General features: G+C 45.2%; 42 protein-coding genes and 1 pseudogene (2 of these 43 running past the window's edge). 8 read left to right on the forward strand and 35 right to left on the reverse strand.

What is annotated here, in order from left to right:
• From DW033_RS10280 to DW033_RS10325, 10 genes and pseudogenes are all read right to left on the reverse strand, one after another.
• On the reverse strand, nucleotides 1-871 hold the beginning of the coding sequence (locus DW033_RS10280) for a family 78 glycoside hydrolase catalytic domain (protein WP_233554187.1). It extends 1,712 nt beyond the left edge of the window; the window shows 871 of its 2,583 coding nt (coding positions 1-871); the start codon lies at nucleotides 869-871; the stop codon falls past the left edge of the window.
• Nucleotides 872-895: 24 nt separating this feature from the next.
• Nucleotides 896-2,167, reverse strand: a complete 1,272-nt coding sequence (gene purD / locus DW033_RS10285; protein WP_008773120.1) for a phosphoribosylamine--glycine ligase — start codon at nucleotides 2,165-2,167, stop codon at nucleotides 896-898.
• A 35-nt stretch (nucleotides 2,168-2,202) separates the two neighbouring features.
• A complete protein-coding gene (locus DW033_RS10290; protein ID WP_122382728.1) occupies nucleotides 2,203-4,404 on the reverse strand; it encodes a S9 family peptidase in 2,202 nt (733 codons plus the stop codon).
• Entirely contained in the window at nucleotides 4,385-5,935 is a 1,551-nt protein-coding gene (locus tag DW033_RS10295) for a class I SAM-dependent RNA methyltransferase (RefSeq protein WP_005863595.1), read from the reverse strand. Before DW033_RS10295 ends, DW033_RS10290 begins: the two co-directional genes overlap by 20 nt.
• A 130-nt stretch (nucleotides 5,936-6,065) precedes the next feature.
• Nucleotides 6,066-6,965, reverse strand: a complete 900-nt coding sequence (locus DW033_RS10300) for a serine O-acetyltransferase (RefSeq protein ID WP_005860231.1) — start codon at nucleotides 6,963-6,965, stop codon at nucleotides 6,066-6,068.
• 69 nt (nucleotides 6,966-7,034) lie between these two features.
• Nucleotides 7,035-8,597 carry an ATP-binding protein gene (locus tag DW033_RS10305; protein WP_122382729.1) on the reverse strand — a complete coding sequence of 521 codons (1,563 nt, stop codon included), beginning with the start codon at nucleotides 8,595-8,597 and terminating at the stop codon, nucleotides 7,035-7,037.
• A gap of 118 nt (nucleotides 8,598-8,715) precedes the next feature.
• A complete protein-coding gene (locus DW033_RS10310; protein WP_036614523.1) occupies nucleotides 8,716-9,711 on the reverse strand; it encodes a hypothetical protein in 996 nt (331 codons plus the stop codon).
• Nucleotides 9,708-10,797, reverse strand: a pseudogene (locus DW033_RS10315) (6-bladed beta-propeller). Before DW033_RS10315 ends, DW033_RS10310 begins: the two are co-directional and overlap by 4 nt.
• 460 nt (nucleotides 10,798-11,257) lie before the next feature.
• Nucleotides 11,258-12,466: a hypothetical protein gene (locus DW033_RS10320; RefSeq protein WP_034531731.1), complete on the reverse strand. Its 1,209-nt coding sequence runs from the start codon at nucleotides 12,464-12,466 to the stop codon at nucleotides 11,258-11,260.
• A 13-nt stretch (nucleotides 12,467-12,479) separates the two neighbouring features.
• Nucleotides 12,480-12,959: a pyridoxamine 5'-phosphate oxidase family protein gene (locus DW033_RS10325; RefSeq protein WP_005860241.1), complete on the reverse strand. Its 480-nt coding sequence runs from the start codon at nucleotides 12,957-12,959 to the stop codon at nucleotides 12,480-12,482.
• 105 nt (nucleotides 12,960-13,064) lie between these two features.
• Here DW033_RS10325 and DW033_RS10330 point away from each other — a divergent pair, with 105 nt between their 5' ends.
• The 5 genes from DW033_RS10330 to DW033_RS10355 all read left to right on the forward strand — a co-directional run bounded on the left by DW033_RS10330 (nucleotide 13,065) and on the right by DW033_RS10355 (nucleotide 18,749).
• On the forward strand, nucleotides 13,065-15,269 hold the full coding sequence (locus DW033_RS10330; protein WP_122382730.1) for an alpha/beta hydrolase: 2,205 nt from the start codon (nucleotides 13,065-13,067) through the stop codon (nucleotides 15,267-15,269).
• Between the two features lie 87 nt (nucleotides 15,270-15,356).
• Nucleotides 15,357-16,166: a head GIN domain-containing protein gene (locus DW033_RS10335; protein ID WP_008773133.1), complete on the forward strand. Its 810-nt coding sequence runs from the start codon at nucleotides 15,357-15,359 to the stop codon at nucleotides 16,164-16,166.
• Nucleotides 16,167-16,186: 20 nt separating this feature from the next.
• Nucleotides 16,187-17,011, forward strand: a complete 825-nt coding sequence (locus DW033_RS10340; protein WP_022193049.1) for a head GIN domain-containing protein — start codon at nucleotides 16,187-16,189, stop codon at nucleotides 17,009-17,011.
• A gap of 152 nt (nucleotides 17,012-17,163) precedes the next feature.
• Nucleotides 17,164-17,952, forward strand: coding sequence for a head GIN domain-containing protein (locus DW033_RS10350; protein ID WP_048926976.1), 789 nt, complete (start codon nucleotides 17,164-17,166; stop codon nucleotides 17,950-17,952).
• The gene (locus tag DW033_RS10355; RefSeq protein ID WP_048926975.1) at nucleotides 17,949-18,749 is read left to right on the forward strand and encodes a head GIN domain-containing protein; all 801 of its coding nucleotides are present in this window, start codon (nucleotides 17,949-17,951) and stop codon (nucleotides 18,747-18,749) included. The genes DW033_RS10350 and DW033_RS10355 overlap by 4 nt, the downstream gene beginning before the upstream one ends.
• 3 nt (nucleotides 18,750-18,752) lie before the next feature.
• Here the strand turns inward: DW033_RS10355 and DW033_RS10360 are convergent, their stop codons facing one another.
• From DW033_RS10360 to DW033_RS10400, 9 genes are all read right to left on the reverse strand, one after another.
• Nucleotides 18,753-19,769 carry an NAD(P)-dependent oxidoreductase gene (locus DW033_RS10360; RefSeq protein ID WP_005863616.1) on the reverse strand — a complete coding sequence of 339 codons (1,017 nt, stop codon included), beginning with the start codon at nucleotides 19,767-19,769 and terminating at the stop codon, nucleotides 18,753-18,755.
• Nucleotides 19,766-19,972, reverse strand: a complete 207-nt coding sequence (locus DW033_RS10365) for a hypothetical protein (protein ID WP_005860253.1) — start codon at nucleotides 19,970-19,972, stop codon at nucleotides 19,766-19,768. Before DW033_RS10365 ends, DW033_RS10360 begins: the two co-directional genes overlap by 4 nt.
• Before the next feature lie 27 nt (nucleotides 19,973-19,999).
• Nucleotides 20,000-20,761 carry a metal ABC transporter ATP-binding protein gene (locus tag DW033_RS10370; protein ID WP_048926974.1) on the reverse strand — a complete coding sequence of 254 codons (762 nt, stop codon included), beginning with the start codon at nucleotides 20,759-20,761 and terminating at the stop codon, nucleotides 20,000-20,002.
• Nucleotides 20,745-21,629, reverse strand: coding sequence for a metal ABC transporter solute-binding protein, Zn/Mn family (locus DW033_RS10375; protein ID WP_121960713.1), 885 nt, complete (start codon nucleotides 21,627-21,629; stop codon nucleotides 20,745-20,747). Before DW033_RS10375 ends, DW033_RS10370 begins: the two co-directional genes overlap by 17 nt.
• Before the next feature lie 70 nt (nucleotides 21,630-21,699).
• Nucleotides 21,700-22,518: an FkbM family methyltransferase gene (locus tag DW033_RS10380; protein WP_227154383.1), complete on the reverse strand. Its 819-nt coding sequence runs from the start codon at nucleotides 22,516-22,518 to the stop codon at nucleotides 21,700-21,702.
• A 139-nt stretch (nucleotides 22,519-22,657) separates the two neighbouring features.
• The gene (locus DW033_RS10385) at nucleotides 22,658-23,947 is read right to left on the reverse strand and encodes a S28 family serine protease (RefSeq protein WP_008778980.1); all 1,290 of its coding nucleotides are present in this window, start codon (nucleotides 23,945-23,947) and stop codon (nucleotides 22,658-22,660) included.
• 6 nt (nucleotides 23,948-23,953) lie between these two features.
• Nucleotides 23,954-24,871 (reverse strand): tRNA epoxyqueuosine(34) reductase QueG, encoded by a 918-nt coding sequence (gene queG, locus DW033_RS10390; RefSeq protein ID WP_008778979.1) that lies wholly within the window; start codon nucleotides 24,869-24,871, stop codon nucleotides 23,954-23,956.
• The gene (locus DW033_RS10395; RefSeq protein ID WP_005860262.1) at nucleotides 24,871-25,482 is read right to left on the reverse strand and encodes a polysaccharide deacetylase family protein; all 612 of its coding nucleotides are present in this window, start codon (nucleotides 25,480-25,482) and stop codon (nucleotides 24,871-24,873) included. Before DW033_RS10395 ends, queG begins: the two co-directional genes overlap by 1 nt.
• A gap of 6 nt (nucleotides 25,483-25,488) precedes the next feature.
• Complete coding sequence (locus DW033_RS10400; RefSeq protein WP_008773141.1) at nucleotides 25,489-28,746, reverse strand: DUF2723 domain-containing protein; 3,258 nt, start codon at nucleotides 28,744-28,746, stop codon at nucleotides 25,489-25,491.
• Between the two features lie 195 nt (nucleotides 28,747-28,941).
• Here DW033_RS10400 and DW033_RS10405 point away from each other — a divergent pair, with 195 nt between their 5' ends.
• The 3 genes from DW033_RS10405 (at nucleotide 28,942) to DW033_RS10415 (ending at nucleotide 32,439) form a co-directional block, all read left to right on the forward strand.
• The gene (locus tag DW033_RS10405; protein WP_036614495.1) at nucleotides 28,942-29,241 is read left to right on the forward strand and encodes a GNAT family N-acetyltransferase; all 300 of its coding nucleotides are present in this window, start codon (nucleotides 28,942-28,944) and stop codon (nucleotides 29,239-29,241) included.
• Nucleotides 29,242-29,259: 18 nt separating this feature from the next.
• The gene (locus tag DW033_RS10410; RefSeq protein WP_057317236.1) at nucleotides 29,260-29,484 is read left to right on the forward strand and encodes a (4Fe-4S)-binding protein; all 225 of its coding nucleotides are present in this window, start codon (nucleotides 29,260-29,262) and stop codon (nucleotides 29,482-29,484) included.
• A gap of 132 nt (nucleotides 29,485-29,616) precedes the next feature.
• Nucleotides 29,617-32,439 carry a pitrilysin family protein gene (locus DW033_RS10415; RefSeq protein WP_122382731.1) on the forward strand — a complete coding sequence of 941 codons (2,823 nt, stop codon included), beginning with the start codon at nucleotides 29,617-29,619 and terminating at the stop codon, nucleotides 32,437-32,439.
• 39 nt (nucleotides 32,440-32,478) lie between these two features.
• On the opposite strand, the gene DW033_RS10420 is transcribed toward DW033_RS10415, so the two are convergent.
• From DW033_RS10420 to DW033_RS10500, 16 genes are all read right to left on the reverse strand, one after another.
• The gene (locus tag DW033_RS10420; RefSeq protein WP_122382732.1) at nucleotides 32,479-33,381 is read right to left on the reverse strand and encodes a YitT family protein; all 903 of its coding nucleotides are present in this window, start codon (nucleotides 33,379-33,381) and stop codon (nucleotides 32,479-32,481) included.
• A gap of 696 nt (nucleotides 33,382-34,077) precedes the next feature.
• Complete coding sequence (locus DW033_RS10425) at nucleotides 34,078-34,533, reverse strand: hypothetical protein (protein ID WP_122382733.1); 456 nt, start codon at nucleotides 34,531-34,533, stop codon at nucleotides 34,078-34,080.
• Nucleotides 34,534-34,929: 396 nt separating this feature from the next.
• A complete protein-coding gene (locus DW033_RS10430; RefSeq protein WP_008773146.1) occupies nucleotides 34,930-35,340 on the reverse strand; it encodes a PIN domain-containing protein in 411 nt (136 codons plus the stop codon).
• Nucleotides 35,341-35,354: 14 nt separating this feature from the next.
• Nucleotides 35,355-35,609 (reverse strand): hypothetical protein, encoded by a 255-nt coding sequence (locus DW033_RS10435; protein WP_008773147.1) that lies wholly within the window; start codon nucleotides 35,607-35,609, stop codon nucleotides 35,355-35,357.
• Nucleotides 35,610-35,817: 208 nt separating this feature from the next.
• The gene (locus tag DW033_RS10440) at nucleotides 35,818-38,718 is read right to left on the reverse strand and encodes a TIM-barrel domain-containing protein (protein ID WP_009275432.1); all 2,901 of its coding nucleotides are present in this window, start codon (nucleotides 38,716-38,718) and stop codon (nucleotides 35,818-35,820) included.
• A gap of 19 nt (nucleotides 38,719-38,737) precedes the next feature.
• Nucleotides 38,738-40,426 (reverse strand): RagB/SusD family nutrient uptake outer membrane protein, encoded by a 1,689-nt coding sequence (locus tag DW033_RS10445; protein ID WP_009275433.1) that lies wholly within the window; start codon nucleotides 40,424-40,426, stop codon nucleotides 38,738-38,740.
• Nucleotides 40,427-40,452: 26 nt separating this feature from the next.
• Nucleotides 40,453-43,767, reverse strand: coding sequence for a SusC/RagA family TonB-linked outer membrane protein (locus tag DW033_RS10450; RefSeq protein WP_009275434.1), 3,315 nt, complete (start codon nucleotides 43,765-43,767; stop codon nucleotides 40,453-40,455).
• Nucleotides 43,768-43,870: 103 nt separating this feature from the next.
• Nucleotides 43,871-44,809: a FecR family protein gene (locus DW033_RS10455; RefSeq protein WP_009275435.1), complete on the reverse strand. Its 939-nt coding sequence runs from the start codon at nucleotides 44,807-44,809 to the stop codon at nucleotides 43,871-43,873.
• A gap of 105 nt (nucleotides 44,810-44,914) precedes the next feature.
• Nucleotides 44,915-45,502, reverse strand: a complete 588-nt coding sequence (locus DW033_RS10460; protein WP_005863638.1) for an RNA polymerase sigma factor — start codon at nucleotides 45,500-45,502, stop codon at nucleotides 44,915-44,917.
• A gap of 174 nt (nucleotides 45,503-45,676) precedes the next feature.
• Nucleotides 45,677-46,474 (reverse strand): prolyl oligopeptidase family serine peptidase, encoded by a 798-nt coding sequence (locus tag DW033_RS10465; protein WP_122144863.1) that lies wholly within the window; start codon nucleotides 46,472-46,474, stop codon nucleotides 45,677-45,679.
• 271 nt (nucleotides 46,475-46,745) lie between these two features.
• Nucleotides 46,746-48,539, reverse strand: a complete 1,794-nt coding sequence (locus tag DW033_RS10475) for a family 43 glycosylhydrolase (RefSeq protein ID WP_122382734.1) — start codon at nucleotides 48,537-48,539, stop codon at nucleotides 46,746-46,748.
• 18 nt (nucleotides 48,540-48,557) lie between these two features.
• Nucleotides 48,558-50,834 (reverse strand): beta-glucosidase BglX, encoded by a 2,277-nt coding sequence (gene bglX, locus DW033_RS10480; protein WP_009275439.1) that lies wholly within the window; start codon nucleotides 50,832-50,834, stop codon nucleotides 48,558-48,560.
• 14 nt (nucleotides 50,835-50,848) lie between these two features.
• The gene (bglX, locus tag DW033_RS10485) at nucleotides 50,849-53,104 is read right to left on the reverse strand and encodes a beta-glucosidase BglX (protein WP_122114993.1); all 2,256 of its coding nucleotides are present in this window, start codon (nucleotides 53,102-53,104) and stop codon (nucleotides 50,849-50,851) included.
• A 12-nt stretch (nucleotides 53,105-53,116) separates the two neighbouring features.
• Nucleotides 53,117-54,511: a glucoamylase family protein gene (locus tag DW033_RS10490; RefSeq protein ID WP_122382735.1), complete on the reverse strand. Its 1,395-nt coding sequence runs from the start codon at nucleotides 54,509-54,511 to the stop codon at nucleotides 53,117-53,119.
• Nucleotides 54,512-54,520: 9 nt separating this feature from the next.
• Complete coding sequence (locus DW033_RS10495; protein WP_005860287.1) at nucleotides 54,521-56,677, reverse strand: family 43 glycosylhydrolase; 2,157 nt, start codon at nucleotides 56,675-56,677, stop codon at nucleotides 54,521-54,523.
• 140 nt (nucleotides 56,678-56,817) lie between these two features.
• Nucleotides 56,818-57,671, reverse strand: partial view of a glucoamylase family protein gene (locus DW033_RS10500; RefSeq protein WP_122114991.1) — the 3' end only. Its footprint extends 1,312 nt past the window's final position; 854 of the gene's 2,166 nt are visible here — the last part of the coding sequence; the start codon falls outside the window, past its right edge; the stop codon is at nucleotides 56,818-56,820.

Here is a 57,671-nt window from a genome sequence, read left to right on the forward strand (position 1 = left end):
GAACTACCATTTCCTCGCCAGCCGCATATTCTTTCGTTACAACAACCTTTCCATAAGCATCTTCACTCTCTCCGGTGACCCCTTTCCATAGATAGGCCTTTTGAGGAGAAAGCGCCAAATCTTCACGAAAATAGACCTCACCTCCATTTGAAGGAAGTATCTCTCCCTCAAATTCCGTATTCTTTTCCGGTGTCGAAAGCTTATCGAGCGTATCGTATCCCGGTAACTCACGGGCATCATATTCCTCACCATCAAAGATAGCGGCATGTTTGACCGGTCCGGCGATCCCGGCTTTCCAATCGCTCGTATTGGAACCTAAGTACGCCTTGCTACCATCCGCATAGGTAAGCTCAAGCACTCCACGGAAAGCGACCTTGGTACCCACCATTCCTTGCTGGCCGCTGTATGTGATGATCTTATCGGCCCACCATCCCGGTGTCACCTGCACAGCGAAAACATTCTCCGCTCCCGCTTGTTTCGACAGGGCATTGCTTACCTCATACGTAAACGAACGCTTCGTCTTGTAGGGATGCGTAAAACCCGGTTTGAGAATCTCTTCTCCGATCAACTTCCCATTCACGTATAACTCGTACACACCCAAGCCCGTGGTCATCCAGCGTGCCGAGTTTATCTCTTTTTCATTCTTTACGACACTCACGAACCAAGCGGCACCATCGGCCGCACGTTCATTCGATCCGTTGATCTCACCCGTTATGACAGGAGCATTTGCCACGGATATCCATTCGGAATGGTTCCAAGCGGCATCATCCAATGCGGAGACACGCTTCCCCGATTCGTTCGTCTGATCAGTCGAACATGCATAGAGAGCCGTACAAACAACCCCTAAAAGCAATAGTTTTCGTTTTTTCATACGTATATTCTCTCTAATTGTCATTTACAGATCAAACCCGATATCCCGACGGAAATACTTCTTATCGAAATCGATCTGCTTAGCTCCGGCGAAAGATTGGGCCAAAGCCTCTTCCTTATTAGCCCCATACGAACTGACCGCGATCACACGGCCGCCATTCGTCAGGATCTGGCCGTCTACCAGCTTCGTTCCGGCATGGAACACTATATTGTTCGAGGATACGCCATCCAATCCCGTGATTACCTTATTTTTCTCGTAAGCCTCCGGATAACCGCCGCTTACCAACATAACCGTAACCGCCGCGCGAGGGTCCTGTACCAATGTACGGCCCGCTAAATTACCTTCCGCTACCCCTTCCAGCAAATCCACCAAGTCACTTTGGATACGAAGCATGACTACCTCTGTCTCCGGATCGCCCATACGACAATTGTATTCTATCACCATCGGCTCATTCTTCACATTGATCAGACCCAAGAAGATGAAACCTTTATAATCGATATGCTCCGCTTTCAATCCCTCTACGGTAGGACGGATAATACGCTCGTCCACCTTCGCCATAAAGACCTCATCAGCGAAAGGAACCGGGGAAACAGCTCCCATTCCACCTGTGTTTAAACCCGTATTGCCCTCGCCGATACGCTTATAATCTTTCGCTACCGGAAGCACCTTGTAATCGTTGCCATCCGTCAAGACGAATACGGAGCATTCGATACCATCCAAGAACTCCTCGATCACTACCGTCTTGCTCGCGTCGCCAAACATTCCGCCCAGCATATCTCCCAACTCTTTCTTGGCTTCCTCCAAGTTATCGATAATCAGTACCCCTTTACCGGCAGCCAATCCATCCGCTTTCAATACATAAGGAGCGGAAAGAGATTCCAAGAACGCATAGCCTTCCTCTAGGTTTTCAGTGGAAATACTCTTATAACGAGCGGTCGGGATATGATGACGCATCATAAACGCCTTGGCGAAATCCTTGCTACCTTCCAATTGGGCACCTTCCCCACTCGGGCCGATCACGGGGATGGAGCTTAATGCCTCATCCTTCTTGAAATAATCATAAACACCCTTCACCAATGGATCCTCGGGACCTACCACGACCATATTCACTTGGTTCGCCAACGCAAAATCCTTGATAGCGGCAAAATCATCCGCTTTAATATCCACGTTGGTTCCTACCAACGCTGTTCCCGCATTACCGGGAGCGATAAATAACTTATCAACTTTCGGGCTTTGAGCGATCTTCCAAGCGATCGCATGCTCACGCCCACCAGAGCCTAATAACAATATATTCATATCTCTTCTAATTTTCAATTCTCAATTCTCCATTTTCAATTCCCAAGGTAGTCATCGAAATACCTCGTAATCTTCTCATGCAAATGCGGACGGTCCTTACCGGTCACATTATGCTCATGGCGAGGATACACAAAGTAATCCGGATACGTATCAGCCTCTACGCAAGCCTTTAAGAAACCAAGGCTGTGTTGCCACACTACCACCGGATCGATATCCCCATGTATCATCAACAGATGGCCTTTCAGATTACCGGCCTTCAGTTTCAGGTTCGCGTTCTTATAACCTTCCGGATTATCCTGCGGGCGATCCATATAACGCTCGCCATACATAATCTCGTAATTGCTCCAGTCAATAACCGGCCCTCCGGCCACGCCCACCTTAAAGATCTCCGGATAAGTCAGCATCAAGTTCGTTGTCATAAAACCGCCATAACTCCAGCCATGTACCCCGATACGGTCGGCATCCACATAAGACAAAGATTTCAGGAACTCGACACCCTTCACTTGGTCCGCCATCTCATTGATACCCAAATTACGATGAATCACGCTCTCAAAAGCATGTCCACGATTTGCCGAGCCGCGGCTATCCACGGTAAACATCACATAACCTCTCTGTGCCATATAAAGATCCCAACCACGAGCCCCGTTTTGCCAGTCGCCCGTAACAAGCTGTACTTTAGGGCCTCCATATACATAGACAATCGTAGGATACTTCTTCGTCTCATCCAAATCCGGCGGTAAAGTCAACCGGTAATTCAAGCGAGTCTTACCATCGGCAGCAAGGATATGTCCAACCTTGATCCGCGGCATCCGATACGATTTAAAGGGATCCGGAGCGGAAAGTAAGGTAGAAATCACCTTAGCGTCCTTTACACGGATTAAATCGATATCCCTCGGGGTAGAAGGAGAGCTTACATAATCAATCGCATATTCGCCGGAGGGACTCAGCAACCAACGGTGCACGCCCACTTTCCAACTCAAGCAATTCATGATATCACCCGTTCTCAAATCCGTCTCCCAAATATAACGTTGCATCCCCGTTCCTTGCATATTCGGAGATACGGGATGAGGTGCCGTTCCCTCGAAAATCACCTTATTTCCGTCTTTGCTAAAGCCTAGCACCTTGGTAACCACCCATTCCCCACCGGTTAGCTTCCTTAATTCCTTTCCAGTCGTATCATACAGATATAGATGGTTATAGCCATCCGCCTCACTCTGCCAGATAAACTTATCCGGATCGTTCGGCAAGAAAAGCACGGGATGCTGCGGCTCCACATAACAACGATCCGTCTCGGTAAACAGATCAGCCTCTTTCTTTCCCGTCAAGGCAGAGTACCGCACCAAATGCATCTCGTTCTGCTCACGATTCAACTCAGCGATATAAATACTCTTCTCATCCGGACTCCAAGCGATATTTGTTAAATATTTCTCTTTCGGCAAGCCTGTCTCCAACCAAACCGTCTGCCCGGTAGCTACCTGATAGACACCCACCGTAACCTCATGGCTCTTCATTCCAGCCATCGGATATTTATGAGGAACCGGCGTAGCGCAACGAGTATCGATATTCACCAGCGGGTAAGCGGTCACCCTACGCTCATCCATACGATAAAACGCTAGAGCCGAGCCTTTAGGAGACCAAAACATACCTTTCGTAATCCCGAACTCCCGTTGATGGACAGCCTGTCCGCATACGATTCCATCCTGTGTTTCACGTGTAACAATCGTATTTCGTCCATCCGGGGATAAAATATGCACATTGTTTCCCTCCGTAAAAGCTAAGTTATTCGTAGCCGGGCAAAAGTCATAATTCGCCCAGTTATTCTTCAAAGCATAATCAGCGACTACCTTATTCTTCTTATAGTCATAATGAATCCGGTGCTGTTTGCTTGTAAAAGCCAAGACCGAACCTCTTTCATAGGGTACCGAAAAGCTAGGCAAAGAACCAACCGTCTGCAGATTTGCCGCCGTCAAGGTCCCATTCAGTCTTTCCAACGAAAAAAGGACCTCTTCTTTTTTCCCCGGCTTAGCTCCTAACACGCTATCTCCCTTAACATATAAGTACTCGTCCCCGCACCATCGTAACTGTTTCAAGTCACGAGGTACGAAGCGGCTATACGTCTTCCCTCCAGGAATCAAGTCGTGCAAGGAGAGTTGCTTATCTTGGGCGGTAATCGACATCGTTAATAAAATCAGACATAGGCTTATGAATAAAGATGATTTAATCCTCATAATCATCATACCCTCTCCGTTTTATAGGCTTTATAGGTTTGCTAAATGGGCGCTTTCCATCCCGCTTATGATCGCCAAACCCTTTCTTACGGTCATCCTCATCCCGATAACGCATTTTCACAGGACGTTCTCCTTTTGGCTTGATCGGCTTACGAACCGGGGCATCCACGAATTTCTTGCGGACCGGACGGTCCTCTCCCCGATCCTCTCCAAAGATACGTTTCCCCGGAATGGAAGCGAAACGCTCCTCATCATCCTCGCTATGGGCAGCGGCGAAACGACGCTCCGGACGATCCACACGACCCGTACGGAAGTTTGGACGATCATTGCCTCTACGCTCGAAAGAGCCTTCCGATCTGTGCGGACGCTCCTCTCCATCCTCATTCAATGCCTTTTTGAAGTCCTTATTGGTTCCCTCAAATAACTCATAGCAACGGTATTCGCACTCCAAGGAACCGTTCATCAATTTGATCTTCTCGCTCGGGCGCAAGCCGATCTTATCGAAACATTCATCTTTATAGCTCAAAATCCAAGCCTTATATCCCATGAACACATGTTTCAAACGCTCGCCGATCATATTATACAATCCCAATAGATCACGAGATGATATACGCTCTCCATAAGGTGGGTTCGTCACCAATATACCCGGCTTCGGAGCCTCTGTATATTGTTGGAACGGTTTCACCTTCAGATCGATATATTTCATCAAGCCAGCGCTACGGATATTCTCCAAGGCGATATCGATAGCGGCTTGGGAAATATCGGAGCCATAGCAATGGAAAGCGAACTCACGCTCCCCGCTCTCATCATTATAAATACGATCGAACAATTCCTCATCATAGTCCACCCATTTCTGGAAAGCGAACTCTTTCCGATGGATACCCGGAGCGATATTCAAGGCGATCATGGCAGCCTCGATCAACAATGTACCGGAACCACACATCGGATCTACGAAATTAGATTCTCCTTTCCAACCGGTTTTTAGGATCATGCCGGCAGCCAACACCTCATTCAACGGAGCTTCCGTTTGATCCACCCGATAACCACGCTTGTGCAAAGACTCGCCGGAGCTATCGATAGATAAGGTACAATCGTTATGCGAAATATGGATATTGATATATAAGTCCGGGTTATTGACACGAACGGACGGACGCTTCTTGAACTTCTCGATGAAATAATCCACGATAGCGTCTTTCGTACGGTAAGCGACAAACTTCGAGTGATTGAAATCCTCGGAATAGATCACCGAGTCGATCGCGAACGTCTTGTCCAGCGACAAATACTTCTCCCACTCTACCTTTTTCACCTCTTTATAAACGGTATCAGCATCTTTGGCCTTGAAATGATAAATCGGTTTCAGAATGCGCAGGGCAGTACGGCAGTGGAAATTCGCTTTATAAAGCAATTCCTTATCACCCGTAAAGGAAACCATACGACGACCGATCTGCAAGTCGTTGGCACCTAAAGCTAATAACTCCTCGGCCAAGATCTCTTCCAACCCGTATAGGGTTTTGGCCACCATTTCAAATGTCTCGCTCATTTTAATTGAAAATTGAGAATTGAGAATTGAAAATTATTCCCAATTGCGTATTACGTTGTTTATTATTAATTATTCTCATTTCGCTCTCTGACATGCTTCGATCTCCTTCCGGCTACCCTCTTGATAATTTTCAATTCTCAATTTTCAATTGTGTAACCGTACTCCCTGCCGGTACATCCTCCGCTATCCAGACGTTACCACATATCGTAGCCCCTCTGCCAATCCGGATTTTACCGATTAAGGTGGAATTAGAATATACTGTCACATGATCTTCCAAGATAGGATGACGGGCTACGCCACGGATAGCGTTACCGTTCTCATCGGGGGGAAGTTTCTCTCCCGCCAAGCTGACGCCCTGAAAGATTCGGACGTAATTGCCGATCACGCTCGTCTCGCCGATCACCGTACCCGTCCCGTGGTCTATCGAGAAATGATGACCGATCTTCGCGCCCGGATGGATATCGATACCGGTCTCGGAATGTGCCATCTCCGTAATCATACGAGGAATATAAGGAACCCCGAGCTTATACAATTGATGGGCGATCCGGTAATTACCGATCGCCCGGAAACCGGGATAACAAAATATGACCTCACCTAGATTTTGAGCGGCGGGATCGCCATTGAAAGTCGCCTCCACATCCGTAGCCAGCAGACCGCGAATCTCCGGAAGCGTAGAGATGAAAGCCTCCGAAATAGCCTCTGCCTCAGCGGAGATCTTTTCTTCCGGGCAAGTCACGCAAGATGTATCCGCGAAACAAAGTCCCGCATAAACCTGCTTGGATAATAAAGAATGAAGAGTCTCAACATTTACGCCCGTATGAAAACGGATCGTCTGTTTACTGATACGGGCATTCCCATAATAACCGGGGAACAGGATCGCACGGCATAGATCGATGATCTCTTTCAGCACCTCGCCCGAGGGCAGCGCCTCCTCATCCCTGTACGCATGGAACAATTGTTTATACGATGCCTCATCCGATAGCTTCTCCACCGTATCGCCCAATACGCTACTATGCCTCTGTATATCCATTATTTGCGGAATATTCTTTATAATGCGCAAAAATAGTATTTTATTTGAGAACACCTTCACGAAGAGGCATCAAAAATACAGCCAACGACTAATATTACGTTCTATAGCGCTAAATTCCACGCCAACCTTTATCAACTTACACCCATCCGCCTGATAGGGAACCAAATAACCTTTCTCATCGATTTGCCATATGGCTTCCTCGGCGGTTCCGTTCAACTTGAACTCAAAGACGTAAATGTATTTTGGTGTTTTAACCACCGCATCCGCACGTCCTCTGGCACTTCGCACCTCCGCCTCAGTAAATTGCCCCATCAACTTAAAGACCAAATAGAAAACCACTTGATAATGACGTTCGGTCTTATCGTTCAACTCATACGGGAAATCAGCGAAGAAAGCTTGGAGACGGGAAAGGAAAGCATCTATATCCTTTGTCCGTAATTCTTGTACAAATTTACCAATATAAAAACTCTGCTCTTCCTTGGAAATGGAGGTATAGTAAGGGACTAAGAAATTAATAAAACCATATTTTACTTCTTCGTTCGGAAATTCCAATAAATAATTACGAAATTCCCGATCATAATCCTTTATCGTCAAATATCCACTCTGATAAATCAACGGAATCGGATTATTGGTGTTTACTCGATATTCAGTGAATGAAGCAGCAGGCGCCTCGATACCATCTATCAAAAGCCGTAAATCATAATTACTTTTACGGAGGAGGCTCACCAAAAAGGTCGGCGTACCCGTCTGAAACCAATAACTCTCCAACTCCAGCTTATTGAACGCATTCAGTACACTGAACGGATTAAACACTCCCACTCCATCTTGATGAAAATGATACCCATCATAATTACGTTCCATCCGCTCTACCACCTCAACAAACGACCAATTATTCTTTTTCCCGAAGGCTTCTATCTCCGGTACAAAATTCGTCGCTAACTCTTCCCGTGTTATGCCACAAAGCGTTGCGAATTGCCAGTCCATGCTAATATCGTTCAACTGGTTCAAGTCACTAAACACGCTAACTTGAGAGAACTTTGTCACCCCGGTTAGGAATACAAAGCGCAAATAGCGATCCGCACTTTTCAACACCCCATAGAACGCTTTCAACATTAGGCGATACTCCTCTTGCAATTTCTCATTATCAAATGATTGCAAAAGAGGCTTATCATACTCATCCACTAAAACGACCACCCGTTTTCCTGTCTGTTCACAAATCAAGCGTAACAAGGTAAACAAACGGTCATCAATCGTCTCATCCGCATCACTAGAACCATATATAGCCTCGTAAACAAGCAACTGCCTATCCACAAGACGAATCAGATCCTCCCCTGTATCAAATTTCTTGGCATTCAAATCCAAATGGATCACCGGATACTCAATCCAATCCTGTTCCAACCGTTCGATAGCCAATCCCTTAAACAGATCTTTTCTTCCTTTAAAATAAGCCTCAAAAGTAGAAAGCAAAAGGCTCTTTCCAAACCTACGGGGACGACTTAGGAAAAACGGTGTCTCCAACGAGGCCATCCGCCACACCCATTCCGTCTTATCCACATATACATAATTCCCTTCCCTTATCTTCTCGAAGGTCTGTATACCTATCGGCAGTTTGCGTACGATACTGTTTGTCATTATCTTTTCACTTTTGTTCCAAAGATAATTACTATTCTTGTCTTCCACAAGTTATTTACATCTCCAATCAGAAACTCGCTTTCGAGAAAACGGAGTTTCAGCCTGTCAAGAATATCATTTACAACAGGTATTTTACCACATCCAATGCTCCACTTTCATCAAGAGCCAAGGCGACCAGAAAACCATCGGAAGGGTCTACGGCAATCCTCTTTATTGAACGATCAAAATTCAATCGTTTCTTTAATTGGCCGTCCCAAGAAAGAACCAGCAATGTGGATAAATTCGAAAAATCCACAGAACCATCGTACAAGCAATACACATACCGATCCGTACCGAATATATCGATAAAGCATTTTGTCGTTCCAAGAACATCCACTTGGGTATCATTCTTCTTCAGTAAAGGCACGATAGGCTCCTTCCCATACGTAAAGCTCCTTTGATAAGTTCCCTTCAAATCGTAAAAATCAATTTGGTTGAAGAAACGCAAGGCAGCAACCACACTGTTTTGCCGCTCATTCACACAAAGATTAGGCAAATAAGCGACGTGCTTACAAGAACGATACGTTCTTGCTACTTTTGGTGGCTCCACCCAATAAATTCCCTCTTCCCGATTCGCATAACAGAAAGGACCATAAACATTTTTCTCTACGATCGGAACCGCATAAACTTCTTTCGTGGTGACATTATAATGCGTAGAGGGAACAAGTTCGGGTATTAGTATATATTTCCGATCAAAACGCAAAGAATCCGCCAGCACCTGCATCTTATTAAATGTAAGTTGGTTATCCACGATCCAGAACTCATCCTTTCCGGCGGGTTCTTTTGTATTTGACTTCATAAACTCCGGATTAGAGAAATAAGTGGCACCATATCCTTTCAACGCAAACGCATGCAGGTGCGACAAATCATCTTTGTCGAATACTTGAATGATCGTATCACACCCACGAGCCAACAACACCAAATAAGACTCGGTAAGACCAATCCCATCATAGCATACACCAGAATCCCCTTTCATTAACAAATTTCCCTCCAGCCGTTTTTCTTCTCTTTCTGCATCGGAACAAGCGAGAAGAAACAAAGCGAAGAATACAATAATCCCATACAATACTCTCATGACCTTTCTATTTTAAATAAACATAAGATCGGATTATCGTCCTGTGTACGATTCTCCGCTATCCGTCTCAAATCCTCATAATGTATCTGATTACGCAACAGCACCGTCGAACTGATCTTCCCGATAAAATAATCTTTATACACTCCGCAAATACCGTAAAAGCCTGTCAACCCCGTAGCCCTTATGAAGTTGGGGAACGCATACGAGAATGCCTCTTTCCTATCCTTGTCATAAAATCCGAAGTAAGTTACCTTATCGCACATATAGGTCGCATGCAGGATCCGTTCGGTCTCCAGCAGCCCAAAAGAATTTACATAGCCGGAGCGAAACAGATCGCCAGAGAAATCTCTCCCGCCTCTCCCTTTCTCCTTGACATACTCGATAGGAGGCATACTTTTATCTCCGAAGCGAACTTTATAAGCAGGCTCCAACATCCCGTCCTTCACTTTCCATACTTCGGGGGTAAAGGGGAAATGCGCATACCAATCCCCAGCAAAGGCATGCAACGTCTTGCTCTCCTTTCCTGTCCGTGGCTTTCAGATAGAAGTTTTCCCTTTGCGGTGTCGCAAATCCCAAAGGATAATACCAAATCCAATTCTCCTTATCCAAAGGGGCGCAGTCCACAAAATAATCAGCTACATCTTGCGTGGATATATATTGATAGGTATCCAGATCATAACGCAATAAGGCCGTCCCACCAAAATCCACCAATGTCAAGATTCGCTCTTTCTCATCCACGAAAAAGTGAGTTAGATAAAGATACTCTTTCGGCCCTTGTCCCCGCAAGCCTACACGAGTAATAAAATTTCCTTGATCACTGAATACAAAAAGCGCATTTATCTCATCACTTCTATCGAATACAAAAATACGATCGTCCACCCAGCAAACCCGGTAGAGATCTTTTAACAGCACGCTATCCTTCGTCTCCAAAGGAATGAATCTGCATTCCAAATGTTCCTGCAAGCCAACCGCACAATCGTTTCCGAAATCCACCACGTCCCACTCTTCCGATCGATTCTCGCATGCGGTCAAAATGGAAGCCACACTTATCATCACTAAATAATATAGTTTTCTCATGTTTTTCATATTAGATTCAGACCGCTAATATACGTAACTTTTTGAAATACGCCAACTGCACAAGTTTTCCTAAGCGCACAATCGGAATTCACGAGAAGTACTACTTCCTTGGCCTATGAAGTATATCTCCTAGAGCACTTGAAGTATATATTCTACAAAGGAAGGAGTAGTACTGGGAAAAAGGCCTGTTGGGATATAACCCTAAAAACTTTCGATAATTAGAAGGGGATACAGTGCTTATTTTCCACATAGTTATTGTACATTTTTCCAAATGCATTTAAAACCTCATTATCTGTTTCCCAAAACACGTACGTGTTTTCACAAATTCTCGTACGTGTTTCCGGAAAAACACGTACATGTTTTTCCGGAAACATCATCAACTTTTTATCAATCTGATTATAAAGACATTATCAATACGTATATTTTAAATACTTACTGTATTTTTCACTATCAACAAAATACCTTATGGTTATGATTTTTGAAGCCCCAAGAAGGCTTTATTTACGAGCTTATCGACTTCCTTATACAGCCGTTGTATTTCCTTTGTATCCAATCCATTTTGCTCCCACTCCGTCTTATGAGCGTCGAATAAATCGAAAATCCGGTTCTCTACCGCACGAAGCTGTTGGATATAACCAGATTGGTCATCATTCCATAACAGTTGCCAATGCAAATACTTTTGGCCGTTACCACGATGTATGGAGTAGACATTCTTCTGTAATTGAACGGAATACCAATCTAATAGGGCTGTTTTATAGGATGCGTCGTAAGTAACTAAAGCGCTTTGCTCCTTTCCCATTTTCACCCAAAGAGGAATAGCGACAGAGGTAGGAGGATATCCCAAGGCAGTCCACATCGTTGTCAATTCCGGATTCATGCCGGATCTCACGCCTTGGATTACGATAGAGGCCGTACTTTCCAGACGAGGGATGAAATCCTGCTCCACAAACCAACCCGTACGATTGTTCGGACTTTGTCCCTTGTCCATCAAATCGATATCCAGCAAGCTATTATAAAAAGAGCGGGAAGCCTGTTGAAAGATACGCTGAGGAGTAAATCCTCCGTCCCGCATTTCCTTAAAGATCTTTTTCGCGTTCTCATAACGTACATACCCTTTGCCTTCATCCGTACGCCCCTCGAAAGAGAAATTCGTATAAATCAAGTAACCTTCCGGCGCCAGATTCGGATCATTCGCGTCTTTCTTATAATATCGCTCATTATTCGTCTCATAATAAGCCGCGCCACCATAAGCATCGATCACTCCGAAATTAGCCTCCACACGCATCGGGCGAGGCAAGGTATCCAAGAAATGCTCGAAATCCTGCACCGTCTTACAGACTCTCAAGGCTTTTCGCATCAAGTTTCCCTCTTGATCCATCTCCTTTATATCATCGTCTTTCAAGTTATAAGAAGCCGTATTCATGATAGAGAAGCCCGTCTCATTGCTTCCGGTCCACACGGCTCCCTCCGGATCATCGCTATTTACCAGCCCCAGAAAACGATAGCCACCTTCGTCAAAATAACCGATATGGTTATACGGAGCGCCGGTATCCCGGTGTTTCCACATCAACGGACGGCCATCGGGAGTAGCCTTTCCAGTGATTATAATGGAGGTACAAGCCTTGTCAACCACCGGAAAACAAAGACATAGAACGAATAAAAGAAGTAGTTTTTTCATATCATTTATTGATTTAATAAGATTTCTTATGAGGAGCGCCAAATTCCTTACAGCTGACCTCGTCTATATCTACCGTCCAAATCTTCACGTTACGGACCGCCGGATCGCTATAACGGAAAGTCTTATCGGAATATTGCTTCATGATAATATCCAAGGCTTCCACCTTCTTGTCGAAATCCTCTTCGTAAGCGACCTTTCCCCAAGCGATCACGCTCTTCGAACGCATACGGTAGCTACAAGCTACCTCCGGGTGCTGGAAAACCAAGGCATGGTCAATACTAAACGTAATACAGACTTTCGGATTACGTTCCAATATAGAGATGCTTCGTCCATCCTGCGCCGAGTGTAAATAAATCACGCCATCCTTATAACCGAAATTCATCGGTAATACATAAGGCGTTCCATCTGTATCCGCCATGCCCACAAAGCAAACATCGCTCTGACGGATAATCGATTCGATCTGTTCCTTGTCCGTGTGTATAAGTGTCTTCATATTCCTTTGTTTGATTCTTATCAAACACAAAATTATAAAAAAAATCCTCTTATATTTGTAACGGCTTCTCTACTTTCACTGTCTAAATTAAAAAATCAAATTAGAATGACAAAAAACACAATCTTCTCCTTTTTACAGGCTTGCGAAGCCACCGTGATCAAGACCGCCCAAAAATCATGGAAAGGAGCAACTATAGGAGCATTGGCTACTTTTACCTTATACCTCGTAATTATCAGCCTATCTTATCTGAAAATCGGAATATCGCCTATAGCGGATCTTAGTATCGCATTGATAACCGTGGGCATTCTATCAAGCCTGCTCGCCTTACTAAGCACATGGGGCTTTAAGATCATAAGATTATTCAATCCTTGGTTTGTCGGAATCTGTTTATCTACTTATATATTAGTCGGATTTCTTCCTTATCCGGATACTATCCGGATGTTTATCGGATTCGAACTGCTTTGTGGTGCTTTAATAGGATACTCTGTTTACATCGGTATCAAGAAGAAAGTATCAATCACATTGATATTGATCGTATTAGGGCTAAACACATGCGTTGTTTACTTCTTGGCTAATGAAGGATTTGATCATACGCCCCCGGTCTCGGAAAATTATTGGAACCAAAAAGCCCCTACATTCAACGCTCCTGATCCTACCATCGAAGGAACCTATACAGTAAAAACATTGACATATGGAAATGGGGATGATAAAAACAGGGATGAATACGCAAACTCATGCGATATAAAAACCTCCTCTGTAGATGCCACTCCCTTTTTCGACCAGACTTCCGGATTCGATAATTGGATAAGAGAAATCTTTTGGGGATTCGGCGCCTCCAATTACCCGATCAACGGACGAGTATGGTATCCTGAGGGCCAAGGCCCTTTCCCGCTGGTTATATTCGTACACGGTAACCATCTTATGCAAGAATATTCAGACCCCGGCTACGAATATATCGCCACTTTATTAGCAAGCAAAGGGTACATCGCCGCCTCGATAGACGAGAATTTCCTAAACAGCAATTGGAGTGGGGATTATAGCCATAATGAGATATTCACGAGAGCTTGGCTAATCCTAAAGCATCTGGAATGCTGGAGAGAATGGAACCAACAAGAAGACAACCCCTTTTACCAAACGGTTGATATGGATAATATAGCGCTTGTCGGACATTCCAGAGGAGGGCAAGCCGCTCCTCTAGCGACCGTGATCAACAAGCAAAAAAGATATTACAAGGATGCCAATCAGGATTTCAACTTCAATTTCTCCATCAAAGGAATCGTAGAGATCGCTCCAACCGCATTTTATAGCATGCACAAAGATAAGCCTTTGGAGCTGGAGAATATCGATTATCTACTTTTACAGGGAGGGTATGATCAAGATGTGTTTTCCATGGCAGGAAGCCGAAAATATAACAACCTTCACTTCACGGATACGAATTTCCATTTCAAGTCCGTATTATATATCTATACGGCCAATCATGGACAATTCAACACCGCATGGGGGCGGAAAGATATGCCCTTCCCTTATTCGGCACTCCTCAATCTGACCCCTTTAATGGACGGTGAGGGTCAACGCAAGATCGCCCAAACCTATATATCCGCATTTCTCAACGCCTCATTAAAAGGCAAGAAAGAAAATCTATCGATCTTAAAAGATTACCGCCTAGCGAAAACAATCATTCCCAAAGGATATTATTTCAACCAATACGAAGACTCCGGTTTTAAATATATAGCCGATTACGAAGAAGATCTGGATGTAACTACAGCTACATTGAAAGACTGTAGCATTCATGGGCAAAACTTAAAAACGTGGAAAGAAGATGCCTTAATACTGAAGGACGATGGGAGCACATCCCAATTAACCTCCGCTGTTTATCTAGGATGGGAGAAAAAGGATACGAATTCCCTCCAACAGGCCGAATATACGCTTCAAATAGATTCAGCGGCCTTAGCCTCTTTGGATATCAACACGGTAAAGAATCTGTTCTTCTTTATCGGGAATAACTCGGATACAATCGATGCGGTAGATTTCACGCTTGAATTAACGTTTGGCGAAACAAGCGTAAAAAAAGATTTCTCTTCATTCTATGTACTTCCTCCGTTATTAAAACCAGAGCTAACGAAATGTAGTACTTTACTCTCGCTGGGAAAAGAGAAGGTTTCTGAGAAAGTACTACAGTATGTAGAGATTCCGTTATCCTCCTTCAATCAAGGAGATAGCCTATCCATCGACCAACTGAAGGAAATCCGCTTTATCTTCAATAAAAAGGATAAAGGGGAAATCATTTTAGATAGAATCGGAATAAATTGATCCTTATTCGAAAAAAGTCCCTTATTTCTGCAACCCTTACAGATACTCGCTCGTCTATTAAGAAAAGAACCTAAAAAATTAAAGACGATGAAGACGAGAGTATCACTTTTTATATTCTGCATACAGATGATCGCAGTTTGCGGATTCGCCGCCGACCGACGTATCGATGGAAATGGAAATCCGGAAACCCGGGAGATAAAGATTAGCGATTACGACGAGATTACGTTCGTTGGCTCCGCTGATTTCGAGTATGAACAGTCGGATAAAGCGCCTTATCTATCCGTAACGATCGATGAGAACTTATTTGATTACCTCGTGACCGAAGTAGAAGGCGGTACGTTAAAGATCTATCCGAAATCTATCAAGAAAGGTTTTAATAATAACTCCTACGACTTGAGGCCGACCGTCTACAAGATAAAATCCAACTCCAAGGAACTAAAAGAGTTGAATACGGTAGGTTCCGGCAGTTTCATTATCAGCAAACCGACGAAAGTAAACCGGATGGAGATCAATATGGCCGGTAGTGGAAACGTTGAGTTGAGAGGCCCCGTAAAAGGTTACAAGCTTGAATGTAACATGGCCGGTAGCGGAAATATCATCGCCAAGGATATACAGCTGGACAACCTATCTTGCAGCCTCGCCAGCAGCGGGGAAATCGAGGTAATAGGAACCGTAGATCGTGCCTCATTCAATGTAGCGGGAAGTGGTGAGATTAAAGCCTTTGACTGCCAAGCACGTAAAGCAGAGTGTAATATCGCCAGCAGCGGCGAGATCAGCGTATATGCCACGCAAATCTTGGATGCTAATATCGTAGGTAGTGGCGAGATCCATTATAAAGGAGATCCGGAGATCAGTAAGTCTATCATGGGCTCCGGCTCGATCAACAAAGTCAAATAAACATTTAATACATACGAACGATGAAAACAAAATTAGTAGCGGTAATAGCCCTCATCTTTTGTGCCTTCATGGCAGAGGCTAGTAAAGTAGAAGGAAATGGGAATATAATTACGAAAGAGATATCGGTAGATAACTATAGCGAGATCGAACTGGGTGGAAATATCGAATATTCCGGCAATAATTTTTGGGGAAATAGAAGCAACAAGAAATTCCCGGTATTCAAATATACGCATGGACGAAGCGCTTCCTTGAAAATTACGATCGACGAGAATCTATTCCCACTCCTCTCGATCAAATCCAATAACGGACGGTTAGCTATCCGCATACAAGACGGGACCCGTATCAAACCGACCCAGTATGTAATCGAAGGAAGCTCGAAGACTCTGAAATACTTAAAGACTTCCGGCCCGATGGATTTTGAGGCGCAGAACGCTTTTTCCGAGGATCAACTGGAAATCAAGATTTCCGGCTCCAGCGACGTAAAGTTCCCACATAACGTGAAATTACGATTAGGTGAGTTCTCGGTATCCGGCTCCGGCGATCTGGTTTTTGAAGATTTGGACTGCAAGAATCTTACCAGCAAGGTTTCAGGCTCCGGAGACATCACCTTGAAAGGTAAGGCGGACGAGGCCCGCTATTCCGTATCGGGCAGTGGAGATATAAAAGCATACGACTTATCTGTCAATGATTTGAGTTGCTCGGTAAGCGGTAGCGGAGATGCCCGTGTTTATGCCAAAGATAACATGAACCTATCGGTTTCGGGCAGTGGAGACATCCGCTATAAAGGCCCAGCGAGCGTGCATAAATCAAAGTCCGGCTCTGGCTCCATCCAAGGTGCGAATTGATCGAACACACACATTATTTTAAAATACACACATTATCAAATTTAAAAAAGCTACTCGATGTGATATCCGGTAGCTTTTTCTTGCTATTTTTGTAACCAACTCTTTATTTATAGAGTCTAAATTAAAAAGTAGAATCACAAAAAACGATACTTATGAAAACAAAGGCTATCTTATTAATGGTATTTTTCCTAGGATGGGTCACTACCGGTTGGGCCGCAGATCATGTAAAAGGCGATGGTAAATTGACCTCGAAAAAGATTTCTGTCGCCGATTATAACGAGATTAAGGTGGATGGCGTAATTGATTTCAATTACGAGCAATCCGATGATCCTTCCACCGTGGAGGTTACCGTAGACCAGAATCTTCATCCCTATGTCAATATCGAGGTGAAGGATCGTGTCTTAACCATCGCTTTCAAAGGAGCGAAGGTAGATCATTTCACGAAGTTTATCGTAAAGACGAATTCTAAATGGCTTGCCGCCGCAAAAGTTTCCGGAAATGCCAACTTCATGGTAAACAGTCCGCTTACCGGAGACGAGACCGTTATTAAGGCGAACGCCAATAGCTTGGTGCAACTGAAAGAGACAGTTACGGTCGGTAAACTGGATTTGAATGTATCCGGTAGCGCAAATATGGTTGTCAATCATCTGGAAGCCGACAAGATCGAATGTGATATCGATGGCTCCGGCTCTATAACAATCAAGAAAGGTAACGCAAAAGAAGGAGACTACAGTATCGTCAGCAGTGGTGATATACACGCTTTTGGGTTAGCGGTTCCTCTGCTAAGTTGCAAAGTAACAGGCAATGGCTTAGCGGAAGTACATGCTACCGATAATTTAAAGGCCAACGTAATCGGTAAAGGAAATATCCGTTATAAAGGCCCGACAGCAGTTCAACAGAGAATAATCGGTAAAGGTACCGTAGAAGAAGTAAAAGAATGAAAACAAGAATTATATACCTATGTCTGCTGGTGATCTTTTCTACGACAGGCTGTATCCCTACACAAACCATAAAAGGAGACGGCAATATCACCACGGAAAACATCCCGGTTTCCGAGTATGACTGTCTTGAGTTAGAGGGAGGAGGCATGGTCGTGAATTACACGCAATCCGAAGCTCCTGAAGGTTTGGAAATAAAGACAGACCGGAATATCTTCGAGAAATATGAGTTTAATGTAGAGAACCATAAGCTTAAGATCCGTCCGAAAAAAGAATTCAGGAAACATACGAATTTCCGTCCGACCGAGTTCATGGTTACGGCCAACTCCCGCAATCTAAAGAAACTAGCGGCGGCAGGCAGTACCCATGTAAATATAAATTCCCCTCTACAAGCCGAGGAGTTCGAGGCAGGATTAGCCGGTAGCGGGATTATCCAATTCCACGACACGGCCTCTTTTACAAACCTAAAGATAGAGATCGCCGGTAGCGGAGATTTCGTTGGCCATAAAGTGTATTGTGAGGAATTAAACGGGGATATGGCCGGGTCTAACACGATCGTTCTAGGGGGAACCGTAGGCATAGCTGAATTCTCGATCGCCGGTAGCGGTACAGTACGTGCTTTCGATTGTAACATGGATGAGCTTGAGTGCAAGATTGCCGGTAGTGGAGACATAGAAGCCTCTGTCGTAAACAAAATCAAGGCAGAGATAGCCGGTAGCGGTTCCGTAAAATACAAAGGAGATCCCCAAGATATCCAAAAAAAGGTAATGGGCTCCGGTAAGATCGAGAAGGTGGAGTGATTCTTACAACCACCCCTCCTTTTTATACCATTCGATACTTTCTTCCAAGCCTTTACGTAAAGGATAGGCCGGGATAAAACCTAAATCATCTTGAAGAGGCGTGACATCGCAAATCCAGTTACGCTGCTTCAAGATGATGTATTTATCACTATTTAGCGTCATACTTTTCTTCAACAACTTACCGATCCATTCTGAACAGTGGCAAGCGATACGCACCAACCCCAGCGGTATACGGGCATGCAATACCCGCTTCTTTCCTAAGATATCTTGTATCATACGGGCAAAAGACTCATCCGTGTAGACATCTCCGTCGGCTACAAAATAATGCCGGTTCTTTATCTCCTCTTTCTCAAGGGAAAGGAAGGCCACGGTCGCTAAATCTTTTACATAGATAAACGTGATTCGCTGGGGAATAGCGCCTACGGCGAAATCGAGCCCCGACTTTACGCTTTGTATTTCCATGAAATAATCCTTCTCTCCCGGCCCGTATACTCCTGTAGGCCGCAAGATCACGTAAGGAAAATAGGTTTGTTTACGGATGTAGTTCTCCGCCTCTAGCTTACTTTGGCCATAAGCCGTGTCCGGCCGCTGCGGATCGTCCAAGCGTATCGGGCGGAAAGTCTTCTCGTCGCCTCGCCCATAGCTGCTTAGGCTGCTCATCAAGAGGAATTTCTTCGGTTTGCAACCGGCGGCGGCTAAAGCCTCGATAAATCGATGCGTATTCTCGGCGTTCACACGGAAAAAGTTTCGCTTATCCAATGTCTTCGTCAACCCGGCGTTATGGATCACATAATCCCATGCCCCATGCTCACGGGCAAAGTCTGAGAGTTGAGCCGTAAGCGCTTCCTGATCGCCATATTTCAAGTCGATGAAATGAATCCGCTTATCTTGCAGATGCGCTTTACTGCTACCTGCACGGATACCCGCCCACGTCTCATAGCCACGGCGAAGCGCCTCCTCTACCAAGAAACCGCCGATAAAACCACTCGCTCCGGTTATCAATATCTTTCTGTCCTTCATTTTTCTTTCATATAAAATGTATAATAATACCACAACAACCCGATCCAATTCAAGAACAGGATCGTCAGCATCCAAAGAATCTTTTGTTTCTTACTGATGAAAGGGTTTTGCGATACGGCCTTACATCCGAACAGGATTACGGCAATACCTACGATATAACCGATCTCCGGCAAGCTTATCCAGCAAATGATTTGTGGTATCATAAAAATAGAGTTATTCGTGAAAAAGAATTATTCGTGTTGGTGTTTCCTCAAGACTCGGTGCGGCAAGTCACCATGCCCCACCAACTCGATCGGACAAGCGTATTTCTCGCCCAACCATTCCTCGGAGACATTCGCTCCCGGGTGATAATGCAAAGTCTCGTTTACACAAGCGATATTTTTCACCATCGTCAAAACCGTACCGATATCATGGGAAACCAAGATGATAGCGCTCTCTTTATTGATCTCTTCCAAGAGCTGATAAAAACGAGACTCGAATCGTTTATCCACATACGAATTAGGCTCATCCAAGATCAATACCTGCGGACGGGAGACAATAGAACGCCCCAATAAGACCCGCTGCAACTGGCCGCCGGAAAGCTCACCGATGGCCCTGCCCGCCAACTCCTCCAATCCCATCTGTACGATCACCTCGTCTACACGCTCTCTCTGGGATCTATTGAATGGACGGAACAAAGGTTTCTCCGCGGATAAACCGGAAGAGATCACTTCCCGTACCGAGATCGGAAACTTCTTATCGATCTGGCTCATTTGGGGTAGATAACCGATCTTCAAGGAAGGAACCTCTACATTTTCATCGTAAAAACGAATCGTTCCGGAAATAGGAGGCAATAGACCTAGTATCACCTTTAAAAGCGTCGTTTTCCCGCCGCCATTCGGTCCGATAATTCCCAAGAAATCATTTTTCCACACATCCAGCGTTACGTTACGTAAGGCGATCTTATTACCGTATCCGGCGGTAACCTCTCTCAACTCAATCAGCTTGTCCATCGACTAACGATTTTGCGATATGAATCATTTCCTTACCCCAATCGTAATCCAGCGGATTGATCGGGATCAGACGGCAACCTGTTTCTTTCGCGATCAACTCGGCGTTCTTCTGGTCAAACTCCCGTTGGATAAACACGACTTTCGCATTATGTTCCCGTGCGGTCTCGACCAGTTCCTTTAATTGTGCGGGAGACGGTTCTTTTCCGTCCATCTCGATGCAAAGCTGGGTCAAGCCATATTCGTTGGCCAAATAGGTCAGGGCCGGATGGTAAATAATAAATGTCTTATTGTCAAGAGAATGTAACAAACTGGAAACGGTCTTTTCCGTTTCTCCGATTTCTTTCGTCAGTTGTTCATAATTCGCTTGGTAATATTCCTTATTCTCCGGGTCCAAAGACACAAAGGCATCCAAAGTGTTCTTGGCGATCACCTTCGCTCCAGAGATAGAGCTCCACGTATGCGGATCGACGCCTCCGGGATGATGATGGTGGTGGTGATCATGTTCCTCTTCTTCCTCGGGGCTTTTAAGTAAATCAATTCCTTCGGACAGGTCAAAAACCTTGAGTCCCGGATTATTATTCCGGATATTATCCATCCAAGCCTGTTCGAACCCGATCGATCCGATCCTTAAATAACCTTGGCTTTTACCCACCTGCACCATTTGCTGGGGCGTAGGATCATACGTCTCCGGACTTTGCCCCGCCGGAACCACACAATTAATCTTAAATTTATCTCCGGCTATCTTCTCCGCAAAATACCGTTGCGGCTCAATCGTCACGCTGACGATCCTCTCATCTGTCCGCTTATCGCCGCAGGCCATAAGTATCAAGACGAAAAGAGCCGATATCAATACCTTAAATTCTTTCATACCACATATATATTTTCGCAAAGGTAACGAATATCGGGTAATAAGGCAGCAAGGAGACGATTCAAAGTTATCAGGAACTAGCTTGACAACTTCCCCGGACAAGGCATTTGCGTAAACTATGTTTTACGAACATATAGCCATCGGTAAATGAATAGGAACAGTTAAACCGGTCCAGAAAAGCCGGGATTTGGACGACATCAGTTTCTTTATGATACGTACAGATCGCGAAATCCAAGTGATCCGCTTTCGCGAATAATTCCATACAGCCCTGTAAAGCCATACATTCCGCACCTTCTATATCCATTTTTAAGAAGATATCTTTTCGAGACTTGTCTTTCAAGAAATTATCCAAAGCAGCATTAACGTCATCGTCATGATCGCTGATATATTTCTTTACGATCATCGTTTTCTCTTTCCACGGCTCAAAAGTAGCCTGAAGCGCCTCGATCCATTTATCCTCATATTCAAAAAGATAAACAAAACGGGTAACCTCGATGGTATCCAGAGCGGTAAATCCCTCAGCGGAACCAATATCCAAGAGTGTCTTTCCCCTAAACTCCTCCACGGAATCCGCATAATGATGGGGATGCCTCACGTCTTGCTCGATCAACAAAGCCCGATAGCATTTCTCGATCTTAGATGTGCTATACTCTCTCGGAAAATATAATCGTTTACTTCCCCGGTGCATCACATAAGGCAATTCTTTCTCCTTATCCCACTGAACGGCAATCGACATCTCCAGATATTCCGCAGCGAAATCATAAGGATAACGTGTATATCCTCTTTTTCGAAAATAATCATAATACGCTAATTTAGGAGAAGAGGGCTCAAACACCTTGGTATAGTAAAAAGGTAACGTCCCATATAATATGCTTTTCAACTTCATCATCGAACCGGTAAACATTTCATCTAGTTTTTAATAGGGCGTAATATACGAGAAATATCTTAATATACATAACAAATCCCCGTATTACAACCGATAAGTAATAATACGGGGATTTATAGGGAAAAAATAGGCTACTCTATTTTTACTCGGCCAGCCATTTATTCATCTGTGTAAGGATCCGCTCCTTCATATCCTCCGGCATATTGCCGATACGGGCACGATGGCTACCTCGGGGCTGGATATAGATTTGCTCGTTCTTCTTGCCTTTGAAAGCGGGAACCATGGCTGCGCTCCACGGGTCGATCTCGCCATAGATGAAGATCATTTTCGGATCGTTGTCTTTCAAGAAGTTATAGATCTTGTGGTACAGAGCCGGACGGAAGTCTACTTTACCGACCAGTTCCTCGGGAAGCATGATACGGTTCAAGTATCCGTGGGCGCTATCGATCGTAAGGTATTTCTTGAAAGGTTTTACGTCATAGCCATAATAACCGAGCTCACGGGCGGCTTGTACGAAGAAAGAGATATTCGGCTGGTTCTCGGCGAAGTAATCAGGACCGCTGATTTCCATCAAATGATCGAAGAGCGCCTGATCGTCGGCAGACTTGGAAGGGATCGTACTTATCGAAGTTCCCCACTGCCAAAGAGCGAATGAATATTCCAGTACGCAATAATCCAATACCTCGGGCATCGGGATACGGAATGTCAAGTTCTTATTCTTACAATAGCTCTCCAATAAAGGGAGCATATCGGACTTACGTTTCAAGACTTCCAATTGAAAATCCTGTATCTTCTTGCGTTCCGCTTTCGTACCTACCTTACGTAAGAAAGGTTCGTGGCGGCCATCCTCTACGCCTTTACATAACGGACCGACATAAGGAACGGAGAAATCCACGTCGTCCGGGAAAAAGGCACGGTAAAGCATTGTAGTCTGTCCCCCCTTACTGATACCGGTACTGATCCATTTTTCCGGATAGATCTGCTTGAATGTATTGCGGACGTTATGTAAATCGTACGCAGAGTTCTCGGCGGTCAGATAATCCCAGTTTTTAGGTTCCGGCGTCGACTCCAAGAAATAACGGTACTCCACAAACACTAAGTTCGCGTTCAATAGTTTAGATAGTTCTTCCTGATATTTCGGATTGAGCGCATAAGCCGCTCCATATCCTTCGGTCACCATAATGGTAGGACGATCATAACCTACATGGCCTACGATAACCCGTTGCGTAAATGTTCCGGCGGCGGGGTCTTTTGGATCGACCTGCTGAGTAATACGTACTACATATTTCTCCGGATAATAATCGGATTGAAGTTTTTCAATGCCACTAATTCCTTTTAGGGAGGCAAGCTTCTCTTGTAAATCTCCGGGAGCGGCCATTACCGTCATCACCGACAGGAAGAAAAGAAGCAAGAAGTTAAATGTTCTTCTCATGGTAATTTAGTCTTTTAGATATTGTATTGTTCGTAATAATCCCTCATATTTGGCGCGTTTCACCGCCGAATGTGCAAAGATACGATTATAATCCTCACGGCTCAATGCCTTGAGGTCGTCTTTTTTAAGGGAGAGCAAAGAAGGGGTGGGATGAAAGGCTGCTACTGCCGTAGGCATAGCGAAGCGGTTCCAAGGACAAACGGCTTGGCAGGTGTCGCATCCATAGATACGGTTACCTAAAAGGACGGCTTGCTCAACAGGGATTTCTCCACGATGCTCGATCGTAAGATAAGAGATACATTTACGGGCATTCAAACGTTTCGGCCCTTCCAAGGCTCCGGTAGGACAAGCGTTCAAACAGCGGATGCAGGAACCGCAGTGATTCTTTTTGGGGGAATCATAGGTATCGACTACCAAAGTTGTCACGATCTCCCCAAGGAAAAAGAAAGAGCCTTTGCCCGGGATGATTAGATTCGTATTCTTTCCGATCCATCCTAAACCGGCTTTCCAAGCCCAATAACGTTCTAACAGAGGGGCGGAGTCCGTGAATACACGGGCCTCATTGTTGGAGGGATGATGCTCGGTTATCGCTTTCCATAATTGGCGAAGTTTATCCTTTACGACCCCGTGATAATCTTCTCCATACGCATAATACGAGATATAAGGTTCCGCCGGATTCCGGAGAACTTTCGGATAATAATTCAAGGCTACTGAGATAACTGATTTGGCACCTTCCACCAAGCCATCCGGATTGAGACGAATTTCCCGATGATTCTCCATGTATTTCATTCCAGCATGGTAGCCTTCCGCGATCCATTGGTCAAAATAAGCCTCCTCGCTCCCGGCCTTCGCTACTTCAGCGATACCGCAAGCGGAAAAGCCTAATTCCATAGCTTTATCTTTTATAAACTGGGAGATACCCATTATTCAAAAACTTTAAACTCGTAGCCTTCTTTTAAGAGCCATTCGACAGCCCGGGGCATTGCCTCACGCATATTGCGCTCGGCTTTCAAGGAATCGTGGAAGACGATAACAGAACCATTACGGGTATAGTTCTTTACCACGTTGAAGACACCGTTCGGAGTCATATGAGGGCTATAGTCACGGGTGACCACGTCCCACATCACGATATGATAATGACGGCGAAGCCATACTACCTGCGGAAAACGCATATGCCCATGAGGAGGCCGAAATAAATTGCTGGGAATATATTCGGCTGCCTTCTCCACATTCGCCAAATAATTCTTCGTCCAGAACTTGATACCTTGGATATGGTTGAACGTATGGTTACCGACACGGTGCCCACGATCTATCACCATCTGGAAGACCTCGGGATGCTTACGTACATTATCCCCTACCATAAAAAAGGTAGCCTTGATCCCATACGTATCCAATATATCTAAAACCCAAGGGGTAACCTCGGGAATCGGGCCGTCGTCGAAGGTGAGATACACACACTTCTTCTCTGCCGGTATTCGCCAAGTTACCCCCGGGAACAGTGCCCTGTAAAACCAAGGCGGTTGTTCTATAAACATACTTTGTTAGTCTTTTGCCACTGATCCGTACGCCATACGGTAATTATCAAATTCCTCTTGATAAGGCTTAGCGAACTCCGGATTGTATTGTTTGCTTACACGCAATACCTCTTGGAGAACCGCCAAGTTATGACCTAAATCACTCTCGACAGATGATAATTGCCCCGGACGCAAACGGAAATACCAGTTTATACTGCGCAACGCATTGTCCGCTATACCTTTATAAACCATCTCCGCCTTCTCCTTCTGGCCCAACTCGTAATACAGCTCACCTAAAGAAAGAGCGCTATAATCCAACGGAACATTCTCGGGAGGCAATACTTCCATCGCCTTATCCAATACGTTCAGTGCTTTCTCATTCTTGCCCTCAGCGACCAAAGCGGCAGCCAACTTACTGAACAACGCGATACGATAGCTCTTGCACATCCGCATTACATTCTCATCCAAGTACACACCCGGCGTATTGACACCACCCCATTTGAACTTATTCATCACGTTGTCATACATCTTCTCCGTATTGATCGAACGAACAGTTCCCTGTGTCTCCATCGGAACGATCTGATAAGCCATACCGGTCTGCTGGAAGTACGGATCCAATTTCACGAACTGATCCGGGCTTACGGTAATCGCGTAATAGATCGGACGGTTCCAGTCATTCGTCTGCAACATATCCAAGATAATCAACTCTTGCTTACCCAAGACATCCTTGCCTTTCAAGTCAATCTTCATCTCTTTCTGCAAATACGGCAAGTTAGCGGTATCGATCACGCCGGCAGCCATAACCGCAGCGGAATCTACCCCCATCGTCAATGTCTGCGCAGGAATATAATCTAATTCTTGATTGATACCCGGGATCTTCTTAAACTTCGGATCGTTGCTACGAACGAAATCAAGAGCGGTCTTCAGATCGATCGACTTATCCGTCATCGGGAATACATAAGCGGCATCACGAGTACCTTGCACATAATCCTCCGGTTGCCAAGAGATTGGAAGCGGATCGGACTCGTACGCTTGCTTCTTCATTTGGTTGATATACCAGTCGGTTTGCAAATAGCTCGTATTACATACACGTACATCCGTACGGATACCTTCCACCTCCTGTGCGTACCACAACGGGAACGTGTCATTATCACCATTCGTAAATATGACAGCGTTCGGCTCGCAAGATTCCAAATAGTTCGCACCAAAATCACGGCAAACATAACGGTTCGAGCGATCATGGTCGTCCCAGTTCTGCGCACCCATCTGGATAGGAACCAACAAGCACAGTACCGTAGCGACAGAACCCGCTATCACCGGAGATAACTTGCCATACTTCTGCAATCCTTTCGCCAAGGCCGCCACACCGAAACCGATCCATATACAGAACGCATAGAATGATCCGGCATACGCATAGTCTCGCTCACGAGGTTGATACGGCGTCTGGTTCAAGTAAAGCACGATCGCGATACCCGTCATAAAGAACAAGAAGAACGTGATCCAGAATCCCTGAATGCCCTTCTTTCCGGCATAAGCTTGGAATAGAAGCCCCAAGATACCCAATAGAAGCGGTAACATATAATATACGTTATGCCCCTTATTGTTGATAATATCGAACGGCATATCCTCTTGCGGGCCCACTAAAGCCTCATCAATAAACGGAATACCGGTTATCCAGTTACCATTCGAGACCTCACCGTTACCTTGTATATCGTTCTGCCGTCCGGAGAAGTTCCACATGAAATAACGCCAGTACATGAAATTCAGCTGATAAGCGAAGAAATAACGCAAATTCTCGGCAAATGTAGGTTTCATCACCGTCACCATCTCACCGCAACGGTTGAACTTCACCGGTGTACCTTTCACTTGTGCCCACTCCTTATAAGCAGCCACATGACGTCCGTCGCTACTATACATACGGGGGAAAAGCATACTCAACTCATCCACGTATTCGTATTCCGTATCGTAACGAGAGATATAATAATGATCCTTCTCGTTTTTATCTTTCTTAATGACACGGCTCCAAGTCGGCTCACCCTCTTTCGATACAGGTACGCAAGTACCGCCTTGGTTCTCACGCTTCACCTCAGAGACATAGGTCTGACCGTAGATCAACGGAGTCTTACCGTATTGCTCGCGAGCCAAATAAGTACGCAAGGTAAAGATATCTTGCGGAGCGTTTTGGTTCATAGGCGTATCGGCTGTCGCACGGATCAATGTCAAGGCATAGGATGAATAACCCACTACGATTACCATCAAGCAGACCAAGATCGTATTCAGCATCTTGATATTTACCTTCTTGCTCATGAACAAATAAGCCGTCAAGGCCGCCGTGAGGATCACGGCGATCACGTAACCGCTACCGATAAACGGAATACCCAACAATACGATCGAGAGGATAAAGGATATCTTCATCCGCACCGGATGGATCTCGTCTTGCATCGTCTCCCAGATCGCCCAGATCAAGGAAGCCGCCAAGATAATCACGAACGCATATACACCCGAGTTATACGGCATACCGAACGTATTGACAAACAACAGCTCGAAATAACCGCAAACCTCAACCAAGCCTTGTACGACACCATACATCATCAAGCCCACGATAGCGAACGACACCAATAAAGCGATCAGCGTACCCTTCATCGTAGGATTCGGGAATTTCTTATAATAATATACCAACACGATAGCCGGGATACACAATAAGTTCAGCAAATGGACACCGATACTCAGACCCATCAAATAAGCGATCAGCACGATCCAACGATCGGCATGCGGACGATCGGCGGCTTCTTCCCATTTCAAGATCAACCAGAATACCAAGGCGGTAAACAAGGAAGAATAAGCATATACCTCGCCCTCCACGGCGCTAAACCAGAATGTATCGCTAAACGTATAAGCCAAAGAACCTACCAAACCACAACCCATGATCGTAATCATCTGTCCCAGACACATCATCTTATCGTCTTCCACGATAATCTTACGAGCTAAATGAGTAATACTCCAGAAAAGGAATAAGATCGTCAGGCCGCTAAAAAGGGCGGACATCGTATTGACCATTACCGCCACCTTGGAAGGGTCCGAGGCGAACTGCGTAAATAAATTGGCTGTTAACATGAAGAAAGGAGCTCCGGGCGGATGGCCTACTTCCAATTTGTATGCCGAAGAGATAAACTCACCACAATCCCAGAAACTGGCGGTGGGTTCCATTGTCATCAGATAAACGGTAGAAGCGATCAAAAAAACGACCCACCCCAACACGTTGTTGATTAGTTTGTACTTTCCCATACTTTGTATAAGTGTGATAATTAATTGTTTCTACTTGCATACCCACACGGGCAGTCGGCCGCAAAGGTAATCATTTACGTTTAATACCTAACGTTCCATTCCCCTATAAATTATATAGAATAGATTAGAATTATATTAAACAAACCTTATCACTCAAGTGTTAATAGAATAGTTGAGTATTAAAATTATAGGGAGATGAAAGAAAATTATGAACTAATTGATAATGAAGAACGCCACCAATATGAATTTCATATAGAGCGATACGTTCCCAGAATAGAGTATATAAAAAATAAGGATGGGGTAATTTATCTCACCCACACTGAGGTTCCCATGGAGCTTGGAGGTAAAGGAATTGGTAGCCAATTGGTGGAGAAAGTGCTCTTGGATATCGAAAAGAAAGACTTACGTCTCGTTCCGTTATGTCCGTTCGTAGCTGGATATATCCAGAAGCATCCGGATTGGAAACGCATCGTAATGAGAGGTATACATGTTTAATATTTATAACAAAATTATATGGGAAAGAAGATCGAATATACGAATGGTGAACTCACCATTATCTGGCAACCGGAGTTATGTCAACATGCCGGTATCTGTGTAAAGACTCTTCCCGATGTCTATAAGCCGAAGGAGAGGCCCTGGATACAGATAGAGAACGCAACAACCGCGGAATTAATTGCCCAAATCAAGCAATGTCCGTCTGGCGCGTTGACATACCGAATGAATAAAGAGGTGAAATGAGGCACCCCCCGCTTGTTTCATCTTGATAGAAAGGAGTATTCCGCATCGGATACTCCTTTTTTCGCCATAAGGGCCTCTTTCTATGATTTTTTGCTAGTTTTGTGATCTAGATTCACTATCAATGAAACAAATATGATAAAAAGACATTCTATCTTAACGGCAATCCTGCTTTGTTTCGTCGCTTTCACACAAGTGATGGCACAAGAGATGCAGGAACCCGAACCACTTCCGATCGACCCAAAGGTTCGATACGGGAAATTGAGTAACGGATTGACCTACTACATCCGTCACAACGATCAGCCCAAAGACCGGGCAGACTTTTACATCGCCCAAAACGTAGGCTCCATCTTAGAGGAAGAGAATCAACGAGGTTTGGCTCACTTCTTGGAACATATGGCTTTCGACGGCAGTAGGAACTTCCCGAATAACGGGATGGACGAATATATCGAGAGTGTAGGTATGCGCAGCGGGGAAAACTTCAACGCCTATACCTCCTTTGATGAGACCGTCTACATGATTACCAACGCCCCTGTCAACAAAAGCGGCGTGGTTGATTCTTGCTTATTGATCCTTCACGATTGGTCCGGGTTCCTAGCCTTGACCGACTCGGCTATCCAGAAAGAACGTGGGGTCATCCGTGAGGAATGGCGTACCCGACAGGATGCCCAGACTCGTCTATGGGAGCAGCAACTACCCAAGATGTACCCGGGAAGCCGTTACGCGAACCGGATGCCGATCGGTTCGATCGACGTGATCGAGAACTTCAAGCCGGACGAGTTGCGGGCTTACTACAAAAAATGGTATCGTCCGGACTTGCAAGCGATTATCATCGTGGGAGACGTAAATGTAGATCAAGTGGAGGCAACGATCAAAAAGATGTTCGCCGATGTCCCTGCCCCGGTCAACCCGGCAAAACGGGAACAAGTATCGGTTCCCGACAATGATCTACCTCTGATCTCGATCGCCAAAGACAAGGAGGCATCCAATACGATCCTTTATATCTTCTATAAACACGATAAATTGCCCAACGACTTGAATCGTACGATTGCCGGATTGGTAAAGGACTATATCCAGCAAATATGCGCGTCGATCATGGACGAGCGTTTCGATGACATCTTGCATCAAGCGAATCCTCCGTTTATCTATGCGGAAGCCTACGACGATGATAATTTCATGATCGCGAAAAGCAAGGGAGCATGGACCGTAGCCGCTCTTGCCAAGGAAGGCGAGATCGATTCCACACTGACCACGCTTGTCAAAGAGACTCAACGGGTAAAACAATATGGCTTTACGCCATCCGAGTATGAACGGGCACGCATCAACGTGTTGAAACAATACGAGTCCGCTTACAACGAGCGGAATAACCAAAAGAACGACGCTTATGTCCGTGAATACGTGAACCATTTCACCAACGGCGGTTATATCCCGGGCATTGAGATGGAATACACGCTATTGAACCAGATCGCCCAGAATATCCCGGTAGAGCAAGTCAACCAATATATCCAAGATATGATCGGAGAGGATAATATCGTGATCGGGTTAACCGGACCGGATAAAGAAGGTATAAAATACCCGACCGAGGAGAACCTGCTCCGTACGTTCCTCAAAGCACGACAGATGCCGGTAGAGCCTTATAAGGAAACTGTCTCCAACGAGCCTTTAGTCCCGACCTTGCCGACCCCGGGCCAGATCACGGAGACAAAGACCGGCCAGCACTTCGGAGCGACAGTATTTACCTTAAGCAATGGTATCAAGGTGGTATTGAAGCCTACCGAATTCAAGAAGGACGAGATCATCATGACCGCTACCAGCCCGGGAGGAAGCACTTTATTCGGCACGAAGGATATTGATAACTTAAAAGTTTTCAATGACGTGATCGAGATCGGTGGATTGGGTAATTTCTCCGCCACGGATCTAAGTAAGCGTCTGGCCGGAAAGAAGGTATCTTGCGCCCTATCGCTCAGTCAAGATAGTGAGAACGTGAACGGAATGGCCGCTCCTTCCGATTTGCGAACCTTATTCGAGTTAATTTACCTTAGCTTCACGGCTCCCCGCATGGACGAGGAGGCCTACGCATCTTTCGAGACACGGACAAAAGCGCAATTGCAGAATATGGAGTTAAATCCCATGGTCGCTTTCAGCGACTCTTTGTCTAAAGCGGTTTACGGAGATAATCCTCGTGCGTCACGTCTTCGTCCACAAGATTTCGAACATATCAGTTATCCTCGTATCATGGAGATGCGCAAGGAACGCTTCTCGGATGCTTCCGGTTTCGTATTCACGTTTGTAGGTAATATCCAGATCGATAGTATCCGTCCGTATATAGAGCAGTATTTAGCGACATTGCCATCTCAAGGAAAAATTGAGAAGGGAAATCCGGCGGAGGTTCCATCGACGCGTAAGGGAGACTATATGAATCGATTCAACCGCTCCATGGAAATCCCGAAAGTAACGGTAGCCAACCTCTATACCGGACAGATGGAGTACAATCTGGAGAATATCATCACCGCTACCGCATTGAAACAAGTTATGGACTTGGTATATTACGAGAAGGTACGCGAGAAAGAAGGAGGAACGTATGGCGTCGGTGTATCCGCTAGAATCTCACCTTTCCCGGAAGGAAGAACGACATTACAGATATTCTTCGATACGGACCCGGCTAAGTGGGAGCAGATGAACACAATTGTCCGCAATGAGTTGAAACGGCTTTCCGAGGTAGGCCCTCGTCAAGAAGATTTCAAGAAAACACAGGATAACCTGCTGAAACGTCATGCGGAAGTCTTGCAGGAGAACAGCTATTGGTTGAACGTATTGGATGATTATTATTATAAAGGATTTGATACCGATACGGATTATGAGTCGATTGTTAAGGCGTTGACTCCCGAGAAGATAAAGGCATTCGCCCAAAAGCTTTTGGGACAGGGTAACCGGGTAGAAGTTATCATGCAACCCTAGTTACTATTTTGAGAGGATGAGACGGGGCGTGCCCCGTCTCTACTTTGATTTCTTTAGTTTAAAATGATCGAATCCTTCCCCATAAACCCCGATTACGGCGCTTTGGGATACAAAGGCGGTCGGATCAATATCATTAATGATACGGAAAATCGTAGTGGATTGCCGTTTTTTAGCGAGCACGAACATCATCTTCTGTTCTTGCCCCGTATATAACCCGGTAGCATCGATCACCGTAACCCCTCGGTGCAACGCATTAATCTCCTTACCAATCTCTTGATACTTCTTCGAGATGATAAAGAATTGCACGGACTGGCGGGCACTGTTCACGATCTGATCCAGCACGAAACTACAAACATATAACGTTACGAAACCATATACCACTTTCTCCCAATCCTTTAGCACGAAATAACTGGAGGTGATAATAATCATATCGCAGATCATCATGACCCGTCCCAGCGTTATATCCCGGTATTTATTGATGATAGCGGCAATAATATCCGTTCCACCCGTACTACCGTTCGAGGAAAAAGCGATACCGATACCACTTCCGCAGAAAGAGGCTCCCAGCACACATGCCATAAACGGTTGATCTTGTAATAAATGCATCCCGGCTGTCAGCTCCTGGATAAGGGACAAGAAAAAAGTAAGCGTAAACACGGCGAAGATCGTCTTGATACTGAACTTAAAACCTAATATTTTCAAGGCAAGCATCAGCAAGACGGCATTAATGAGGAAGTAAGTGTACTGAACGGGAAATCCCGTAGCCCAGAAAACAATGGAAGCGATACCCGGCACTCCACCTGTCGTAATGTCATTCGGCAAAAGGAAAACGGTCCATCCGATACCGTAAAGGATCATCCCAAGAGCGATCATTAAATAGTCCCGTGTCTCCCGAAACAGGACTTGTCTGGATAAGGAAGAAATTGATAAAGTAGATTTCATCTCATTTGTTTATTTTTAGCGGGCGCAAAGGTAATGAAAGTTATTGATAGGAAATGCTTCACCTTATATTTAGCCGGAAATATAATGGTTCACTTTCCCCTATTTACAGAGACGTAAGCAAAAGCCAAGGAATGTTAACTATTTATCAGTAATAACCCCTTTTATATAACATCACCTTTATTTAGAAAAGCTCTATAAACGAGAACATGAAGGAGAAAGCAGGCATTTATACGCCTTTTCCACACAAAAAGACCCGTTTTTCGATAAGAATACCCTCGTTAGATTACACATATAGTCCCGTTCACCCACGCCTGTACAGGCGTAAACCCACACATATAGTCACGATAGGCTACACATATGGTCATAATGGGCGATATGACTACCTTATAATGGGCATTGTTACCCCCTAACGACTGGACCATAAGGCATAAGATATGAGATAGGATGAATTAATTTCGCTAGAATAAAAGGCCGTTTTTCAACAAGTCACTAGCGGATAGACGATTGCTGTTTTTTTCTTTCGTTTTTAGGAGCGAGACGTACTTTGGCCCGAAATAATCGATTCTCAAGGACTTCAGTTTACAAATTGTCACATTGATATTCTAACCGGAACACGCATAAGCCCTTTCATCCAATTGTAGAGACGGGGCGTGCCCCGTCTCTACAACCAAGTATGTATGAGCTGCAAATATAGACTTACAATCTCACATTCTCCATTTCCTCACACTTCTCTTCCCGCAAGCGTTGAATATCCTTAAGCTGGCGGTCGAAAAACATGAGCAAATCATTGATGAGCCGTCCGTTCTGGGATAAAAGCAAAACCCCATCCATCAATTGCGTTGACAGGTAGCGAACTTTCATATTACTTACATGTTGATCGGGACGCTGCAGATAAACGGCCATACATCTGTACAAAATTGGTGCTATTTGTATCCACGGCAGTTTTAGACCTACCAATAGATTTTTCACGCTTTGCAACTGATGGTTCAGATAATCAAAATCATCCTCATCTTTCTCAAAACGGCACGCCTCTTTCAAGCGTCGTGCCTCTTCCTTAAAAAATACATCACTCAACATTTCCATGTTCGAAACCGGAGCTTCTTGCTCTGAACCGACAGGTTCAGTTACGGGATAAATGTTTTCCACTTCCATAATATATTAGCATTAAGCAGGCGGAAAAAAGAACGGTCCCGCCTGACCCGTTGCTAAACACTTTACCAGAAAGCTGGAGGCACATTAATGCACTCCACGGGGGTACGGAACCGTCATATCGGATCGGTTACAGGCAAAAAAATGCCTGCAACCGAATAGAAGCAGGTATTCTACTCTGCTTTCTGGTTTTAAAATGTTTAGCATTGCAAATATACTTCTTTTTCCGGATATCCAACCTATAGAGGATAAATAATGTCTAGTAAGTAAAAAATCCGGAGCTGATACCTATACCCTAGAAGAGAAAAGTTTCTCTCGTCTATTTAAATTCTTGATGGGGCTAGGCAAGCATGAAAAATAAGATCTGTACTATACGGGAATTCAACGCTAAATCTACGATTAAAGAACAGATAGAAAGTCTTTAGGGGTCAATACTGTTATAGTTGAATTTACAAACCCTTTCACATCCCGCGTAATAATATAATCCGCCCCCGACATTTTTGCGGAGTAGTATTGAACGGCATCCTCCAAATCCGAGCTATTGGAATACAAAGCATTCATAAATATTCCATCGTCTATCGTTGATATCTCAACATAACCGCATATACGCTTCAAGACCTCAAGAAGTTCATCCCAAGAATAACCGTATTTATGAGCCGTATAATTCGCATTGATTAAGGTGAGAGCACTCATGACAATCTTTAGTTTATCCTCTATACAATATCTAAAGATAGTATCAGCATCCTCTTTGAAGCCTTCCCGCTGACATATCATGTCTAGCAACACATTGGTATCTACAAACACTCTCATCCGATTTGTTCCCTTTAAATGAATTTTGCGGATGCTATTGCTCCTTTTCCCATATCATCAGCAGGCACTTCTTTATGTGGCCCCTTCAAATGGAAGCTGTCTATAATTAAGTCAGTCGAAAACACATCGTTTTCCCCATCTTTTGCCCGTATAAGCTCCCGGGTCAACATTGTTTCTAACCACTTACTCAAAGCCTTTCCTTCCAATCTCATCTTGTTACTATATCTATGTAACAAAGAGTCATCTATATTTAAAGTGATTGTTGCCATATATATTTTTTCAAGTTATTGTAGCAAAGATAATTATTTTCCCATTCTATCCGCACATTTCTCCTTAAAAACACGATTATTTCGATACACGGGGAAATCACCAATTATGCATAAGAAGGATTAAGTATGCGTTGAGACTATAAATAGAGCCCCCTCACGCTATACTATCATGGAAATTGCGGAGGAGGCCGTTTCAGTCTAAAGAATCTTATAACTTGACAGAAATTTGTTCACCTTTGTACTCAATTACCTTTGCAGGCTTACCCTTATTATCCCATCCCGCAGGAGCATTCGGGCTTACGTAAATAATATTGAAAGTTCTCTCTGATAACATCCCGGGATAAGAGCCTTCACGACTACCGATTGTCAAAGTATTCGTCGCATCGCTATAATTAAAATCGATCTTCGAATAAGTTCCTTTCTGGTAATTATTGTTCGTACCTTCATCTTCATATAGATAGAAGGAGCCATCCTTTCCGGCATAAATATAGACATCTATCACTTCCGGTTTTTTCTCATTTACATAAGTGATCTCCGGACCATATAATAAGATACCACCTGACGGAGCAAATATCGGCATACGTTCGAATGGAGCCTCAACCTCCTGCTTTTGGCCACCTTTATAACGTTTACCCGTATATAGATCATACCAATCCGTTCCTTTCGGGAAATACACCTCACGGGAAGTCGCTTTATAGGTATATACCGGGGCGATCATCATAGAGGGGCCGAACATATATTGGGTAGAATTATCCCGGACAGCCAAGTCGGAGGCATAATCCATCACCAATGGACGCATAATCGTATAATCATCAAAATACGTCTTACCTGCCAACGAATAAATATAAGGCATCAAGCGGTAACGCAATTGATTATAATACAAGATCGTCTGATAGGCCGGATGATCTTCTGGGGCGATATTATAAATCTCACGCAATGGAAACTGTCCATGCGCACGGTACAAAGGGGTAAATGTGCCAAACTGATACCAACGGGCATTCAGTTCCCGCCATTCCTTCAAGTCGTCATTCTCAACACCGGTCTTGTCATAAATAAGCTGTCCTGTACGATAACGGTTCTCCACGCAGAAGCCACCGATATCCATTGTCCAATAAGGTATACCGGAGATTGAGAAGTTCAACCCCGCAGAAATCTGAGCTTTCAATTCCTCCCAACGAGTACCGATATCTCCGCTCCAAGAAGCGGTGGAATACCTTTGTAGGCCAGCGAATCCGGAACGAGTCAACAAAAATACGCGATCATCCGGATTTTCCTTCAATTGCCCCTCATAAATAGCCTGCGCATTCACCAACGCATACGTATTATAATATTGAGCTGAAGGGCCTAAAGCTGTCGGGCCGGTCAACGCCTTTTGGTAAGACATCGGTGTACAATCCTTAATATTCGGTTCGGAAGCGTCCATCCACCAAGCGTCCACTCCCAAACGATATAGGTTATCATTCATTTGTTTCCAGAATAACTTACGGGCACCGGGGGCATAAGCATCATAAAATGTAGCCACGAATCCAGGTGGAACAAAATCAAGGATGCTATCCTTAACCGCTTGCAGGTAAACCCATCCGTTAGCTGCCAATTCTTTATAATTCTTTGTGGTAGGATAAAATTTCGGCCAAACAGAGATCATGAAACGGGCATTCAAATCATGAATCGCATCAACCATACCTTTCGGATCAGAGAAACGTGCCGGATCAAACTCATGGCTTCCCCATGAATCAGTTTTCCAGTACTGCCAGTCCATGACAATATTATCCACACCCATTTTACGTTTTCGGAGCTCACGCAAGGCCGTCAATATCTCATCTTGCGTTTTATACCGTTCACGGCTTTGCCAAAAGCCCATCGCCCAAGCAGGCATGATCGGCGATTTACCGGTGACATACCGATAACCTGAGATTACCTCGTCCATCGAATCACCATGAATAAAATAATAATCTATATCATTTCCCATCTCCGACCACATAGACAATCGCCCTACTTCTTCTTCCGGACGAGGAGACAATACTTTCAACCCAATATAAGAGCCGGCTCCCTCACGCCATTCGATACGCACCGGGACTTTCTTTCCCGCTTGCAAATCGGCCGTGAATTTCACGCTATTAGGATTCCAAGAGGGCCGCCAACGTTCTTCTACCACCAGTTTATTATCCAAGAAGACTTTCGTATACGCTCCATAGAATAACTTAAAATGATAAACACCACTTTCTTTCGGTTCGATCTCACCTTCCCAAACGACCAAGCTGTTCCTGAAACGGAATCCTTCCGGGAATTTATCAAACGTCTCTCCCTTAAAATCAAACGTCTTCGGAAGAGGTTGGTGCGTAAACAGGGTCTCGTAATCAATTCTGGACTCTTGACGTTCCGCAAAGACCTCCAATCCATTATTTTTATAATAAGTAGCGGTCAAACCTCCCTCTTTCCCATTCTTATCGTACAACTTAAAGATATCCAAGTTCGAATAAGGGCGTGGATCACCGTACCGGGAATAAGAATAGTTATCGAATAAGACACCATAATTCTTGGAAGAAACCACGAAAGGCACCGATATCTTGGTATTATACTGATACAACTCCTCATTTTTCGATTTATAATTAAATTCATCCGACTGGTGCTGCCCCAATCCATAGAAAGCCTCGTCTTCCGGTGAATTAAATTGCTGGCGAGTCGTATAGCCTTTGCGACCTTCTACCTCTATCGGCGTAAACTGCCGTCCACCGTTACTTTCTCGCAATATTAGCTTACCCGACATATCATAGAATGTCACTTCTCCCGTAACAAGACTGACGGCCGCACGTAATTTGCCGGTATTCAGAAATACGGAATCCGAAGTCGATTCGACATTCCATTTTACCGGGGCCTTTACCGGAGCGACACGGACTAAGCTCTGCTTATCCTGAATCTTAGCCTCCGGGCTTGCCGTCACTTGAAGAACCTCATCATTCACAACCAACAAACGAACCGTTTTCGATTGGTTCAGCTCGCCTTCCGGCAAGCTGACCAATATACCATTCGCTATCTTTTTATATCCGGCCTGCGCCGAGAATGGTAAGACAGCCAATAGCCCATATAACAATAAATACTTACATCTCATATCCTCTAAATTTAAAGAATTAATAACCCGGATTTTGTGTTAATTTCGTATTTAACTCAAGCACAGAAGTAGGGATCGGGAAAACGGTTGTAAAACCGGTATTATCCACTACGTAATCGCCAGTGGCGACATTATGATGCACTCCCGCATAACGATCAGTCGTAGGTTCCGTATAAGTCCCGAAACGTATTTGATCCTGACGGCGCATCCCCTCATAAGAGAATTCCAACATGCGTTCATCCAAGATATCTTGCAAAGTCACGTTACTTTTCTGTCCGGCTTGTACACGGTCACGAATCTCATTCACTTCCGCATCACCGCTTTGTCCCATACGGACTTTCGCCTCAGCCGCCAATAACAAGGCATCTGCATACCTCCAGAACACCTTATCATTATTATGATTCAAATAAGAAGAAGTCGTATTATCCACCTCATATTTAGACATACGGGCTCCCGCAAATTTTAATATCTGGTTCGGTACATCCTCCTTAAAATCAACAACCACATCCATTGGGTTATAGCATAACTGAGCTCCATCGCCTAAACCCGCATCTATCGGCTTGCCATCCACGAACACCGGTCCATAAAAGAACGTCATATCCATACGGGGATCTTGTTCATCCGTACCGTACTTGAAAACTTTCATCTGTTCTACGGTAGCGCAGGCACCATTCCAACCTTGCAAGCCATAAGCGGATGCGTGGGCCGCATATAATGTACGAGTCGGATTATAATCGCTCACTTTATAGGTAGTACCATCACTCGGTTGAGTCCAGATATTTTCTACCGAACTATCGTTTGTCTTGGAAAAATTCTGGGAGAAGTTGGGTTGTAGACTATATCCCTCCTTCTCTATCTGTTTCTGACAATAAAGAACCGTCTCCCAAGCGTCACGAGTCGTACCATCCAACGCGATCTTAATATTTTTGCCCGCTTGGTTTACATACGGCGCAACTTTAGCGATACCACCCACCAAAGAACCATCATTCCAATCATCTTTTGACAAGATAGGACTATTAATAGCGACTTTCGCCATCGCCATATACCCCACAGCCTTGGTCACCCGGCCATAATACTTGCCCATATTCTGGCATTTTCCACTGGGCAAATGGGGAATGCAATCCGTCAACTCATCCACAATAAACTGATAGACCTCGCTTCTCGAAGATTGATTCACATCCGCCATCACAGTCTTCGAAGAAGTAACCAGAGGTACACGACCGAATAAATCGACCAAATGATAATACAGAATCGCACGCACGGCACGAGCCTCATATTGATAATCTTGCAGATAGCTCTCCCCACCCGCTTGAATGAAGGTCTCCAGATTATCGATCGAGGTATTACAGTTACCGATAATCGTATATAGCGCATTCCAAGTACTCTTTATCGTAGCGTTACCCGGACCATAATTATGCAAAAACAAGGATTGCCATTTACCTCCATCTACCCAGTCGCCTTGTCTTCCCGGCAATATCCAAGCATCGGAAGAAAACTCTTGTAAAGTATGCACATTATCCGTACTTCCATATAACCGATTCCCAAATGAGGTATAAATCGTAGCGATCGTATTTACATACACCAATTTCTCACTTTTATAAGCTTCTTCTTCCGGTATCTTACTCTTGGGATCCTCATCCAAAAATCCGGAACAAGCGGAGAATAAACCACCTAAAATCAGCATGGAGCTCACCAATACTTTTTTCATGACAATACGTATTAAAAGATTAACAATTAGAATTTAACACCCAGTGAGAGTGAATAAGTACGGCTCAACGGATAAATCAATTTATCATCCACACCCAACGTACCCGAAACAGAAGATTTAGACGCCACATTCGCCGAGTTGATAAGCGGCGTCATACCAGAATAACCTGTGATGGTCGCGACATTGTTAACAGAGAACGCCAAACGCAAGGATTTTAAATACTTCTCAATCTTCAGTTTCTTGACGGGAATATTATAACCTAACGTAATATACTCGATATTAACATAGTTACCATTTTCCAGATAATAATCAGAAATCTTGATGTCGTATATCCGCTTATCCAACGCCCCATCCAATATATTATAGGTTGGATACAATGATAAATTATTAAACGTCAAACTTGTACCATTATAGATTTTATGCCCGAACGCCCCATTTAATTGAACCGCCAGATCAAAATCTTTATATCGCATATTAACAAAGCCACCCATATATACCTTTGGTAACGCTTGACCCGCTATATAACGGTCACCGCTATCCGATAAGTCCACTTTGCCATCGCCATCCAGATCCGCGATATCATAAACAAACTTACCATCTTCCTTCTCTACCAATCCGTTGCAATGAGGAATATAGAATACGCCTAAGGGTTGTCCCTCCGTCAAGTAAGTAACACCCGCATACTGGGTTAAGCTAGGAGCGTTCACCGCCGATACTTGGATATATTTACTAGTCGTAAACTCTGACCCCATATATGTACCACTTAATGATTTAAGCTTATTCTTCTGGAAAGACAGATTCGTACCCACGGTTAATGAGAAATCTTTTTTCTTGATGATATCGCCGCTGATCGCTACCTCAAAGCCGTTATTGGTCATTTCTCCTAAGTTCGCAAGCATAGACGTATATACGAACGGAGGAACCGGAACGGTATAAGTGTACAACATATCTTTCGTAGTAGACGCATAATAATCCATTGTCAAGCGAAGACGGGATTGGAACATCGCTAAATCCACGCCCACATCAAACGTATACTTCTTTTCCCAACGCAAATCCGGATTTGGATTTGAATCGATATAGAAAGTAGTCGTAGCCGATCCATCCACCAAGGTCGTTCCATTCGGAGCCATCAAGGAGAGGGATTGATACGGATCGATCGCATCTTGATTACCGGTCACGCCATATCCGGCTCTCACTTTCAAGTTATCGATAAAAGTCAAGGACTTCATAAAAGCCTCGTTCGAGGCGATCCAAGCGACAGAAGCCGACGGGAAGAATCCCCATTTATTACCATAACCTAATTTAGAAGAACCGTCGCGACGGACATTCGCCGTAACTACGTAACGGCTATCATACATATAATTAAAGCGTGCCATATAAGATAATAAAGCGAAACGGGTAGCATTAGAGGTAGCGTCACCCCAACTTATGTTAGCACCGGCTTTCAAGTTATTATAGGTAAAATAATTCGTCTCGTAACCGCTGGTTTTCGTGGAAGACTCGAACAAAGACTGTGTCTGCGCCTCCAATAAAGCCAAAGCGTTAATGCTATGCCGTCCGAATTCCCTTGCGTAATTCAATTGGAGATTTCCCATCAAGTCATTTCGTTCCGCATATTTCAAATAGGCCTGTCCATTCCCGTTCATCGAACCCTGTTGGATATCATTCGGGATATAACGCCGGTCATTCAAGCTATAGTAAGTATACGAACCGAATCCCGTCAAGTTCAATCCCTTGATGATCTCCACGTTTACACGTCCGTTCACGTTCACATGAGAGGCTATTTTCTTATTTGTGATCTCCAACATACCTAAGGGGTTATATACCTCGATCGCGGTCTTATCCTCATCCCAGATACCCGTTTCCGGATTCTTATAGTTCGGATACGTAGGATTGTAAGCTGCCGCCGAATAAATCGTACGGTACATATCAAATTGATGATCGCCTTCCCTACGTGATCCAAACATGCCTAAATCAAACTTCACCCGTTTCTGGAAAGCATACTGGCTTGCGTCCACTTTGGCCGTATAACTATTGGAAGAAGAATTCTTCAACAAACCCGGACGGCGGATCACACCGAGAGAGGCCCTTAGATTGGAATTATCATTACCGCTCGTAAATGAGAGATTATGGGTCTGGGTAAGACTGGCAGAACGTTCCACCTCCTCAAACCAATTCGTACTCGCTCCCATATCATTCGTACTCAATCCCATAGCCACCGCACCGGCACGCCATTCATCGGCCGTTAACATTCCCAAGTTCTTATAAACCTTATTAACACCGAATAAACCATTATATTCAATTTGAGCGAAACCGGCTCTACCCTTGGCAGTCGTAACGACAATTACCCCGGACGCACCCCGTGAACCATACTGAGCCGTCTCCGAAGCATCTTTCAAGATAGTCAAAGACTCTATATCGGAAGGAGAGATGGCGTTCAACATACTTAAATCTCCAAATACCCCATCGATGATAACCAACGGATCATTGCCTCCGGATAGAGAGGTAGTACCCCGGATACGGATATTCATATCACTCGTAGGGTCTCCACCTACATTACTGATAACAACACCAGCGACCTTACCCTTTACCGCATCCAAAGGCTCCGTAACGACACCCGAGTTCATATCCTCTTTCTTTACTTTCTCCACAGCACCAGATACGGAACGCTTGTTTCCTATGGCGTAACCCACAACAACAACATCATCCAGCCTTTGAACGTCTTCATCCAATGCAACATTAACCACCGAAAGATTCCCTATACTCACCTTCTTACTTACATAGCCAATATAAGAGAAGACTAATGCCGCTTTTCCATTTTGTACTTCCAGCACATAATTCCCGTTAAAGTCGGTTATCGTCCCGTTTTGGGTACCTTCCTCCAGCACGCTGACACCGATCATCGGTTCTCCTTGGGCATCTTTTACAACCCCGCTAATTTTCTTATTTTGTTGCTTTATTACCGCATGGATCTCTTTGTTCGCCTTCGCTTTGTAGATTATAATATGCTCATCTTTTATCTCATACGTCAATCCCTGTTTTCTCAGAACCTTATTCAAGACATTCTCGAGTGGCTCTTTGCTGACATCAACAGACAAAACCTCTTTCAAATTGACTTCACTACTTTTATAGATAATAGAATAACCAGATTGTTTTTCCAACTCACGGAACACTTGTTCTAAAGTAGTCTGATTCAGAGATAAATCAAGAACAACCGGAGACTCTGTGGCAGCTAATATATTACTCGTATTTAGTATTAAAAATAACATGCCGATTGCCATAACACGAACTATAAAGTATGGAACACCATACTTTACACGAATTCCTGTGTCTTTCTTCATGATAGATAAATTTAAATATTAACAATAACTAGAGGTCATTTCAAATAGCTTGGCTCCTACACTCTTTTCCAGATTTCACTTCATAGGCAAATGAATTTAAGTATTAAACGTTCTTGACTAGCTTGATTTTTCCATCCTTCTGAATATATGTCCATGAGCGTTGGTAAGATAACTTTTTAAGAATATCATCCAAACTCACGTGTTTCCGGAAACTTGCGACATATTTATCATACTTTATCGACTCGGAGTCTATCTCGATCCTCACGTTGAACCGCCTTTCCAATATGGTAGAGATTTCTGCCAACGTCTGATCCTTAAACACCAGAATACCGTCCTTCCAGCACGTATAATCTTCCGCATCCACCTCATGGCAATAGAGTTTACCTGTATGGCTATCTTTAATTACCTGCTGATTAGGAGATAATATCATATTCTCCTTGCCATGATCCGTCAATACTTGCACGGAACCTCTTTCCAAGGTCAACACGGCTTGGCGATCAGTATCATAAGCCTTGAAACTAAAACGGGTACCCAATACTTTCGCCGAGAATTGCTTCGTATGTACGATGAACGGGCTCTCCATCTTCTTCCTGACATCAAAGAATCCTTCACCCTGTAAGCACACTTCACGGTTATCGGAAAATTCGGCCGGATATGTCAAGCTAGATCCTCCATTCAACGTAACTTGAGTACCATCAGAAAGGGTGAGATGCGTGATAGCACCCTCCGGAACTTCCACGACAATAGGCGCTTGAGCCGTTAAGAGCTGCCGACTATTGATGATTCCGATAGAAACGATTACAGAAGAAAGAATCAAGATTGCGATAGAAGCGGCCACCGGCCAATAACGGAATAGACGGGTTCTTCTAGTTGCCATCAGATTATAACGACGTCCCAACTTCTCTTCCACCCGTTTGAAAACAGCCTCTTTTCCCTCCTCCGCTTCTTGAACGGATAAAGTGTGTTTCGCTTTTATCGCATTTAAAAGCTGTAAAATCAGCTTTATCTCTTTTTCTTGATTCTTTTGATTATCCACAATCATACACTTTTTACTTGTAGGAGCCACCTACATTTGATTAATGATTCTATAAATAAAGAGTATGGAAGTCTTTTTTACCTATAAAGGGTATCACGAGTTTAACATTCATTAAAACAACAGATGAATTCTCCTTTTAACGACATTGTAATATCGGCTCACCGCATCCAACATTTTCCGGATTGCGATATTCATTTGTTGCTCCACGGTTCCTTCCGTTATTGACAAGGCTTGAGCGATCTCTTTATGCTTCATTCGCTCTTCACGAGCCAATAAGAAGATTAATTTGCAGCGTTCGGGGAGTTCGGAAAGGGCTTTATTATATACCTCTGTCATCTCGGCGTCAAGCAGATCACTATCTACCTCATTCGTATCTATATACAAATCTATCGGTAGCTCATCAATGGATATGTTTTGGCGTTGATGCTCTTTCTGTTTCAAGTAATGGAAAGATTCGTTTCTACTGATGATAAATAACCAAGCGTTCAGGTCTTCTATATCAATCAATTCTTCCCTTCTTTTCCATAGGATACAGAATACCTCGGATACGACTTCCTCACGATCTTCCTTATTTGGCAGAAAATATCCCACAAAACGATTGACCGTGGCATATTGTATGTCAAACAACTCACGAAAAGAGGCATAATCTCCTTTCGCGACACGAGACAGTAGAGTTTTTAATATGAATTCGTTTTTCATTACGATTAGTCAAATCCATTGTCTTTCATAACAGATGGACTCATCTCTCTCCTTTTGTGGCAAAAGTAATAAAAAACTTATAAACAAAAAGCCTTATCAAATATTTAGCTTCTTCTTAATAAGAGGGAAGCACTTATATATGATAAGGCCTATAAAAGATACAAGACTTACTAACTATAAGCTATGCTGGAACATCCAAGCCAGATAATCCGGTTCGGCGAAAGCGTTATCCCAACTGTTATGGTCTACACCGGGAAATTCCTTATAACGGACATCAGCTCCTGCTTTCTTCAATGCCTCATTAGCGTCACGGGAGAATTGTACATCGACTACGCTATCGGAGCCGCCATGATAAATACTGAAAGCCGTCTTGCCCTTAAAGTTTGCCAAACGTTGCAAATTCGCTCCACCACAGATCGGGGTGGCAGCGGCAAACAGGTTCGGGTAACGCATCACGATATCGAACGTGCCCATACCTCCCATCGATAGGCCGGTTACGTAAATGCGTTTCGTATCGACCTTACCTTCCGCTATATAACTATCCAATAATTCCTTGACTGCGGCCATTGATTGCGTGGCCGGGGCATTCAACGGATAAAAACGCTTCCCTTCTTTTCCGGCGTTCAATCCCTTATATTCAGACCAAGTCTTCTCTGCCGGGCATTGAGGCGCTATGATGATAGCCGGATATTTGGTTTGATTCTCGAAAGAAGCGAACATATCGCCACCATGTACTAATTGGGCCTCATTATCCGACCCTCGTTCGCCCGCTCCGTGCAGGAACAGGATTACTGGGTATTTCTGCGCCGGATTATAATCTCGGGGATACAGAACCCGATAATTCAATTGATAACCATCACGAGCCGTAAACTGCTTTTTCAAAAAACTAGCCTTATCACCAGCATATCCAGCAATGGAGAGAAGAAGGCAAAGAGACAGAAAAAAAATACTTCTAAGTGTTTTCATAATCATATATTCAAATGTAAATACTATCTACCTAGATCGATAACTTCCGCAAATATAATTAAATAGTCTGTTAAGGCGTTGTATAATATCAAGATTAAACCAACTATTAGGACGTGAGCGGATTCGTTGGGATGCTTTAGATGTAGATTTGAGCTTGTCTATCATAGCAAATCCAGATAAATACCCGTTAGTAAGTAAATAATTGAATATTGTATGTATTTTGTAGAGACAGATTGTCCTATCTCTACAAAATACATTTGAAAATGATACCGAAAGATTATTGGGCTTCCTGTATTTTTGTCGCTTCTGATACACCGTTCTCGTTGAATGCCTCGATGGTGAAATAATAAGGCTGGTCGGTGGACAGACTCTTTAATAGTAATTCATTCTTTCCGTATAGGAGCCATGAATTGTATAGTTTATCGGGAGCGATACCCCAACGGATGTTGTAGCCTTGGCTGTTCTTGACAGCGTCCCAGGTAATCATCGCGTCACGGCGATCCGCTTGGCGAACGACCTTGAAGTTCTTCACCGTCGCAGGCTTCTTGCCCTCACCGATACCGAACACACGCAAGTCCGAGATCGCCAGATGAGGCGTCGGGACCTCTATATTCTTATAACGGACATAACGGACACGAGCCGGATTATCCACTTGTACGTAATCATTCGGGACATCCTTATAATTATTCCGGCGATCCACCAACGTTACCCAATCCTGCCCGTCCAAAGAGCCTTCCACCGCATAACGGTGGCGTAAACCGGGAATACGTCCATACATATTCGATTGATGATCGTGATAATTCACTTGCACGGCATATACCATAGCGGGAGCCTCCAGATCGATCTCTACCCATTCGGTATCTCCATTCGTGCGAGCCATCCAGAATGTCTTACATTCCTCATCCGTCAAGTTGGCCGGAAGGAAATTGGCGGAGGTCTTGGGACGGTTCGATTCCGTGAATCCTTGCGCGGCGGGAGCGGAACCCTCCGCATACGAGGAAGCTTTCACCGGCTTTTTATAAGAAAGCAACATCCACCCCGTAAACTCTCCTTTCTTTCCCGGCTCGGCGGGAGCGTAATGCGGATAATCACCGAAGTTATTATCACAATACATAATGCCCTCCTTATCGAAGAAAGTAGGATACATGCAGAGGCGACGCTCCCAATTCACCGTAGCCGAGAGAGACATAGAGGCGAAATGCCAATAATTACCTCCCGGCCCCACCAAGGTACTTCCGTGTCCGGCACCATTCATGAAACCACCGGGCTTATAGCTTACCGGGTTATGCGATTGATACTTATACGGACCTAATGGGGAGTCCGCCACATAAACACCATCGGCATATACGTTGAATTCCGTACCGGGGGCGGCATACTGCATATAATATTTACCGTCGTGCTTGGTCAGCCAAGCCCCTTCCATATAGCCTCCCAATACCGTATCGGTATGGTTCTCGCCAAAACGTTCCCAGCCATGCTTCGGCATATCCAAGCCGAAAAGCTCGACCGTCTCACCCTCGATCAAGAAACGGTCATCCTTATTCAGTTTCTTGCCCCGAAGCGGATAAACATTGGAAGAGCCCCAGAATAAATAAGCTTGCCCGTCATCATCGATGAATAAATCCGGGTCTTGTAGGTCGTGGAGTATAGCAGGAGTAGCGTTCCAATTACCGGATTTCGGATCATCGGTATAAAGAACGCTCATGGAGCCGGACGGATCACCCATCACATAAAGCACGGAATCCTTATAATTATGAGCGGCGGGAGCGTTGGAACCCTGAGGATACCAGTTTTTACCGGGAGTGATAAAATCCCAGTTCAATAAGTCTGTCGAATGCCAGTAGCCATGCGAGCGGGTTACGAACATATAATACTCGCCCCGGAACTCCACCACGGCGGGATCGGCCCCCGAACGGTACGACAGGTTGTTCGACGAGTTATAAATCATATACGTATAATCCACATTAAGCGGATTACAATACGTATTCGCCCGCATGGATTGAGCGGTGGCGGAACCTCCGGAAGCAGCCAAGAACAGAGCCGAAAAGATATATTTTGATAATAGTTTCATGTTGATATGTATTAATTTTTACCGCAGAGAGAAAGAAGACTGATTCGCCTCGTCGGCAGAATTCAAGCCTACCCAAACCGTGAAATCACCCGGCTCGGCTTTCTTCTGCATATCGATACCATAGAAAGCCAGCAAAGCTTCGTCAATCGTGAAAGAGACTTGCTTCTTCTCGCCCGCTTTCAAAGTCACCTTCTCGAAACCTTTCAGCTCTTTAACCGGACGGGTCACGCTACCCGCCAAGTCGCGGATATACATCTGGATGACCGTCTCGCCATCCACCTTACCCGTATTCTCTACCTCAGCCGTTACCGTGATCTTACCCCCTTTCGTGAAAGAGTTCTGATCCAGCTTCATAGAGTTCACGGCGAAAGTCGTATAGCTCAAGCCATAACCGAACGGATACAACGGTGTGTTAGGCACATCCATATATCTGGATTTATAATCCGTATCCGGAGCTTCCGGAGGAACCGGGCGGCCTGTCGGTTTCTGATTGTAATACAGAGGCAATTGACCTACCGTACGAGGGAAAGACATCGTCAAGCGAGCGGACGGATTATAATCGCCACTGATCACATCAGCCATACCATGACCCGCCATCGTTCCCAGATACCAAGCCTCCAAGATACCGTCGACATGCTGATCCTCCCAAGAAAGATCCAAAGGACGTCCGTTCACCAAGATCAAACCTAGAGGTTTACCCGTCTTTTTCAATTCTTTCAACAAGGCTTGTTGAGCGCCCGGCAATTTCAAGTCCGTACGGCAAGCGGCCTCACCACTCCAGTTGAAATCCTCGCCCATAGCCGCCAATACGATATCCGCACGGCGAGCCGTAGCGATCGCCTCAGCGAATTTAGATGAATCATCAGTCAAGAGATCACATCCCTCGGCATAAATGAACTTCACGTTCGTACCGGCATATTTCTCGGTCAGGCCCTCGAACAAAGAGATACTCTCCTCACGCTCACCCCGGCCGGCCCACTCGCCATTCTGGTTGATCTTATCTTTTACCATCGGGCCGATCAAGGCTACCGTAATATGCTTATCCTTCGAGATCGGAAAGAAGTTATTATCATTCTTCAAAAGGACGATCGAGCGAGCGGAAGTCTCACGAGCCTCTTGCAAGAACTCCGGCTTCATGATCGTATTCTTCTCACGCTCATTGTCCAAGTAACGATACGGATCATCGAACAAGCCCAAGAGGAACTTCATCTCCAAGATGCTCGCCACGGCACGGTCGATATTCTCTTCCGAGACTTTACCCTCTTTCACGGATTGTACAAGATATTGGCTGTAGATGCCACCCGTCATATCCATATCGATACCGGCGTTCGCAGCCAGTTCCCCAGCCTCCTTGTCATTTCGCACGATACTATGGGCTACCATCTCATTGATACCGGTATAATCGGTAACCACGAAACCATTGAAGCCCCAGTCCTCACGTAACAAATCGGTCATCAACCATTTATTACCCGTGCTGGGCACTCCGTTGATCTCATTGAAGGAGGCCATGAACGTAGCGACTCCCGCTTCCTTAGCCGCTAAATAAGGCGGCATATAATAATTCATCAATGTATTTTGCGACAACTCGGACGTATTATAATCACGTCCGGCCTCAGCGGCCCCATAAGCGGCAAAGTGCTTGCAACAAGCCAAGACCGTATTCACGTCGGCCAACGAACGCCAATCGTTTCCTCCTTGGAAACCCTCGACACGGGCCTTCGCGATCAAGCTTCCCAAATACGGGTCCTCACCGGCACCTTCCATTACACGTCCCCAACGGGCATCCCGGGAGATATCCACCATCGGGGCGAACGTCCAAGCGATACCGGAAGCGCTCGCCTCATCCGCCGCGATCGCCGCGCTTTTACGCATCCGCTCCAAATCCCAAGAGCAGGATTCCGCCAACGGCATCGGGAAAATCGTACGATAGCCGTGCACGACATCATAACCAAACAATACGGGTATCTTCAAACGGCTCTCGGACAGAGCCATCTCTTGCATTTTACGTACGCCATCTACCGTATATACATTAAACAAGCTTCCTACAAGACCTTGTTTCAGCAAAGTCTCATAATCCCCCGTCATAACCGGGCCGGTTACATCCCAGTTACAGGAGTATTGGGCCATCTGCCCCACCTTTTCCTCCAAGGTCATTAATTGGAGCACAGAATCTACACGGCGTTCAATATTTTTGTCGCCGCTGAAGCTTTTCCAGCCACTTACAGCGGGTTGCTGGCATCCACCTAAGGTAGCGGCAACGGCCGCACCAGCGATAAAAGTCGTTAACCTTTTCATTATTCGTATCTGTATTATTTGTTCCAAGTTACCTGCGCCGATTTCACGTCCCGGGAGTTCGTACCTACGTAAATATTGAATAAGCCCGGTTCCCAGATGTATTCCAACGCGCTGTTATAAAATTTCAAGTCTTCCGGCGTAATCGTAAAAGAGACTTTTCGGCTCTCACCCGGTTTCAAGGAGATCTTCTGGAAGTTCTTCAACTCTTTCATCGGACGGGAGATGCTGGCAGCCGGATCGCCGATATATAACTGTACGACTTCCTCGCCCTCTAGCTTGCCCGTATTCGTCACCTGTACGCTGGCGGTCAATACACCGTTCTCTCCTTGCACACTCGTCTTATCCAGCTGAAGATCACCGTAAGAGAAAGTCGTATAACTCAAGCCATAGCCAAACGGATACAAAGGATCGTTCGTGATATCCAGATATTTAGAAGTGAAATGATCATCCGGATTCATTGGGCGGCCTGTTTTCTTAGCATTGTAATACAAAGGAATCTGGCCTACGCTACGAGGGAATGTAGTCGTCAATTTACCGGAAGGATTCACGTCGCCGAACAATACGTCCACCAATCCGCGAGCCGCGGCGGAACCTCCATGCCAAGCCTCAACGATCGCGGAGAATTGGCTATCCTCCCACTCCAAGGTCAACGGACGGCCATTCGCCAAGACCAACACCACCGGTTTACCGGTCTCCAACAAAGCTCTTAACAGCTCTTTCTGGCTCTCCGGCAAACTAATATCCGCACGGCTGCAAGCCTCTCCGGACCAGTTATTCGGCTCACCCATCACGGCGATGATACGATCCGCATCTTTCACTTGCTCAACCGCTTCCTTCACCAAACGGGTATTCTCCACCGGATCAACCTTCAAGCCACTGGCTTTCGCCAACATCGGCTCGTTCGTCAAATTACATCCCTTGGCGAAAATCACACGGGCCTTATTGCCAACCATTTCCTGCACGGCCTGCACTACGGAAGCTGACTTCGCCGTATCGATACCACACCATGTCCCGAACAACTCAACCTTCTTATCCGCCAACGGGCCTACCACGGCGATCGTCCCTGTCTTTCGCAAAGGCAACAAACCCTTGTCATTCTTCAACAAGACAATGGATTTGCCGGCGATATGGCGAGCCGTATTCATATGCTCATCCGTGAATGTATTCTTTTTCGCACGATCCGCGTCCAAGTAGCGATAAGGGTCCTCGAACAAGCCTAATTTATATTTCGCCTCCAATACACGGCGGCAAGCCTGATCGATATCCGCTTGAGACACACGGCCCTCTTCCAACGACTTCTTCAAGGTCGTGATATAACCATTTGTCATCATATCCATATCCAAGCCGGCATGCAAAGCCAAGGCCGATACGGTCTGCGTATCACCCAAACCATGATTGGTCATCTCGCCGATCGAATTATAATCGGAAACGACAAACCCATTGAATCCCCATTGATCACGAAGCAAATCGGTCAATAACCAACGGTTACCCGTAGCCGGAATCGCCTCCACCAAATTAAAGGAAGACATGGCCGTGGCACAACCAGCCTCTACAGCCGCTTTATAAGGAGGGAAATACTCATTAAACATCTTGATACGGCTCATATCCACCGTATTATAATCACGACCGGCCTCGGAAGCGCCATACAAGGCAAAGTGCTTCAAGCAAGACAAGATCGTGTTCTCTTTCGTCAAGTCATCTCCTTGATAACCTCTCACCATGGCGGCGGCGATCTTTCCACCCCACCAAGGGTCCTCTCCACTACCCTCGGCGATACGTCCCCAACGAGCGTCACGGGCGATATCCACCATCGGGGAATACGTCCATGTCACACCGTTTGAGCTGGCCTCGATAGCGGCGATACGGGCACTTTGCTCGATCAACGTCGTATCCCAGCTACAAGACAAAGCCAATGGGATCGGGAAGATCGTATGATATCCATGAATTACATCCAGTCCGAACAAAAGCGGAATTCCTAAGCGAGATTCCTTAACCGCTATCTCCTGCAATTTACGGAACGTCTCCAGCTCCGAGCCTCCCGTAGCACCCAGCCAGCCCCGACGAATCGTCTCGTCCGCACCTTCCGAGCCACTCAAGATGCCGGGAACACCACCACCGGACAAGTTCAGCTGTCCGATCTTCTCATCCAAAGTCATTTTACCCATCAACTGATCGATAAACGTATCCATCGCTCTCGTATCTTGAACGGGCTTTTGTCCGTATGCCGCAAGTGCCAAACAAGCGGCGAATGATAATATAATCTTTCTCATGTTATTTAAATATTAAGATTCTCTCGCATTATGGATCGTGAAACCCAAGTTCTTCAAACCGTCCTGGATTTCCGGACAGCTCATAAACAAACGCCACAGAAGGCCCGTACGGTAATTCTCGATCATCGGGGTGATCGTACATTGGTCTATCGCCAGATAACGACGCGGATACCAATTCTCGCCTTCACTGAAAGCGTCGTAAAAACCATACTTACCCCAGATGCTATCTCCCAGATTGAAATAGAAATGCTTCAATGCCTTCGAGGATTCCTCCGGTGTATACGGATAACTGCTCAAGGCGGCTGTCGGCGTAATTACCCCATGATCGTTGGAGGGCATATGCGCGTTATAGCCTTTCACGGAATAGCTGGCGGTCAATCCCCAGCAAGCGTCGCTATATCCCTTGAAGCCCTTCGGATTCTCCGCGCAATAACGGTAATCGATCAATACGTGATTCCGGTTCAAGTCCCAGTAGTTAGCGTATCGATCCGATAAGCCGACCGGACATAGGCCGATATAAGAATAATGTGCCCAGAACAACGGACCGCCGTACTCCTCGGCATAATTATGTTTCAAGATCAAAGGTAAATCGTAAGCGACCGCATCGCTCTTGATCCCTCCTTTACGAGCCCATCCGTTATGATAAGCGGAAGCCGGGATCGGATACGTAGGCGAAGACGCCGCCAAAATATAAGTAATCAGACATTCATTGTAACCTTCCAAAGGAAAATTCATCTCCCATGCGTAATTCGGGCTCCAATGCCAATACAATACATCCTGCCCGTTCAAATACCATGTCCATTCCATCTCACGCCATAGCTGGTCAATCTTCGCGGCCAACGCTTTCTCGCTCGCATTACCGTCCTTGAAATATTGGCGTACGCATAAGAGACCTTGCATTAAGAAAGCGCTCTCTACCAAATCGCCTCCGTCATCCTTCTGGCCGAAAGGCTTTACCTTACCCGTAGGTCCATGCATCCAGTGAGGCCAGACCCCATGGAAACGATCGGCCTTCGCCAAGTAATCAGCGATTTGATGAAAACGGGCCACACCTTCCTCACGGGTGATAAAACCACGCTCAATACCTACCAACAGCCCGGCGATGCCAAAACCACTACCTCCGGTGGTCACGATATCAGCGTCGTTCTCAGGATACACGCCATCCATATGGATACGCTCACAGGCCAGTCCGGAGGTAGGCTCCGCACCTTCCCACATATAATTAAAGTGAGCCTTTTGTATATAGGTCAAGAATTCATCATCCGACTGAAAATCCAACTTACGCTCACTGGCCGTAGACTCTGCGGATGTGTCACTTTTCTTGGCCTCATGACAAGCGGTCAACGAAAAGCCAAGCAACAGGGTAACAACGCCTGTACGGAAATAGGTATTCATAGATATATACATTTAAAATAGTTATCGTCTCAATACTTTACTCATCGGTGAACGACCGCTCTCTCCCAATGCCTCGATCGAGAAATAATAGTCCGTATCCTTATCCAAGCCCCTGAAATCGTACATCGTATCTCCCAGTACCGTGATACTGTTGTACAATTTATCCGGCGCTATACCATAATAGATATTGTAAGCGTACGCCTCTTTTACCGGCTCCCAAGTGATCATCGCATTCCGCTTATCCGCTTTTGAGCGTTCCACCTTTAAGTTCTTAACGGCGGCGGGAGCTTCTCCCAAACCATTTCCAAAAATACGAAATCCGGACATAGCGAAGTTGCCCGAAGGCACATGTTCGTTCACTATTTTCAAATAACGGGTTTTCAAAGGCTCACGCAACTCGATATAGTCGTGCGGAACGTCCTTGTCGTTATCGCTCTTATCGACTACCAATTCCCAATTTTGTCCATCTATAGAATGATAAATACGATATTGATGATACAAGTCCATCGCCTTATTATGCTGTACGGCTCTATGCTCGTAATAGTTCAACTGGATCGCACGTACCTCTTTCAATCCCTCTAAAGAGATCTGGAGCCATTCACCCGGCTCTCCCGAGCGGGCGGACCAGAAAGTACGCATGCTCTCATCCGTTACATTCTCTGGTACTAACGTACTATCCATGGAAGAGGCCATCACCGGTTTTCCATACGATAGCAACATCCAGCCGGAAAACGTATTCGCGATATCATCTACCTTCCCTTTCGGCGTAAGCAAAGGATAGTCCCCGAAAGCGGTGTTCGAATACATCACGCCATCCTTATCGAATGCCGTAGGGTACAAACCAATACGACGCTCAAACTTATATTTCAAAGAAAGCATGCAAGTAGCCACATGCCAGTAATTGCCATACGCATCCTCGAAAGTACCACCATGACCGGCACCTTGTACGAAACCTCCCGGCTTATAGCTCATCGGGTTATGTTTCTGGTAGGTGAACGGGCCCATCGGCTTGTCGGATACATAGACACCATCCGCATAGACCTTGAACTCCGTTCCCGGCGCACCGTATTGGAAATAATATTTACCGTTATGCTTGGTCACGAAAGCTCCTTCCGTAAAAGGCGCTAAAGTCGTACTATCGTCATTGTTCATCCCGAAACGTTCCCATCCGTGTTCTTCCGGGCGCAGCATCATGATCTCTTGGATCTTGCTGATCGGGTGGAAATCACGGCGATCCAATTCCACTCCCTTCAAAGCAAACTCATTACTTGAACCATAGTACATATACAAACGTCCGTCATCATCCAGCAAAAATGCCGGGTCCCAGCTAGGAAGAGCCGTTTTCTCCACATACCGCTTGAACTTTCCGCTTTTCGGGTTCGTACTATACCAAATAGGCAATCCCGCATAGGTAGAACCGGTATAGAACAAGGTATCTCCACTTACGAAAGCGGCCGGAGCGCACAAGTCGTCATCTTCCGGATAACGTTGGAAACCGGCGAATACAAACTCCCAATTGCTCAAATCCTTGGAATAATAGAATCCGGCTTGGTTCGTGGCGAAAAGGAAATATTCCCCTTTATACATGACCATCATCGGATCGGCCGTAGAGCGGAAAGAGCCATTCTTTACCAAATCCGGCAGATTCGCCCGGAAGCAGTAGCTCAAATTCATCGGGTTGCAATAGGTAGAGGGATGATCGGCCGTAGCGTCGAACCAGCGGGTGGCTTGCTGAGGAGCTTTTACCCGTACATCACGAGGATCCGCTTCCATCCGGATATCTATTTTCGTATCGTTATCGCCAAACGTGCGATAAGCGTACTTCATCCCCGGATAATACACGAATAACTCATGATCGTAGCGGCTTGCTTGTATCTTATAATAGCCTGTCGCATCGGTGGTATAATGAACCGGGCTAGCCGTGAACATCACTGTAGCGCCTTCCAAGGGCTTGCCGTCCGGTCCGGTAATCGTACCTTCCAGAAAATGCTCTGGGGATACGGTAATATAGTAATCGCTTACCTGCCCTTTGATCACGATCACGGAATCTCCCCGCTCGTTTACTTGAGCGTTTACGGTAGAGACCGCAAAGAAAGAGGCAAGGAGTGATACGAGCATACACTTATTGTAGGCTTTTAAGGAAGCGCTAGAAACTCCTACGTCTTTCCGGAAAAACATGTACGTGTTTTCCGAAAAAGACGTACATGTTTCCGAGAAAACACGTACATGTTTTTTCCAAGAAGCGATAGCCCTATTTATTCTATTACATGCCAGCATATTATGTTCAAGATAAGTTATTGTTGTTTTTTGTCGCATTATTATTTTATGGATTGAATCTTTTGGATACCTTTCTGGACATCCGGATGGCTCATGAAAAGGTTCCACAACAGATTCGTACGGTAATTCTCGATCATAACCGTTACAGGCGCTTGATTCAATCCCATAAATAAGGGAGACACCCAATTTACAGTCAAGTTGAAAGCATCCCGGAAACCGTACTCACCCCATAAGAAGCTGCCATGGTTACGATAATAATTCCGCAAGGCTTTCATGGAAGCGTCCGGCGTATAAGGGAAAGAAGCCAGAGCGCCCGTAGGTGCCATCGTTCCGTTATCCCTGTGCGGCATCGGCTCCTGAGCTTGATAGTTCCAAGCGAAATCGCTGGCGGTCAATCCCCAACAATCTTCTCCATAACCTACATACCCCCCTTGGTTCTCGATACAATACCGTTGATTGATCTTTGCCATTTTCTGGTTGTTCTCGAAATAATTCGTGTACTTATCCGTGAACTTATGTGGGTCCAGCCCGAGATAGGAGTAATGGATAAAGAAAAGAGGACCTCCATTAGAGACACCTACTTTCAAGTTCTCCCCATAATAAGTATTGCCATTCGTATACATCTTACCATCTTCTACACGCCCCCAATCGGCACGGTATTCTTGCGCATACTCCTCTTGGCTGGCCCAGCCGCTATAATACATCTCCGGAGAGATTCCGTATTTCGGCCCCATGATAGCCAACATATAGGTAATCATGGTCTCATTCCAGCCGATCAATTTATGATTGATCACCCACGCCTGATCTGGAGACCAGTGCCAATATAGATATGGGCTGTCCTTAAATTGCTTATACCAGCTCCATTCCACGTTTTTCCATAGATTATCGATGCTCT

This window comes from Parabacteroides sp. AF39-10AC, assembly GCF_003635405.1.
In the GTDB taxonomy this organism is placed as follows: domain Bacteria; phylum Bacteroidota; class Bacteroidia; order Bacteroidales; family Tannerellaceae; genus Parabacteroides; species Parabacteroides distasonis.

Bases quoted from the DNA above. Each gene is read 5' to 3' on its own strand.
- DW033_RS10400 (WP_008773141.1), bottom strand. From the start codon at position 28,746: ATGGGAAAGTACAAACTAATCAACAACGTGTTGGGGTGGGTCGTTTTT.
- DW033_RS10295 (WP_005863595.1), bottom strand. From the start codon at position 5,935: ATGAGCGAGACATTTGAAATGGTGGCCAAAACCCTATACGGGTTGGAA.
- DW033_RS10300 (WP_005860231.1), bottom strand. From the start codon at position 6,965: ATGGATATACAGAGGCATAGTAGCGTATTGGGCGATACGGTGGAGAAG.
- DW033_RS10370 (WP_048926974.1), bottom strand. From the start codon at position 20,761: ATGGACAAGCTGATTGAGTTGAGAGAGGTTACCGCCGGATACGGTAAT.
- DW033_RS10460 (WP_005863638.1), bottom strand. From the start codon at position 45,502: ATGAAAAACGAATTCATATTAAAAACTCTACTGTCTCGTGTCGCGAAA.
- queG (WP_008778979.1), bottom strand. From the start codon at position 24,871: ATGGGTATCTCCCAGTTTATAAAAGATAAAGCTATGGAATTAGGCTTT.
- DW033_RS10420 (WP_122382732.1), bottom strand. From the start codon at position 33,381: ATGAAATCTACTTTATCAATTTCTTCCTTATCCAGACAAGTCCTGTTT.
- DW033_RS10455 (WP_009275435.1), bottom strand. From the start codon at position 44,809: ATGATTGTGGATAATCAAAAGAATCAAGAAAAAGAGATAAAGCTGATT.
- DW033_RS10335 (WP_008773133.1), top strand. From the start codon at position 15,357: ATGAAGACGAGAGTATCACTTTTTATATTCTGCATACAGATGATCGCA.
- DW033_RS10365 (WP_005860253.1), bottom strand. From the start codon at position 19,972: ATGATACCACAAATCATTTGCTGGATAAGCTTGCCGGAGATCGGTTAT.
- DW033_RS10395 (WP_005860262.1), bottom strand. From the start codon at position 25,482: ATGTTTATAGAACAACCGCCTTGGTTTTACAGGGCACTGTTCCCGGGG.
- DW033_RS10290 (WP_122382728.1), bottom strand. From the start codon at position 4,404: ATGATGATTATGAGGATTAAATCATCTTTATTCATAAGCCTATGTCTG.
- DW033_RS10475 (WP_122382734.1), bottom strand. From the start codon at position 48,539: ATGAAACTATTATCAAAATATATCTTTTCGGCTCTGTTCTTGGCTGCT.
- DW033_RS10450 (WP_009275434.1), bottom strand. From the start codon at position 43,767: ATGAAGAAAGACACAGGAATTCGTGTAAAGTATGGTGTTCCATACTTT.
- bglX (WP_009275439.1), bottom strand. From the start codon at position 50,834: ATGAAAAGGTTAACGACTTTTATCGCTGGTGCGGCCGTTGCCGCTACC.
- DW033_RS10430 (WP_008773146.1), bottom strand. From the start codon at position 35,340: ATGAGAGTGTTTGTAGATACCAATGTGTTGCTAGACATGATATGTCAG.
- bglX (WP_122114993.1), bottom strand. From the start codon at position 53,104: ATGAGAAAGATTATATTATCATTCGCCGCTTGTTTGGCACTTGCGGCA.
- DW033_RS10380 (WP_227154383.1), bottom strand. From the start codon at position 22,518: ATGATGAAGTTGAAAAGCATATTATATGGGACGTTACCTTTTTACTAT.
- DW033_RS10410 (WP_057317236.1), top strand. From the start codon at position 29,260: ATGGGAAAGAAGATCGAATATACGAATGGTGAACTCACCATTATCTGG.
- DW033_RS10465 (WP_122144863.1), bottom strand. From the start codon at position 46,474: ATGATTATGAAAACACTTAGAAGTATTTTTTTTCTGTCTCTTTGCCTT.
- DW033_RS10490 (WP_122382735.1), bottom strand. From the start codon at position 54,511: ATGTATATATCTATGAATACCTATTTCCGTACAGGCGTTGTTACCCTG.
- DW033_RS10495 (WP_005860287.1), bottom strand. From the start codon at position 56,677: ATGTTTTTCCGGAAAGACGTAGGAGTTTCTAGCGCTTCCTTAAAAGCC.
- DW033_RS10375 (WP_121960713.1), bottom strand. From the start codon at position 21,629: ATGAAAGAATTTAAGGTATTGATATCGGCTCTTTTCGTCTTGATACTT.
- DW033_RS10350 (WP_048926976.1), top strand. From the start codon at position 17,164: ATGAAAACAAAGGCTATCTTATTAATGGTATTTTTCCTAGGATGGGTC.
- DW033_RS10360 (WP_005863616.1), bottom strand. From the start codon at position 19,769: ATGAAGGACAGAAAGATATTGATAACCGGAGCGAGTGGTTTTATCGGC.
- DW033_RS10305 (WP_122382729.1), bottom strand. From the start codon at position 8,597: ATGACAAACAGTATCGTACGCAAACTGCCGATAGGTATACAGACCTTC.
- DW033_RS10330 (WP_122382730.1), top strand. From the start codon at position 13,065: ATGACAAAAAACACAATCTTCTCCTTTTTACAGGCTTGCGAAGCCACC.
- DW033_RS10445 (WP_009275433.1), bottom strand. From the start codon at position 40,426: ATGAAAAAAGTATTGGTGAGCTCCATGCTGATTTTAGGTGGTTTATTC.
- DW033_RS10435 (WP_008773147.1), bottom strand. From the start codon at position 35,609: ATGGCAACAATCACTTTAAATATAGATGACTCTTTGTTACATAGATAT.
- DW033_RS10415 (WP_122382731.1), top strand. From the start codon at position 29,617: ATGATAAAAAGACATTCTATCTTAACGGCAATCCTGCTTTGTTTCGTC.
- DW033_RS10385 (WP_008778980.1), bottom strand. From the start codon at position 23,947: ATGAGAAGAACATTTAACTTCTTGCTTCTTTTCTTCCTGTCGGTGATG.
- DW033_RS10340 (WP_022193049.1), top strand. From the start codon at position 16,187: ATGAAAACAAAATTAGTAGCGGTAATAGCCCTCATCTTTTGTGCCTTC.
- DW033_RS10425 (WP_122382733.1), bottom strand. From the start codon at position 34,533: ATGGAAGTGGAAAACATTTATCCCGTAACTGAACCTGTCGGTTCAGAG.
- DW033_RS10405 (WP_036614495.1), top strand. From the start codon at position 28,942: ATGAAAGAAAATTATGAACTAATTGATAATGAAGAACGCCACCAATAT.
- DW033_RS10310 (WP_036614523.1), bottom strand. From the start codon at position 9,711: ATGAGAGTATTGTATGGGATTATTGTATTCTTCGCTTTGTTTCTTCTC.
- purD (WP_008773120.1), bottom strand. From the start codon at position 2,167: ATGAATATATTGTTATTAGGCTCTGGTGGGCGTGAGCATGCGATCGCT.
- DW033_RS10440 (WP_009275432.1), bottom strand. From the start codon at position 38,718: ATGAGATGTAAGTATTTATTGTTATATGGGCTATTGGCTGTCTTACCA.
- DW033_RS10320 (WP_034531731.1), bottom strand. From the start codon at position 12,466: ATGAAAAAACTACTTCTTTTATTCGTTCTATGTCTTTGTTTTCCGGTG.
- DW033_RS10325 (WP_005860241.1), bottom strand. From the start codon at position 12,959: ATGAAGACACTTATACACACGGACAAGGAACAGATCGAATCGATTATC.
- DW033_RS10355 (WP_048926975.1), top strand. From the start codon at position 17,949: ATGAAAACAAGAATTATATACCTATGTCTGCTGGTGATCTTTTCTACG.